The following is a 57671-nucleotide window of genomic DNA, read 5'->3' as shown; positions in this document are numbered from 1 at the left end:
GTTCGCCGATTATGTGAAAGCGCTGCCCGACGCCTCGCTGAAAGAGAAGAACGAGGCTCTCGTCACGCTCTCGTCGATCAATCTGCGGACGGCTCCGGACCACGCGGCCGAAATGAGCACGCAAGCCATCATGGGCACGCCGCTGCGCGTACTCGAACAGTACGACAACTGGTATCGCGTGCAGACGCCCGACGGTTACATCGGCTGGACCAACGCGGCCTCGATCGCGCTGAAGACAGCCGAGGAAACGAAACGCTGGCGCTCGGCCGCCCGTTACGTCTACACGGGCTACGCGGGATCCGTCTACGCCGGGCTGGACCTCCGCTCGGGCACGGTGTCCGATCTGGTGCTCGGCTCGGTTCTCGAAGCCGATACCGCAGCCAAAAGCGGCCGGAAGTTCGCTTCCGTCCGGCTGCCCGACGGAAGGTCGGGCTATGTTCTTCGCCGCGAGATCGAAGACTTCGAAACGTGGGCCTCTCGTCCGCTCGATCCGGACGGGCTGGAACGGACAGCGCGGCAGATGACGGGAGTCCCCTATCTGTGGGGAGGCACGTCGGTCAAAGGAGTCGACTGCTCGGGCATGGTGAAGACGGCCTACTTCGCAGGCGGCATCGTCATCGCCCGCGACGCGTCGCAGCAAGCGCTCACGGGCGAGCGACTCGCCCCGTCGGAATGGCCCCGATGTCTCAAGGGCGATCTGATCTTCTTCGGCAATCCGGCCAGCGGACGGGTGACCCATGTGGCGATGTATCTCGGCGAAGGGCGCTTCATCCACTCGGCCGGACGCGTCAAGATCAACAGTCTGGACCCGTCGGCCGACGACTATCTGCCGATGAGCTGTCTGTCGATCAGCCGAATCGGAACCCGGATCGGAACGCCCGGCATCACGGCGATCCGCTCGCATCCATGGTATTTCGACATCCGATAACGACCCATCCGAACCCGATATGAACAGAAAAGAATTTCTCAAGACAGCGGCCGCCGGCCTGATCGCGGCATCGGTCCCTTCCGTCGCGCTGCGCGCCGCCGCCCGCTCGCCGCACAAACGGCCCGAGCGACGCAGCGGCAGGCTGAGCCTCGCCTTCGAGCCCTACGACCTGAAACTGATCCATCCGTTCACGGTCGCGGTCAACACCCGCACGCACACGCCCGACGTACAGGTCACGCTCGAATACGACGGCATAACGGGCTACGGCGAGGCATCGATGCCTCCCTATCTGGGCGAGACGCAGGAGTCGGTCTGCCGCTTTCTGAGCTCGCTCGACCTGAGCCGGTTCACGGACCCGTTCCGCATGGACGAGATTCTCGACTACGTCGACCGGGCGGCTCCCGACAACCGGGCGGCCAAGGCTTCGGTCGATCTGGCGCTGCACGATCTGGTCGGCAAGCTGCTCGGACAACCGTGGTACAAGATATGGGGTCTGTCGCCCGAAAAGGCGCCCGACACCTCGTTCACGATCGGCATCGACACGGCCGAGGTCGTCCGGCAAAAAGTCGAGGAAACGGCTCCCTACAACGTGATCAAGGTCAAAATGGGCGTCGAGGGCGACCGCGAGCTCGTCGAGGTCATCCGCTCGGCGACCGACAAGCCGCTCTGCGTCGACGCCAATCAGGGATGGACCGATAAGGAGCGGGCGCTCGAAACGATCTGCTGGCTCGCCGAGCGCAATACGTTGTTCGTCGAGCAGCCGCTGCCCAAGGAGATGATCGACGAGACGGCCTGGCTGCGCGAACGGAGCCCGCTGCCGATCATCGCCGACGAGTTCCTGCAACGCCTTCCGGACGTCAAGCGCGCCGAGGGAGTCTACGACGGCATCAATATCAAGCTGATGAAAAGCACCGGTCTGAGGGAAGCCTATCGGATGACTATTCTGGCCCGGGCGCTCGGCATGAAGACGATGATCGGCTGCATGACCGAAACCTCCTGCGCCGTCTCGGCCGCCGCGCAGCTCTCGCCGATGATGGACTGGGCCGACCTGGACGGTAATCTGCTGATCTCGAACGACCGCTTCGACGGCATGAAGATCGTCGACGGCCATATCACGCTGCCCGACCGGCCCGGCCTCGGCATCGTTCCCCTCTAAAGCGGCCAAACAGGGCCAAAGGCGCCGGCAGGGCTAAAAAATCGCTTCCGCTGCCGTCGGAATGGGAGAGACCGGCATAAACCGCTGTCAAAATACGGACGGCAAACAGAACCCCGATACGGAAACCGCCGACTATCGTCCGGCAAAGAGCCGACGGCCCGCCGTTCCCCTGAATCGGTTCGGGCCTGCCGGAAGCTACACGTCGGCCTCCCGCTCCGGCATTTTGCCGTCGCGCCCCGCTTCGATCGCTTTCGAAGCGGAGCCGTGCAGCAACAACAGTCCCCGGGCCCGCTCGTAACCGATCCCCAGCTCGTCGGCAACCATGCGCGTACCGCGATCGATCAGTTTGTCGTTCGAGAGCTGCATGTTCACCATGCGATTACCGCGCACCCGGCCCAGACGAATCATCGTCGCCGTCGTAATCATGTTGCAGATCATCTTCTGCCCGGTTCCCGACTTCATCCGCGAGCTGCCCGTCACGAACTCGGGTCCGACGACCATCTCGATCGGAATATCGGCCTCGGCAGCCAAAGGCGAGCCGGGGTTGCTCGTGATGCAGGCCGTCAGAACACCGTGCTCCCGGGCCCGGCGAAGCGCGCCGACCACATAGGGCGTCGTACCCGATGCGGCGATGCCGATCACCGTATCGAGCGACGACACGCTCCGCTCGCGCAACTCCTCCCAACCGCGCTCCTCGTCGTCCTCGGCGAACTCGACCGGATTGCGCAGCGCCCGGTCTCCGCCCGCGATCAGTCCGACGACCAACGAGGGAGGCATGCCGAACGTGGGCGGTATCTCCGAGGCGTCGAGCACGCCGAGCCGGCCGCTCGTTCCGGCCCCCAGATAGAAAATGCGGCCGCCGCGCCTCATCCGCTCGACGACGGCCGTCACGAGTTTCTCGAGCTGAGGGATCGTTCGCCGCACGGCCGGCGCGACCCGAGCGTCCTCGTCGTTGATTCCCTCGAGCAGCTCACGGACGGACATCTTGTCCAGATCGCCGTGCGACGACGGCTGCTCGGTTATTTTCACGAATGTCATATCTTGTTTTCGGTTGAATGATAGGCGATCAGACCCTCTATCGGGCTGCGAAGGACCGTTCCGATCCGCAGCGAAAGCCGTCCGGCGGCCCGCTCCAGCGGCTCGCGATAAAAATAGGCCACCGAGCCGACGCAATGCACGGGCAAAGAAGACGAGCCGGCATACTGCGCCACGTTGCGCCGGAAGAAGTCGCCAAAGCTCTCCTCGACCAGCGCGCGAATCTCGGGCACAGCGATATGCTCGGCCAGAAAGGGCGACAGCGAAGCCAAAAAGCGATTCGGAAACGGCTGACGGTAAACCCGATCCAATATTTCGGCAGGAGTCAGGCCGAAACGGTCGAGAAACATCTCCCGTAATCCGGCGGGCAACCGATTCTTCAGGCAGTCGCCGACCAGCCGGCGGCCCAGCACGGCCCCGCTCCCCTCGTCGCCGAGAATGAACCCGAGCGGCGACACCTGCTCGGCGATCCGCTGCCCGTCCCAGCGGCACGAATTGGACCCCGTACCCAGAATGCAGGCGATCCCCGGATCGCGCCCGCACAGCGCCCGGGCGGCGGCCAGCATATCGCTTCCTACTTCGACGCGACGGACGTCCAGCAGCGAGCGCAAGACGCGCCGAATCATCGCGGTCTGCTCCTCGAACGCGCAACCCGCGCCGTAGAAAAAAACGCTTCGGACCGGCCGACCGTCCAGCCGGGGAAGCAACTGCGAGGCCAGCGTGCGTTCGATCTGCTCCGGAGCCTGAAAAAAGGGATTCGTTCCGTCGGTCTCGAATCTCCGCACCGTCCGGCCTTCCCGTACGACGCACCAGTCGGTCTTCGTCGAGCCGCTGTCGGCAATCAGTATCATATCTTGACGTATATTCTTTTTCGGTACAACGGGAGTCCGATCAGCCACACCGCTCCTACCAGAAGCAACGGATAGGCCAGCGAGGCCGGGTAGTCGCCCAGCCAAGGTCTCAGCCCGTGCGAGTACACGACCGCTTGCAGGCTCATCGTCTCGCCTCCGCAAGGCACGCGGACCGCCAGCAGCACGACCGACAGCACGGAAGCCGTCACATACAGAAACAGCGGATTGACTCCGAACACCTCGAAAAAGCGACTCCAGCGACGATGTCCCCGCACGTCGATCGTCCACATCAGCAACGCCAGCGCCGAAGCAGCCACGCCGCAGGTCAGCAGCGCGAAAGAGGGCGACCAGACCTTCTTATTGACCGGACAGAGATAGCCGAGCAGCCAGCCCGCAAGCATCAGCAGGGCTCCCCAGCGCAATATCTTCAGAATCTTCAGCTTCAATTCCTCCTCCGAGACGAGCGCCCGGCCGATACAGAAACCGATCAGCACATGGGCTACCGACGGGACGGTGCTCAGCAAGCCCTCCGGATCGAACGAGAATCCCTCGCCCCGGTACATGTGCGCCTCGCCGAGCACGGCACGATCCACCACGGCGACGACGTTGTCCGGCGACAGATCGAAACCGTTTCCCGACAGCAGGATCAGGCCGTAGGCGGCGAACAGCCCTGCTGCGATCCACGGAATCGCCCGCCGCCGCGCCGTCACGGCGATCAGGGCTCCCGCTCCGTAGCTGAGCGCCAGCCGCTGCAATACGCCCAATATGCGTATCCGCTCGAAACTGTCTGCCGAGCGCGCCACGCGCTCCCACAACGGAACGCCCTGCTCGGCAAGCGACTGCATCGAGAAACAGAAGCGCGAGAACCAGCCGACGGCCAGGCCAACGGCGAAAATCACCGCCGTGCGGACCAGTATCTTGCGTATGGCCGCGCCGCTGCACGCAAAGTCGTACTTGCGCAGCGACAGATAGGTAGAAACGCCCATGATGAACATGAACAGCGGAAAGACCAGATCGGTCGGCGTCAGTCCGTTCCACGCCGCATGCTGCAAAGGAGCGTATACCGCCCCCCAGCTGCCGGGATTGTTCACGAGAATCATGCCGGCGACGGTCATGCCCCGCAGTACGTCGAGCGAAAGCAGGCGGCCGCAGCCGGACGGAAGGTTGTTTTCCATAGGCCGAATCATTCTGTTTTTGCGGATTGTCCGGACTCCGTGTCCGGGAGCGCCCGGCCTGTCTCCCCTCGGCGACCGGGGACGATCAGCAGGCACAGTCCGACGAACGTAAACAGCGCATTGAATATCAACAGCTCATAGCTGAACGAGTAGCCACCGAACCAACGTTCCGAATTGCACTGCAACACATAGCACAGCACCGGCGACAGCACGGCTACCAACGGAATCCAGCGGTCGCGCACGCTCCGACGGGTAAAGATGCCGAAAGCGAACAACCCGAGAATCGGGCCGTAGGTATAGCTGGCCAGCGTATAGACGGCGTCGATCACGCTCGTGTCGTTGAGCAGTCCGAAAACGAGAATCACCACGCCCATCGTCGCAGCCATGCCGGCGTGCACCCGCTTGCGGACGCGGGCGGTGCGCGCCTCGTCGCAGCGCTCGGTACAGCGCAGGATGTCGACCGTGAACGACGTGGTCAACGCCGTCAGCGCCGAACCCGCCGCCGAATAGGCCGACGAAACGAGCCCGATCACGAACAGCACGCCGACCGCCGCAGGGAAGTAGCCTCCGGTCGCAATCATCGGGAACAGTTCGTCGCTGCGCTCCGGCGTCCGGATGCCGCTCCTCTCGGCATAGAGGTAGAGCAGCACGCCGAGAACGAGAAAGAGCAGGATGACGAACAGCTGCAACAAGCCGCTGGTCACGATGTTCTTCTGCGAATCGCGGTAGTTGCGGCAGCTCAGGTTGCGCTGCATCATGTCCTGATCGAGCCCGGTCATCGCGATCACGGTGAAGGCTCCGGCCAGAAACTGCTTGAAGAAATACCGCCGGTCGTTCAGGTCGTCGAAAAAGAAAATCCGCGAATAGTCGTGCCACGCCACGGCGCCGACCGCATCGCCTAAGCCCAGATGCAAGTCCGAAGCGATAAAATAGATGCAGAGACCGATGCTGGCTACCAGACAGAACGTCTTCAGCGAGTCGGTCCAGATCAGCGACTTGACGCCGCCCCGGTAGGTATAGAGCCACACGAGGACCATCGTCGCCGCCACGTTCCACACGAAGGGCACATGCAGCGGCCCGAATACCAGCAACTGCATCACGAGACAGACCAGATAGACCCTCACGGCGGCCCCGATCATTTTCGACAGAAAGAAGAACCAAGCTCCGGTCCGGTACGACGCGATGCCGAAACGGCTCTCCAGATACTGGTAGATCGACACGAGCCCCATCCGGTAAAAAAGAGGAATCAGCACGAACGCGATCACGAGCTGCCCCGCCACGAACCCGAGCGCCATCTGCAAATAGGAGAACTGGCTGGCCTGCACCCAGCCCGGAACCGACACGAAAGTCACTCCCGAGATGCTCGATCCGATCATCGCGAACGCGACGACGGGCCAGGGCGAGCGGCGGTTGCCAACGAAAAAGCCCTGATTGTCCGCCCGTCGGCCCGACAGGCTGGCCACGAGATAGAGCACCAGAAAATAAGCGATTACGGTAACGAGAACGGCTGCCGGAGTCATGCGGAATCGTTTGGTCCGTTCAAAGTTAGCAACAATTCGGCAAAATACGCGATCCGCCGGCGAAAACCTTCGGCCCATGCCTCCGCACGATTCTCCGAAGTCCGGACCCGCTGTCCGCTCGCTTTCGGGCCGGCGACCCGCATTCTCAGAAACGATACGACCGCATCCGACCGCCGAAACACGGCAAAAAGCCCGCCGCGCTCACAGACAGTGGTCAGGGGAGACACGAACGAAACCGCATGCGAACGACAGCAAAACGATAGAAGATGAAATCGCAAAGACTCGAACACGCCACTCCCTACCCCTAGCGAGACGGCGCATGGCTGCCGATAGGCCCGGACGCTCCGTCTGCATTTCGTATCGGATCATCTGCGTGCGACCTTTCAGGCGCACCGGCATGCTCGCTTCCGCGCGGCGACGAACGAAAGGCGGCCGGTACGAATCAGACCAGATCGCGGAGCGTCACTCCGCTCAGCATTTCGGTCATTTTCCGATGGATGTCGGCGAACGAGGCGCGTATTTTGCACAGGCTCTCCTCCTTGCTGAACTCGCAGGAGCAGCCGGGCCGGCCGCTCGCGCAGGCCAACATTCCGGCCGTTCCCTCGAAGCGGGTCACGACGTCGCACAACGTCACCTCGCCCGGGTCCCTCGAAAGGTAGTAGCCTCCCGCCTTGCCCCGGACGCTTCCGAGCACGCCGCCGTTTTTCAGTTCGAGCAGGATACCCTCCAAAAACCGTTGCGGGATATGCTCGTCGCCGGCGATCCGGCTGATCGGGATCGGCCCGTTGCCGAACTCCCGTGCCAGAGAAGCCAAAGCCAGAATCGCATATCTCGTTTTCTTGGACAGCATGTTCCGTAAAAATGGATTTTTTACAAATTTAGCAAAATAAGGAGAAACCGCAACCCTTCGCCTTCCGAACGCCGGACCGGAAACCCGGCGACAGAACCTCCGGTCCGGCGAAAAGCCCCGACCGCCCGACATGCCGCTACCGGTACGCGCCGCTCGCAGACCGACGAAACACGGGACGGACCCGCAAGCGACTTTCGGTCTGCCGCTCGCGGGTCCGTCCCCTATCCGTTAGAAAAGTACCTCCGAGCCTCTGCTGAGGCCCGAAACACCGTCCAATCACTCGGCCCAAAGCCGCGCCAGATTCAGAATCGTGCGCACGGCGCGGCCCATCGTGTCGAGCGAGCAATACTCGAACTTGCCGTGAAAATTCATGCCGCCCGTGAACAGGTTCGGACACGGAAGCCCCATGTACGAAAGCCGGGCGCCGTCGGTTCCGCCCCGGATCGGACGGACGACCGGTTCGACTCCGGCCTCGCGCATTGCCTGCATCGCCTTGCCGATCACCTCGGGATAGGGCTCCACCTGCTCGCGCATATTGTAATACTGATCCTTGACCGTCAGCGAGATCGTCCCTTCGCCGTACTTGCGCGACAACAGCGCGACGGCGTCGGCCAGAAACCGCTTTTTCTCCTCGAACAGCTCGCGCGAGTGATCGCGGACGATATACTCCATCGAGGCTTTTTCGACCGTGCCGCTCAGGCCCACCAGATGATAGAAGCCCTCGTAGTCCTGCGTATGCTCGGGACGCTGCACGGCGGGCAGCAGCGAGTTGATCTCGCAGGCCACCTGCAGGGCATTGATCATCTTGTCCTTCGCATAGCCCGGATGAATGTTGCGCCCTTGCACGACGATCCGCGCCGAAGCCGCGTTGAAGTTCTCGTACTCGAGCTCGCCCTCGAAGCCTCCGTCCACCGTGTAGGCGAAACGGGCCCCGAAGCGCTTCACGTCGAAAAAGTCCACTCCCCGGCCGATCTCCTCGTCGGGAGTGAATCCGATGCGGATCTTGCCGTGCGGAATCTCGGGATGGGCGAGCAGCCAGGCCGCCGCCGTCATGATCTCGGCCACGCCGGCCTTGTCGTCGGCCCCGAGCAGCGTCGTGCCGTCGGTCACGATCAGCGTATGCCCCTTGAAAAAAGAGAGCTCGGGAAAATCCTTCACCCGCATCGAAAGCGAGTCGTTCAGCGGAATATCGCCGCCGTCGTAGCGCTCGATCAAGCGGGGACGAATGTCCGCCCCTTTCATGTCGGGACTCGTATCGACATGCGCGATGAAGCCGATCACGGGTTTCGATTCGCACCCCGGCGTGGCCGGAACGGTCCCGGTCACGTAGCCGTTCGGATCGATCTCGACCTCGGTCATCCCGAGCGAGATCATCTCCTCGACCAGACGGTTCAGCAGCGCGAGCTGCTTGGCCGTCGACGGAAAAGTCTCGCTCTCGGGATCGCTCTGCGTATCGAAAGCGACGTAGCGGAGAAAGCGCTCCTTGAGTTCTTCGATAAAATCCATATTTCGTTCCATTTGGTTGTTCCTTTCCGAATAACGCGATCGCTCCGAATACCGGGAAACGTAATCGTACGGGCGGTCCCACCTTTTCCGATCGGATCGCGCCTGCATAAAAACTCGCCCCAACGCTCTCCTCTCCGTATCGCCGCCCGTTCCGTTCCCGACCGCTTTCACAGTCGCCGGAGCGAAGCGGGACCTCGGAAAGGCCCGCGCAACGGCTCAGGTCCTATTCTCCTTTGGCCCGCAGGCTGTCCTTGACGAAATAGGCGATCAGCAACGCGTACATTCCCACGGCGAGCCATTCGGCACCCTTCGACGCGTTCCACGACGAGGCGAACCAGTCGGCTCCGAAATAGCGCAGCAGCGCGCTCACGACGCCCATCAGCGCCCCGCCGGCGATAAAACCCGAAGCGATCAGCGTTCCCCGTTCGCGGCGCGCGCGGTTCGTGCGCTCGTCGCGGCTGCGGCTGCCGACCCACCAGCTGACGAGCCCGCCGATCAGCAGCGGAGTATTCAGCTCGAGCGGAATGAACATGCCCAGCGCAAAAGCCAGCGCCGGGACGCCGATCATCGTCAGGATCAGCGCCAGAGCGGCCCCGGCGAGATAAAGCATCCAGGGCGTGGCTCCGCCCTCCATCAGCGGCTTGATGACGGCGGCCATCGCATTGGCCTGAGGCGCCACGAGCGCACCCTCGCCGACGAATCCGTACGTCTGGTTCAGTATCATCAAAACCCCGGCCACGGTAGCCGCCGAGACGGCCGTACCCAGAAACTTCCAGCCCTCCTGCTTCGCGGGCGTCGTTCCGAGCCAGTAGCCGATCTTCAGGTCCGTAATGAAAGCGCCGGCCATCGAGAGCGCCGTGCACACCACTCCGCCGATAATCATCGCGGCGGTCATTCCGCCGGTTCCGGTCAGGCCGGCGCTGACGAGCACCAGCGAGCTCAGGATCAGCGTCATCAGCGTCATGCCCGACACCGGATTCGTACCGACGATCGCGATCGCATTCGCGGCGACGGTCGTAAACAGGAACGATATGACGAACACGATCAGGATCGCGATCACCGAATGGAACCAGTTGTCGAGCACACCGAAGCGGAAGAAGACGAACGTCGTGAGCAGCGTCGCGATCAGCAGCGCGAGGATCAGCTTCATCGGCAGGTCGCGTTGCGTGCGGCCGGTCTCCTGCCCGGGCGTCTGACGGCCTCGCAGCTCGGTCACGGCCAGCGACAGCGCCTGGCGGATGATCTTCGACGAACGGATGATACCTACCACGCCGGCCATCGCGATGCCCCCGATCCCGATATGGCGCGCGTAGTTCCGGAAAATCTCCTCGGGCGACATGTCGCGGAGCAACGCGGTCACGCCCTCGCCGACGGCGACCGTCTGTCCGTCGGCGAAATGGCTGATGAACGGAATCAGTACGAACCATACGGTAAACGAACCGGCGCAGATATACGCGGCATAGCGGAGCCCGACGATATAGCCCAGACCGAGCACGGCGGCTCCGGTATTGACCTTGAAGACAAGCTTCGCCTTATCGGCCAGCAGCGTTCCCCACTCGGCCAAACGCGTCGAGACGTTCTCGGTCCACCAGCCGAACGTGCCGACCGCAAAGTCGTACAGTCCTCCGATCAGACCGCTGCAGGCCAACAGCTTGGCCTGATCGCCCTTCTTCTCGCCGGACACGAGCACCTCGGTCGTCGCGGTGGCCTCGGGGAACGGGTATTTCCCGTGCATGTCCTTGACGAAATACTTGCGGAAAGGGATCAGCAGCAGAATGCCGAGCAGGCCCCCGAAAAGCGACGACAGGAATATCTGGTAGAAATGAGCCTCCAGCCCCAGAATGTAGAGCGCCGGCAGCGTAAAGATTGCTCCGGCGACGATCACGCCCGAGCTGGAGCCGATCGACTGGATGATGACGTTCTGTCCGAGCATGCCGCTGCGGCCGGTCAGATTGCCGACGCCGACGGCGATGATCGCGATCGGTATAGCGGCCTCGAACACCTGTCCGACCCTCAGGCCGAGATAAGCGGCGGCGGCCGAGAAGACGATCGCCATCACGATGCCGAACACGACCGAATAGACGGTCACCTCTTTCGGCTTGGACGAAGCGGGCATCACGGGCGAGTACTTTTCGCCGGGGGCGAGCTCCCGGTAGGCATTATCCGGAAGCGAAGCGGGTTGTTTGGGTTCTTGTTCCATATTTCGGGTTTGGTTTTGTCATCCGACCGGCTCCGAGCGCCGCCGGCAGAGCATATCCGCCCCGCAAGCGAATCGTCGGCCACGAGCGGCCGGTCCGCTCGCAGGTCTCAAAGATAGCTCATTCCGTCTAAAAAAAGAAACGCAGCCAACCGGCTCCCGGGTAGTCCAGGCAGCATCGGACGGTCAGACGAGCGGTTCGTCCGTATGGAGAGCGGCAGAAGCCCGCGCAGAGATTGCCGGACAGGACAATCGCTTCCTTTGAACCGGAACCGATCGCGAGGCGAGCAGGAACTACCAGCGGAACAGAAGGAAAAGAGAAATTCCGTTCGGCAGGAAACCGCAGACCGTTTCCGTAACATAAAAAATCGCAGCGTCCCGTTGTCATAGAGCGGCAGAGCAAGTCTCCGGCACCTTCAATGGCCGTTCGACACCGATATGCCGGCCATGCACGGAGATGATGGTCCACGGTTTCCGTGTTTCCGCAGGAATCGACTCCGCAACCGGAAGCTCTTATCTGCACTCGATGATGATCTCCGGTTCGCCTGTCTCGTCGCAACCGATCCAACGATCGAGCATGAACTCGGCAGAGGCCACGTATTTCCGTCTGAAATCCGGTTCGAAAAAGAACTCTTTCGCAATCCGGTAGCGTCCCGGCTCGAAACGGTAAAGCCGGTACGGCAGCGCGTGCGGCATCCGTCCGATCGTATCGAAAGGTCTCAGAGGATAAGCCACCGCCGTAACGACCCGGGCATAGGAGATGCTCATCCACCGTCCGTCGCGGAAGACGCCGAGGCGAAAATCGGATTCGTCTCCGAAAACGATCTCGCGTCCGGTCCTATTCCGCACCGTCACCAGCACGCTCGCCCCCTCGACTTCGGCCGTCATCTCGACGAAACGCCCGTCGGGCCGTATCGTGTCGGGAATCAGGTCCACCCGTTTCCAGTCTATGATCCGGGAACGGGTCTCCGCCTCGCACATCCGGTCGAACCGGGCTCTCGTTCCGGACACGTCCGCGAACGTCTTGCCGATCCGGCAGAAGCCGATCGGATCGTACCCGATCTCGCGCCGGAAATTCAGCCGGAGCGTATCCCGCTCTCCGGCTCCGAGCACGATCCGCCCGGTATCCCGGCCGCGTACGGGAACGCTTTTCCAACGACCGTGCACCCGTTGCTCGAACCGGTATCCGGCATCGGTCGTCACGGGACGGCTACCCCGATTCTCCATCACCAGATACGGCACCGAATCGCAGACCAGCTCGGCGTACAGGCGGATCGAATCGGCGACCGGCACCTCCGCAGCCGATACGCGCGCCGTATCGGCAGGAAGCGCCATCCGTCTTCGCTCGGATCGCTCCGCACAGGAAAGGCAAAAAACGGACAGCAGGATGAAAAAACAGACCCTCATCGCCATATTTTTCATAACGCGAACCCTTCGCTACCGAACCGTCCGTCCCCGACGTCGGCTCACGGACGGAACGATACGGATCGGCATGAAGAGACCGGTCCGGCGGTCCAGCGCCGCCCGGAGAACCGGTCGGGATAAAACGGAACGAGTCATCCGCCCCGTCCCCGCCGGCACGGACGGAACGGCATCGCTCAGGCTACAGCCGGCTCGTAAAAACGTAACTTCCCGATCCGACCTCGTAGAACGCCTTGCCGCCGGCCGCACGCAGAAACTTCACCCCGTCGGTCCCGGAGACAGGCCGTCCCGACTCGGCAACGCCCGCCGCATCGCGGGTCGGGACACCGATCGTAGCGGTCGTGCCGACCGGAACGCTCACCTTCATCGTCAGACGGGAGCCGTCGCGCCTCCATTCGCTGCGGATACGGCCGTAAGGCGAGTCGTGCCAGGCCTCGACGAACGTCAGATCGCCTACGACCGAGGGATCGACCGTGAAGCGTTCGAAGCCCGGATAGGCCCGGTCGCACCGGATGCCTGCCAGATATTTGTAAAAATAGGCGCTGATCAGGCAAAAGGGCGGATGATTGCGCGAGGCCGAGCCGTCCCACGTCTCCCACATCGTCGTCGCCCCGCTCAGAGCCATGAATCCCCAGCCCGGATAGTCGGGCTGCGTCGCCAGACGGTAGGCCCGCTCGGGATCGATCCTCGGCATCAGCTCCATCATCGACAGCGTGCCGACGAAACCGGTTCCGATCCGGTCCCGCGTACCGTCCAGATCGCGCAGCAGGCTGCCGAGCACCCGGGCGCTGTCGGCCTCGGGAACCAACCCGTACTCGAGGGGCACGACGTTGGCCGCCTGTCTGTACGGCGTCGGATTCTCGCCGTGGTAAATACCCGAAGCGGCATCGAAAAACTCCTCGTTGAAACGGCGGGCGATCCGGTCGGCCCAAGCGTCCAGCCGCACGGCATCGTCGCGCTTGCCCAGAAAGCGGGCGACCTCGGCCAAATTCCGCACGACACGGTAGTGCGAAGCGGTCCCGTAAAGCGTCAGCCCCTCGGGCGGCGCCATCGAATAGGACATCAGCGTGTCGGACAGCGTCATATGCGGGGATACCCAATCGCCGAGCACTTCGCCGATAATCTCGGGTTTGCCATCCCGCTGACGCAGCAAGCTGCTCTCGGCAAAACGCATCATGGTTTCATAGTGGCGCTCGACGACCCGACGGTCGCCGTAATAGGCCAGCAAGTCCCAAGGCACGTACACGATCGCGGCGGGCCAGACGGTCGAGATGCTCTGGTCGTAACCGGTCGAGGGCGCGACGGTGCACAGCCCGCCCGCCGAGTCCTGCGTGCCGGCCAAATCTTCGACCCACTTGGCATAGAAGGCGGCCATATCGAAATTGTAGATCGCCGCCTGATCGGTCATGTAAGTATCGGCCGTCCAGCCCTGTTTCTCGCGGTGCGGACAGTCGGTCGGAATGCTGTGGAAATTGTTCAGCAGACTCGCGCGCGAGATGTCTTGCAGACGGTTGACCACATCGTTCGAGCAGACGAAACGTCCGGCCTCGGCCACGTCGGTATGAACCGGTACGGCCTCGACCCGCTCGACCGTGACGCCCGGATCGGCCGTCACGCGGACGAACTGAAAACCCATGTACGCGAAACGGCACTCGAACGTCTCCGTCCCCTTACCTTTTAATATGTAGCCGTTCTGTTGACGGATATTGATCGACTTGTCGTAAAAGGAGGCGTAATCCGGGTCCTCGACGCGGATTTTCAGCTTCGACGGATGGATGTCGGGCACCAACTCCCGGTCCGACGGCAGCTCGCAGTACTCGACCAGCACGCGGGCGCCCTCGGGTCCCCGGACCCGCACGCGAGCCCAGCCGGCGATGTTGCGCCCGGCGTCGTAGATCGTCTGTCCGTTCCCCCGGTCGAAAGTCCGGACGGGCTCGATCGGATCGAACGCCCGCACGGGCGGCATCATCTGCGCCCGCAGCGGACCGGCCCCGGGAACCGAAACGGCCGGACGCCACCCCTCGGCGGAAAATCCGGCCTCGCTCCAGCCGTCCTGCTCCAAGCGGGCGTCGTACAACTCGCCGTGGCGCGTGTCGTCGTACACGACCGGACCGCCGGCGGTCCGCCAGCTCTCGTCGGTCACGATCCGCTCGGTCGTACCGTCGCTGTACCGGATCGCGAGCAGCGCGATCGCCTTGGGCTGCCCGACCCATTTCGAGCGGTACAATCCCCATATGTCGGTGCATATCGGGCTGTACTGACCGCGACCGAGCATGATCCCGATCGCATTGCCTCCCCGGCGGATCATTCCGGTCACGTCGTAAGTCACGTAAAACGCCCGCTTGTGAAAATTGGTCCAAGCAGGATCGAGCACATGGTCGCCGACCCGGCGCCCGTTCAGATAAGCCTCATAATAGCCCAGTCCGCAGACATACAAATCGGCCGAGACGACCTTCCTCCCGACGGAGAATTCCTTGCGCATCAGAGGCGAAGGATCGTAGCGGGGCGAGGCGTTCTCGTACAGGTCCCAGATCGTCCGGCCCGTGCCGACGAACCAAGGCCAGGTGTTCGGCTCCCGGTTCTTGACGTCGCAGCGCTTATGCTCGGCCCACTCGTTCCGCCACGTCTCCTCGTCGCGGGCGGCGATCCATTCGGCTCCGCCCCAGTCTTCCTCGCAGAGCGGCCCCATGCTCCAGCGGGCCGGCTCGCTCCAGCGACTCGGGCGATCGTCGGCATCCCACACCCGCACTTTCCAATAGCACTTGGCGAGGCCCGCGAGCGGCTTTCCGCCGTATTCGACCTGAATGCTGCGGCCCGAGGCCGTTTTCCCGCTGTCCCACAAGTCGCCCTCTCCGCGGGCGAGCAACTCGGGCGACGAGGCGACCAGCACCCGGTAAGCCGTCTGCCGGTCGCCGCGCAACGACGACGACACGACCCAGCTCAGCCGGGGACGCATCGCATCGATTCCCAGCGGATCGGCCAGATACTCGCAGCGCAGGCTTCCGACCTCCGCCGCCCGGCACGTAATAGCTGCCGTCAGCAACAGGACGGCTACGATCAATCGTTTCATAGTTATGTCAGGTTTAGCAGTTAAGTCATCCCAAATTCTACCTTGCCGGCGTCCGGAACATCCCCTCCAGAACGCCGCGCTCCGCCGAACTCCTTTTCCGGTCCGCGCCGGCGGGGCATCCGGCCGCCCTCATCCTTCTGCGGGAGCGATTCGTCGGCCCGCGAGCCCCGGGAGCGCAGCATCCTGCCCGGGCTCCCGAGCGATCCGCCGCTTTAGCCCGGCACGCATCCTCGACGGAGCATGCGCGAACGACGGGTCCCAACCCGTCGTCTATCTCACGGTTTTTCCGCGATCCGCTCGCCCACCCAGCGTGTCATTTCCTCGAACTGCTTCACGCTCAGCACTTCGGGGCGGAGCGAAAAATAGTCGTGCTCTTCGCCGCGCAGGTCGCCGAACGCCGCATGCAGCGAATTGCGGATCGTCTTGCGGCGCTGGCCGAAAGTCGCCTTCACGACACGCGCGAAAAGCGCCTCGTCGCAGTCGAGCCGTTCCACGCCGTTACGCACGAGCCGGACCACGGCGCTCTTGACCTTGGGGGGCGGATTGAACACGCCCTCGCCGACGGTAAACAGGTATTCGATATCGTAAAACGCCTGCAGAAAGACGCTCAGTATACCGTAATCCTTGCCCCCGGGACTCCCGGCGATCCGCAGCGCCACCTCGCGCTGCACCATGCCGACCACTTCCGGCACCCGGTCGCGGGAGGCCAGTATCTTGAAAAAAATCTGCGAGGATATGTTGTACGGAAAATTGCCGATCACGTTCACGCCGCCGGGAAACATCGCGGAGAGGTCCATTTGCAGAAAATCCCCCTCCATCAGGCGGGGGACGAACTGCGGATAATGCTCGCGGAGGTATTCGACGCTCTCGCCGTCGACTTCGGCTCCATACAGGTCGATATCGTCGCGTTCGAGCAGAAACTGCGTCAGCACGCCCGTTCCGCATCCCACCTCGAGCACCGTCCGGCAACGGTCGGCACGCAACGCGCCGGCGATACGCCGTGCGACGGACAAGTCGGTCAGGAAATGCTGACCCAGGTATTTTTTCGGTCTTACGTTCATTCGATTCTCCGTTACTTCGCTTCCGCCATGCCGGTCCCCGCACCCGCTTCCGTAAAAAGTGTCCGGCCGCCTCGCCCGCCGCACGAGGCAAAGGATCAGTTGCCCAGCTCGCTCATGAACTTGATCCGCACCAAGCGGATCTCTTCCTCGGTGAAGTCGCCGCCCAACTCCTTGATCGCCTCGTCGAGCGAATCGGTCTCGGCATCCTCCTTGAAATAGAGATATATCTCCTCGGCCTTGTCCTCGTCGACCGCCTGATCGACATAGTAGCCGACATTGAGCCGCGTCCCCGAGTGAACGATCGCCTCGATCTCGGTAAGCAGCTCGTCGAAATCCATGTCGCGGGCGCGGGCGATGTCCTCGAAGTCCATCTGCCGGTCGATGCTCTGAATGATGAACACCTTGCTTCCGCTCTTGTTGACGACGCTCTTGACGACCATGTCCTGAGGACGGACGATGTCCTTCTCGTCGCAATATTTCTTGATCAGTTCGACGAACGGCTTGCCGAACTTGCGGGCCTTGCCGGCACCGACGCCGGTGATATTCTGCATTTCGTCGAGCGTGACCGGATACTGGATCGACATATCCTCGAGCGACGGGTCCTGAAAAATCACGAACGGAGGCAGCTCCATCTGCCGGGCCACCTGCTTGCGGAGGTCCTTCAGCATAGCGTACAGCTCCTCGTCGGCCACGCCGCCCTTTCCGGCCGGCGGCGACACGGTATCGTCGTCGTCCCCGTCCTCGTACTCGTGGTCGGCCGCAATCATCACCGAGTGCGGATGACGGACGAACTCCTCTCCCGCCGCATTGATCGACAGCAGGCCGTAGTTCTCGATATTCTTGTCGACCAGCCCCAAAATCAGAGCCTGACGCACGACGGCTCCCCAGAAGCGGTCGTTACGGTCGCTGCCCACGCCGAACCACTCGCTCTTGTGGTGATTGTAGGACTTGATCAGCGCGTTGTTGCGTCCGACCAGCATATTGATCAGATAGTCGGCTTTGAACTTATCGCCTATGGACTGAAGCACCTGCAACATCAGCTTCATCGGCTCCATGCCCTCGAAACGCGGCTTCGGATGCAGACAGTTGTCGCAGCATCCGCAATTCTCCTCCGCAAACTCCTCTCCGAAATAGTGCAACAACGTCTTGCGCCGGCAAACCGAGCTCTCGGCATACGAGACGGTCTCCTGCAGCAGCAGGCGACCGATCTCCTGTTCGGCCAGCGGCTTGCCCTGCATGAACTTCTCGAGCTTCTGGATATCCTTATAACTGTAGAACGTGATGCAGTGCCCGCCCGCTCCGTCGCGGCCGGCCCGGCCCGTCTCCTGATAATAGCCTTCGAGGCTCTTGGGAATATCGTAGTGGATCACGTAGCGCACGTCGGGTTTGTCGATGCCCATGCCGAAAGCAATCGTCGCGACGATCACATCCACCTGCTCGTGCAGAAACTTGTCCTGATTGGCGGCGCGCGTCGCCGCATCCATACCGGCGTGATAGGGAGCCACTTTGATATTGTTGGCGGCCAGCAACTCCGAAAGCTCCTCGACCTTCTTGCGGCTCAGGCAGTAGATGATGCCCGACTTGCCCTCGTTGCTCTTGATGTAGCGGATGATCTCCTTGGTCGCATTGGTTTTCGAGCGGACTTCGTAAAACAGGTTCGGGCGGTTGAACGACGACTTGAACACCGCCGAATCGAGCATGCCCAGATTCTTCTGGATATCCATCTGCACCTTGGGCGTCGCGGTCGCCGTCAGCGCGATCAGCGGCGCGGGTCCGATCTCGTTGATGATCGGGCGTATGCGGCGATACTCCGGCCGGAAGTCGTGTCCCCACTCCGAAATGCAGTGCGCCTCGTCGATCGCATAGAACGAAATTCTGATTTTGCGCAGGAAATTGACATTATCCTCCTTCGTAAGCGACTCGGGGGCGAAATAGAGCAGCTTGGTCTTGCCGTCGAGCACGTCGCTCTTGACTTTCGCTACGGCAGCCTTATTCAGCGACGAGTTCAGAAAATGGGCCACGCCGTCCTCCATACTGAAAGTCCGCATCGCATCCACTTGGTTTTTCATCAGCGCGATCAGCGGCGAAATGACGATCGCCACCCCGTCCATCATCAGCGCAGGCAACTGATAGCACAACGATTTGCCGCCTCCCGTTGGCATCAGCACGAACGTATCCTTTCCGTCCAGCACGTTACGGATAACCGCTTCCTGATTTCCCTTGAAACTGTCGAAGCCGAAATAGCGCTTCAGGCAGTCGCGCAGTTCAATATTTTGTTTCCCAGACATCTGTCTTCTATAATTATACCCTTATAATTATACCCTTACCCATTCGTATTAATGATTAAAGATAGTAAAAAATCCCGAAAATTTCTAACTTTGTAGAAAAAATTTCACTCGCCGCGCCATTCTTATGAGATTATACACGAAAGACTTAGTCAAGCGATACAAAGCACGCACGGTCGTCGACCACGTTTCGATCGAGGTCAACCAAGGCGAGATCGTCGGGCTGCTCGGCCCCAACGGCGCCGGCAAGACGACGACGTTCTACATGATCGTCGGCCTGATCAAGCCCAACGAGGGTCAAATCTTCCTCGAGGATCAGGAGATCACCAAGGAACCGGTATACAAACGCGCCCAGAAAGGCGTGGGGTATCTGGCGCAGGAGGCTTCGGTATTCCGGCGGCTCTCGGTCGAAGACAACATCAAGGCCGTGCTGCAAATGACGGACTTTCCGAAAGACTATCAGGCCGAGCGGCTCGAAAACCTGATCGAGGAGTTCCGCCTGACCAAAGTCCGCAAGAGCCTCGGCATCCAGCTTTCGGGAGGCGAGCGCCGACGGACCGAAATCGCGCGCGCCGTAGCCATCAATCCGAAATTCATTCTGCTCGACGAGCCGTTCGCAGGCGTCGACCCGATCGCTGTGGAGGACATCCAGAGCATCGTGGCCACGCTCAAGAACAAGAACATCGGCGTGATTATCACCGACCATAACGTACACGAGACCCTTTCGATCACCGACCGCACCTACCTGCTGTTCGAGGGCCGCATCCTGAAAGCCGGCTCGGCCGAGGATCTGGCCAACGACGAAATGGTGCGCAAGGTCTATCTAGGACAGGACTTCAAACTGCGCTGAGGCTCTATGGACAAGACGATCAGACGATCCCGGGCGGAAGGCAGCGTAACGGCTCCTTCGTCGAAAAGCTATGCCCAGCGGGCCGTTGCGGCCGCCCTGCTCTGCGAGGGGACGAGCACGCTGACCAATATGATCCTGTGCGACGACACCCGCGCCGCGCTGCAGGTGGCCGCCGATCTGGGCGCCGAGGTAGAGGCGGGAACAGACGGCACGACCTATACGGTCCGCGGCGGACTTCGTCCTCACGCGCAGGCGATTCATATCGGCGAGTCGGGACTGGCGGCCCGGCTTTTCACGCCGATCGCGGCGCTTTGCGGCGAGCGGATCACGATTACCGGCCGAGGCTCGATCCTGCGACGCCCGCTGGCGATGATGGAAAAACCGCTGCGCACGCTGGGAGCCAAGGTGACGAGCGAAGGCGGATACCTCCCGATCCGCATCGAAGGCCCTCTGCACGGAGGCGCCGTATCGGTGGACGGATCGCTCAGCTCGCAATTCATCACCGGGCTGCTGATGGCCCTGCCGCTGGCCGAACGCGATACGACGCTCACCGTACATAACCTCAAAAGCCGCCCGTACATCGACATGACGCTTTCGCTGCTCGGCACGTTCGGCATCGATGTCAAGCACAACGAATACCGGCAGTTCTTCATCGAAGGGCGCCAGCGGTACGCCCCGGCCCGATACAATGTCGAGGGCGACTGGAGCGGCGCCTCCTGCCTGCTGGTAGCCGGCGCGACGACCGGCGAGGTGACGGTGCGTAACCTGAATCCCGTCTCGCTACAGGCCGATATGGCCATCGTCGATGCGCTGACTCGCGCCGGAGCCCAGATCACGACGACGACCGACTCGGTCACGGTCCGCCGCAGCCCGTTGCACGCTTTCGAATTCGATGCCACGCACTGCCCCGACCTCTTCCCCGCGCTGGCGGCGCTCGCAGCCTCCTGCCAAGGCACCTCGACGCTGAGGGGAACCCGACGGCTCGCGCACAAGGAGAGCGACCGGGCACGCACGATCGCCGACGTGCTCGAAAGCATGGGCATCGGCGTCGACCTGTCCACGCCCGACGTCATGCGCGTCACCGGAGGCGAAATCCGCGGCGCGGAGGTCAGCAGCCACAACGACCACCGGATCGCGATGGCCGCCGCCGTAGCGGCCCTGCGATGCGGGCAGGGAAGCGTCACGATCCGCGGAGCGGAAGCCGTCGCCAAGTCGTACCCCGAATTCTGGGACGATCTGAGCGGGCTGCTCCGTCCGGACGAACACGGCCACAACGAAAAGACAACCATATGAACAGCTTCGGAAGACTATTCAGGGTCTCTATCTTCGGCGAGTCGCACGGGCCGCTGGTCGGCGTTACGCTCGACGGCGTACCGGCCGGCATCGCGCTCGACGAGAAATCGTTCGAAAAGGACCTGAACCGCCGCAAAAGCGGCAAGCGGGGTACGACGCCCCGCAAGGAAAGCGACCTTCCGGAAATCGCTACCGGCCTGTTCCGAGGCCGGACGACCGGAGCGCCGCTGACCGTTCTGTTCCGCAACGAGAACACCCTCTCGGGCGACTATGCCAACCTCGTCGCCCATCCCCGCCCCTCGCACTCCGACTGGGTCGCCGCCCGCAAGTTCGGCGGCTTCAACGACTACCGGGGCGGCGGACACTTCTCGGGACGGCTGACGCTCGGGCTGGTAGCGGCCGGCGTCGTAGCCAAGAAGATTCTCGGTCGCAAGGTCAGGATCGAAAGCCGGATCGTCGAGATCGACGATTGTAACAATCCGGACGACTTCCCGAAAATCGTCGAGGAGGCGTTGCGGGCTCAGGACTCGGTCGGAGGCATCGTCGAATGCACCGCGACCGGCGTACCGCCCGCGCTGGGCGAGCCGTTCTTCGATTCGGTCGAAAGCACGATGAGCCACCTGCTTTTCTCGATTCCGGCGGTCAAGGGCGTAGAGTTCGGCGCAGGATTCGCCGCCGCCCGGATGCGGGGCAGCGAGCACAACGACCCGATCATCAGCCCGGACGGCACGACCGCGACGAACAATGCCGGAGGAATCGTGGGCGGGCTTACGAACGGCAACCCGGTCGTCGTCCGCGTGGCGATCAAGCCGACGGCCAGCATCTCGTCGCCGCAGATCACGCTCAACACCGAGTCGGGCAAGCCCGAAGAGCTGCGGATCAAGGGGAGGCACGACGCCTGCATCGCGCTCCGCGCTCCGGTCGTCGTCGAAGCGGCGGCAGCCGTCGCGCTGTGCGACCTGACGCTCATCGCGCGCTCGCTTCGGCCGTAGGCTGAAACGGGCCTTGCGCACGCCGAAAGACACGGGAAAATCGTACCCGAGCTCGGATCTTCCGGAGGAACCGGATTTAGCCGCAGGTTTTGCATTTATGTTAAAAATATATACCTTTGTGCTCTATTTTTGACACGGAATGGATGTTTTGAAGAAATACTCCATCGCTTTCAAAGGTCTCGGAGAAGGCACGCACCGGTTCGACATGAAAGTCGACGATCGCTTTTTCGAAGCGTTCGAAGGCTCGGAAATCCGCCGGGGAAACGCCGACGTGAGGCTGACGCTCGACAAAAGGGGCAACGGCATGGCGCTGGACTTCGACATCCGCGGCGAGGTGGCCGTCGAGTGCGACCGCTGTCTGGAAGAGTTCATGATGCCGGTCCGCTACGAGGGAACGTTGCACGTACGATACAGCGACTGCGAGCAGGAAAGCGACGGAGAGGTGATGTGGATCAGCCCGTCGGAAACCGAGCTGAACGTGGCGCAGTACATCTACGAGAGCATCTGCCTGAGCCTGCCCTACCAGCGGGTTCATCCCGACGACAGCGAGGGACGCAGCACCTGCGATCCCGACATGCTGTCGCGCTTCCGGATCGTCAGCGAGGAAGAGTTCGACCGCCTGTGTCCGGGGACCGAAACGGACGGAAGTTCTCCGTGGGAAAAACTCAAGGAAATCAAGCCCTCGAAATAGCCTCGTCGCGGACGGGCTCGCAGGGCGGACAGATAACGAAGAATATTAACAGTACAAACTTTTTTCAAAAATGGCACATCCCAAGCATAAGGTCTCCAGCACGAGACGAGACAAGAGAAGGACGCACTACAAGGCCGAGGTTCCGACCGTTTCGACGTGCTCGAACTGCGGCGCAGCCGTGCTTTACCACAGAGTATGCCCCGAATGCGGCTTCTACAGAGGCCGTCTTGCGATCGAGAAGAAAGCGGAGTAGCCGTCCGGGCCAAAGTCATAGCTTATGACGAGAATAGGAATTGACGCAATGGGCGGAGACTACGCTCCGCAGGCGGTGGTATCGGGCGCCGTACTGGCCGCAGGACTGATCGCTCCGCAGAGCAAGATCGTCCTGTTCGGCGACAGGCCCTCGATCGAGGAACTCCTCGCCAAGGAGAATTTCCGCGCCGACGCATTCGACATCGTGCATACCACCCAAGTGATCGAGATGGGCGACAATCCGGCCCTGACCTTTCGCCAGAAGCCCGATTCGAGCATTGCCGTCGGATTCCGCCACCTGACGGAAGGACGGATCGACGGATTCGCCAGCGCCGGGAGCACGGGAGCGATGATGGTAGGCTGCATGTACACGGTCAAGCAAATCGAAGGCATCATCCGGCCGGCCATATCGTCGGTCATTCCGACGATCGACGGCGGCAGCGTGATGCTGCTCGACGTGGGGCTGAACGTGGACTGCAAACCGGAGGTGCTGTATCAGTACGCCGTCATCGGTAACCTGTACGCCCAAGGCGTTCTGGGCAAGAAGGAGCCCCGTATCGCATTGCTCAACATCGGCGAGGAAAAGGAGAAAGGCAACCTGCAGACCAAAGCCGCCTACGAACTGATGGACGGCAGCGCCGACTTCCGCTTCGTCGGCAACATCGAAGCCAAGCACATTTTCTCGGGCCGCATCGCCGACGTCGTGGTATGCGACGGATTCGTGGGCAACACGATCATCAAGCAGGTAGAGGGCGTCTACAACATGGCGCTCGAGCAAGGGCTTCGCAATACCTACTTCAACCAGCTCAACTACGAAACGGTCGGCGGAACCCCGGTACTGGGAATCAATGCCCCCGTTTTGATCGGGCACGGCTGCTCGAGCGCCGAAGCCATCAAGAATATGGTGCTTCAGACCGAGAAAACCATCCATGCCCAGTTGGACACCAAACTCAGAGAAAGATTCAGTTAATGGCAAAGAAGAAAACCGCAGCAATCACGGGCGTCGGCGCGTATCTGCCCGACTATATCCTGGACAACATCGAGTTGAGCCATATGGTGGACACGTCCGACGAATGGATCATGTCCCGTATCGGAATCAAGACCCGCCATATCCTCAAAGGCGAGGGTCTGGGGACCTCCTACATGACGGAACGGGCCGTCAAGGACCTGCTCGAAAAGACGAATACCGATCCGCTCGACATCGAGATGGTCGTCTGCGCGACGGTCACGCCGGACATGTTCTTCCCGTCGACGGCCAACCTGACCTGCTACAAAACAGGGATGAAAAACGCGTTCGGATTCGATCTGTCGGCCGCTTGCAGCGGTTTCTTGTTTGCGCTCAACACGGCTGCGAAATATATCGAGACCGGAACCTTCAAGAAAGTCGTCGTCATCGGAGCCGATAAGATGTCGTCGATCATCAACTACAACGACCGCAATACATGCCCGATCTTCGGCGACGGAGCGGCCGCCGTGCTGCTGGAACCCTCGGAAGAAGGATACGGCGTGCTGGATGCCGTGCTGCACTCGGACGGCGGCGGCGGCCAACACCTGTACATGAAGGCAGGCGGCTCGGCCTACCCCGCCACGCACGAAACGGTCGAGAACAACTGGCACTATGTTTATCAGGAAGGTCAGGCCGTGTTCAAGGCCGCCGTATCGAACATGGCCGACACCTCGGTCGAAGTCATGGAGCGCAACAAGCTGACGCCCGACGACATCACCTACCTGGTCCCGCATCAGGCCAATCTGCGGATCATCGACGCGACCGCCCATCGTATGGGCCTGCCGCGCGAAAAGTGCATGATCAACATCGACAAGTTCGGTAACACGACGGCTGCCACGATTCCGCTCTGCCTGTGGGATTACGAGTCCCGGCTGAAAAAGGGCGATAACCTGATTCTGGCAGCTTTCGGCGGCGGCTACACATGGGGAGCCGAATACGTCAAGTGGGCGTACGACGGCGGCGATTTCTCGAAATAGCGCGCGTCTCGTCCGGTTTCATGCGCGAAGCAAGGAAACAAACGGACCGAAAAGCACATAAAGGCGGTTCTATAGTTCAAGGGATAGAACGGAAGTTTCCTAAACTTTAAATCCCAGTTCGAGTCTGGGTAGAACCACTACACGAATTCCTGACAAAAGCTCATTGTCAGGAATTTACTTTTCCACGAAATAACAGAGCGACGTTCTTCAGGGCGTTCATATCGCCGCGCAATCCAATCCAATCCAATCCAATCCAATCCAATCCAATCCAATCGTTGTATTTCCTCTTTCGGCATACGGCTTCAAATCCTGCAACGGCGGGAACACATATCCGACACCTACGCCGATTCTCCGTCGCTACGGCCCATCGGAAATAGAATTGCGCCGGCCCCTCGTCACCGTTTACGTGTAACGATAAAGGCCGGCGTATCGGAAGACGGGGGTAGCCGGACACGACGGCCGGCAATCCTCGCTCATACACCTTTCGGGAAAATCGGAATCGGCATCAATACCTCAACCGCAACGCCGGAACGAAACCGTACCGCACGGAGCCCGCGCAGGAACAACTGAAATGCCGAAAATCGAACGCTCCAAGGCGCCTCTTCTCCTTGAAGTCCGGGACGAGGAAACGAATGAAACCCGGAACAAAAACCGTCGAACGAGAAGAAACGTCCCGCACCGTATGGACTCGAAAAACGGTCATACCGAACCGGCCGTACTCCCTCTCCTTCTTTCTTAACGCCAGTAGCTTTCCGACTCCGGCGGCATCCTGCCAAAAGACACGATTACGCTTTCGGATAAGCCGGTGGGGAAATCGGATTTTTCCCGCATGAACGGGCCTGTCGGCAGGATACTTCTTAAAACTCGAAACGCAGCGAATCGGCCGGCTCTCGAATCTCTCCCTGCCAGTCGAAATAGCCCTTATAGGTAGGATCGTTGGGAAAATCGACCGTCAGAATGCGAGAAAGCGTGTCGGCTGCCGCAACAGTCAGGTACTTGCCCGTATATTTCTGCTGACAGGGCCAGCGGTCGTGATAGTCGCCGAAAAGGGCCACGACGTAGTATTTCCCCGGCTCGACACGGATCGAATGATGGCTGCGGTACGGGTCCCACGTATCGGGATGCCTGTAATCGGGCATGACCAACACATACTTGTTTCCCTCTACAGCCTCATTACGGTCCACGACCAACGGCACGACCGATGTTCCGTCGGTCAGCGGAAATTCATTGTCGCGCAGCAACATGCGCAGAACGGTCAGATTCGCGTTACGGTAATCTTCTTCCGTCCCGGACGGGATATCGATCCGCTCCTCGACGAATTGCTGCCCGTCGGAAGCATCGAAGAAATAGAAATGAGCCGATGTTTTTTTGGCATTCCGTCCCGCCTCGTCCAGCATATAGGCGTAAAGCTTGACTTCGAGCCGGCCGTCGTTCTGCGGCTCGTCCTTCGAACAGGAGAGCAGCGACCAAGCGATCGGAATGGCCAGCCATACGATTTTTTTCATATCGGAAAGACTATTTCGCGCAAATTAAAAACATTATCGGCTATTTCGCAAATAAGGCTGCCGGAAACCGCCTGCGGACAGAATTCCGACCGATACCCTCGACCCCGACTCTGCGCCGACCTTTCGGCAAACGTATTTCCGTGCCTTTTTCGTATAATACGGTCGGACCGGACGGCATTACGCCCCCATAAAAACGACAAGAAGAAGCCGGCCCGATCGTTCGGGAACTCGCCTTACCTGCGCAATTCCCCGGCAAGACCTCGCGGACCGGCTCGAAGAAACGGGCCGGACAATATGCCCGGCCCGCCTCTTCCGCGTCATCGGAATCATTTCATTTTCTCCTCCATCCGATCTGTCGTCTTCTGCGCCTTTTCCTTGACGACATGAGCGGCATGAGTCGCCTTTTCTTTCACCGTGTACTTAGCATGCGTCACGTTTTTCTTGACGTCGTGCATGACTTCCTCGGCCTTCGTCTTGGCCCCGTTTTTACAATTTTCCATAATCATGAGATTTAAACATCACCTAACTTTCTTCCGCCGGCTCACCAGCGAAACGATCCACAAAAGCACGATCGCACCGACCACCGACGTAATCAGGCTTCCGAAAGTCCCGACGGCCACCCAGCCGAACAGGCTGAAAATCCATCCGCCGAGCATGCTGCCGATAATACCCACGATCAGATTGACGAGCATTCCGGAACCGCTCCCCTTAACGATCAGGCCGGCAATCCACCCGGCAACCAGCCCGATAAGCAAATACCATAAAAAATACATAGCTTTCTTTTTTTAAATTTATTCCTATGTCAGGAGCTCATCAATACGCGTGCCACAGCGCGGCAAGCCGAACATACAGACCTTCCGAAGGAGAGAGGAAAAGCGGCCTAAACGGAACGGAGCATGCTCCTTCCGACACTGGAACGCATGCTCGAAATATGCGCACGGATATCCCGCTCAAAGAGCGAACGGCCGATGCGCCGACAGAAGAACGGCCGCCTTTCGCCGGCTATACAGATATAGCCTGCATCGATGAAAACCGCGGATAGTCGCATCCGGAACTATTCGGCTCCGGAACGCTCCGCTACGTCGCAGAGGCCGCCTCCGACCCATTCTTCGAAGGAACGGCAAGTCAGAGAAGGAAAACCGGGCCGGTACCACTCGATGCGATCAAGCGCCGAAACCCGCACGAGCGGAAGCGATTCGTCTCGGCCGTCCGATATCGGACGAAATCCGTTGCGTTCCAGCGCATTCTTCGTCCAGCGGGCCAAAGCCTCGTCCGCAGCTTCGAACCGCACGGCGGGAGCATCGTCCTGCCTGCTGCGCAATCCCCCGGCCTGCCGATCGAAAAACAGACCGCCTCGCCCGAAATAGAGATCCATCCGGCCCGAAAGCACCAAGTCTTCGGGCGTACCGCAGCAAAATCCCTCGGCACGCGAAAGCAGCCAGATCCGGTCGGAAAGCCGGAGAGCCTGCTCGACATCGTGCGTCGAAAGCAAGACCGTTTTATGTTGCAAGCGGGCCAAACGATGAAGCAGCTCCATGATTTCGATGCGGCTCGCCACATCCAGAAAAGCAGTCGGCTCATCGAGCAGAATGACGGGACACTGCTGAGCGAGCGTCTTGGCGATCATCGCCTTCTGGCGCTCCCCGTCGGATAGCTCGGCCACATAGGAATCCGCCTTGGCCGTCATGCCGACGGCCTCGATCGCCTCGTCCGCCGCCCGCCGGTCGGCCGCATCGAGACGGCCGAAAAAACCCGTATAGGGATAGCGGCCCATTTCGACCAGCTCGCGCACGCGCAGGCCGCCGGCCTGCGACCGGTCGGTCAACACCACGCCCAGCAAACGCGAGCGCTCTCGAGCGCCGTACCTTTCCAGCGGTCTTCCTTGCCACGTCACCCGACCGTCCAAAGGCCGCTGAAGACCGCCGAGCGTGCGCAGCAACGTCGACTTGCCCGCTCCGTTGGGTCCGAGCAGGCATGTCAGCTCGCCCGAGCGGAGAGCCAGAGAAAGGGCGCCGTACAGCCGGCCGCCTTTCCGGCCACGAGCCGGATAGCCGATCGAAAGGTCCTGCGCGCCGAGAGCCGTACCGGTTGGTTCCATCAGTTGAAATATTGGATTCTTTTCTGATTCACGATCACATAGATAATCACCGGAGCGCCTACTACCGGCGTGATAGCGCTCAGCGGCAGCACGCCCGATCCGCCGGGCAGCGTACTGACCAGATTGCAGGCCAGCGCGACGGCCGAGCCGGTCAGCAGGGTCAGCGGCATCAGCAGCTTGTGGTTCGACGAGCCGGTCATCAGCCGGGCCAGATGAGGCACGGCCAGTCCGATAAACGAGATCGGGCCGCAGAAAGCCGTCACGACGGCCGTCAGCAGGCCGGTACTCACGAGCAGCAGCAAACGGACCCTTTTCACCCGCACGCCCAGATTCTCGGCATAACGCTCGCCCAGCAACAGGGCATTGAGCGGCTTGACGAGCAGCGCTGCGAGCAGCAGTCCGATACCGAGCATCGAGCAGAAAACGGGCAGCTGCCCGAGCGAGACACTCGAAAAGTCGCCCATTCCCCACAATACGTACGAACGGATGCCCTCGTCCGTTGCGAAGAAATTCAGCAATGAAATCAGCGAGGAAGTCAGGTAACCGACCATAATGCCGATAATGAGCAGCATCACGTTGCTGCGCACGAGCGTCGAGAAGAAGATGATGATACCCAAAATCGACGCAGCTCCTGCAAAAGCCCCTGCCACGACGGCCAGATAGCCCGTCAGCGCGAGACCGCCGCCGACCGTTCCCCCGAGCGACAACATGACCAAAGCCACGCCCAGACTGGCTCCGGAATCGATTCCGAGCACCGACGGACCGGCCAGCGGATTGCTGAACACGGTTTGCAACATCAGGCCCGAAACGGCCAGTGCAGCGCCGGACAGCAGAGCCACGACCGCCTGCGGCAAGCGCGACTCGAGCACGATATAGCCCCACGAAGGCTGCGAAGCCTCTCCGCCGGTCAATACGGCCCACACCTCGGCGAACGGTATGCGGACCGATCCGAGAAACAGGTTGGCCGCCCACAACAGCACGACGGCCGTCACGGCCCAAAGAACCGAACGGGCAGGACGAATACTCATGGCTCCAACGGCTTGAAGTATCGCAACTCGTATCCGGGCAGCAATTCCGGATGGAAAACCCCGATCAGATCGCGCAGCAGGCGGTCGGGATGGATCGGCGTCTCCTCGAAATAGGACGATTGTCCCAAATGGCAGGCATAGACTCGGCCATTCTCGAATGCGGCGAACCGACGGTAAGGCTCGTAGTCGCGGCGAAGGCCGTCGTAAGTCAGCGGTTCGGCCGAATTGTACTTGATCAGCCAATAATCGGCCGCGCCGCCCTTCTCGAATACCTCCTCGAAAGAGAGCGGAATCGACCCGGCACTCGGATCGTCGGCCCAAAGGTAATCGGCTCCCGCATCCCGAAACAGACGAGCCATATAGCTTCGGCCGCCGGCCACATACCACACGGCTCCGTACTTGCGTTCCGAAATCACGGTAGGCCGCTCGGAAACGTTTTCGGCGAGCGCGCGCAGCGAATCGTACGCGCTCTCGGTCGCGCGAAACAGCTTCTCGGCTTCGGTCTCCCGACCGAAGAACAACCCCAGCAAACGAATCCACTCGACCCGGCCCATCGGCTCCGCCTCCATATAGTCGGCCAGCTCGAGCAGCGGAATACCCGACTTCTCGACCCGGCCGTAACCCGTATTCTCGAACGGAGAGACGAGCAGCGCATCGGGCGAGAGCGCGATCATCCGCTCCAGATCGGGCGACGAGGCCTCGCCCAGATCGGCGATCGTTCCCCGCTCGATCCCCTCGCGGACGAACGACAAGTCGATATAGCGCGACTCGCACACGCCGGCAATCCGGTCGGCTACGCCCAGCTCCTCCAACATGCCGCAATGCACGGCCGAATAGACGACGACCCGCTGCAACGGAACCCGGACGAGCGTTCCCTCGGGCAGACTGTCGGGCAACGGAGCCGATCGATCGACCAGCACGTAGCGTTGCAACAGCCGCGTCGTATCCCACGGATCGACTATATCGACCAGCGTACAACTGTCCGCATGCCGGACCGTGAAGACGGCGGCATAGGCGGTAGAATCGGATTCTGTCGCCGTAGCGGCCGTAGCGACGGGCCGGCAGGATGCCGTCCCAAGCGCTATGGCCAACCATGTCAGGCCGATTTTCCAGCGATTTTTCATATCGAAGACAAAATTAACATAACGATCCGAAATGCCAACTTCCCCTTAGGCAGAGGCGCGCTTTCGCCGCTTACGGACTCTCCTTTCCAGGAAAAGCCGTCTCTCGGGCGCGTGGGTCCGGAGTCGGAACCGGATATTCCCTCTTCGCTTGAAATGAGAACAGATGGGGGCTATGGCATCCCCCCATCTGTCGCTCATCAGGGAAAACCGACGCTCCGAGGCTCCCCTATGCGGCACGGTGAAGATCGCCGGCACGAAAAGAGATCGTCCCTTCTCCTCGGGCAAGAAATATCTTGAAGTGAAAGCAGGCTCCGGAAAACCCGGAAAAACTTGCATTCCGCTTTGGACCCGAAGCATCGATGCGCGGGAGCAAGGGCAGGTCTTCTGGCTCGTCTCGCCCCGGGCTGTCTTCCCGCCCCCGGAAGGAGACAGTGACTGTTCGGATCGCCCGACGCATGGAAAGAGACTTACAGCTGCGGGTACAGCTCCGGATTCCGAGCACGGCTCTTCACCGGATTCCCTATTGAGGCTTCTTCGCCGAGGCGAAACGCCACCCTTACCCGACGAGACAAAGTTAAACACTTTTTTCTATCGGACAACCTTTTCGACGACCGATTTTCATCCGCCCGGCGAAACGCCGGCACGAGGGAACGCTCTCCCGAGCAGCAAGGCACGCGCAGTCCGGGCATGCCCGGACTGCGACGAGCCGAACCGCTCCATCATTACCATGCCACTCCATCGCCGCTTATTTACTCTATCGTACCGTTCTGTCGCCCCTACTACCGGATCCGAAGTCTTCCGAGCCCGTCTCGTTCTGCCGGAGCGAATCCCTATCCCTGCCCAACCCCGCAACAAGCATCGGCGGACAATAGCCGCCCGGACTTACCGGCTCCGTACGGAAGACTTCGCCGGCGAAAACCGCCGGAGCCAAGACGAAACGAACGACGCACCGGCCGAAAACGAGAATCGACCGATCAAACGAAAGCGGCAAGCCCCGGTGAGGCCTGCCGCTTTCGTCAGGGGCGAACCCGCCCCGTACATATTTTTACATACCGTACGCGAGCAGCGAGATCTGGTCGTACACGACACTCAGGATACCCAGCAGCAGAATGCCCGCGCTACAGGCCACGAGGCTCACGCGCGTATAGCCGTCGCTGCGGAACGACTCGATCGGCGTATCGTTTTTGTTGATGAACATCGCCTTGACCACGAGCAGATAGTAGTAGAGCGAAATGATCGTATTGAGCAGCGCGATCAGCACCAGAATATAGTAGCCCTGCTGGGCGGCTGCGGCGAAGATGAAGAACTTGCTGAAGAAGCCCGCGAAAGGCGGTATTCCGGCCAGCGAGAACATAGCCAGCGTCATCACGAGGCTCAGCTTCGGATGCGTCGCATAGAGGCCGTTGTAATCGGCTATCGTCAGCTTGCCTGTCCGGTTCTCGATCACGCCGATCACGCCGAAGGCGGCCAGATTCGACACCATGTAGACGAGCACGTAGTACACGAGCGAGGTCATGCCGAGAGCCGTCCCGCCGATCACGCCGAGCATGATGTAGCCGGCCTGCGAGATCGACGAATAGGCCAGAAAACGCTTGAGATTCTTTTGGCGGATCGCGAACAGGTTCGCCAGCGTGATCGTCACGACGATCACGCCGTAGAGAATGCCCTGCCACTGCGCGGCGATCGGAGCGAACACCTTGATGAGAATCGTCATCAGCACGAACACGGCCGATCCCTTGGATATAACCGAGAGATAGGACGTAACCGGCGTCGGGGCGCCTTCGTAGACATCCGGCGTCCACTGATGGAACGGCACGAGCGAAATCTTGAAGAACAGCCCTACGGCGAAGAACACGAACGCCATGATCTGGAGCGGCGAACCGGTAACGGTCGCCGGAATGTCGTCGAAATAGAGCGTTCCGGTCGTACCGTACAGCAGCGACATGCCGTAAAGCGACAGGCCCGAAGCGAATACCGCGTTCAGGATATACTTGGCTCCCGCCTCGGCCGACTTGTGCCGGTACTTGTCGAACGCGACGAGCGTCGCCATCGGGATCGAGGCCGTCTCCAGACCGATGAAGAAGAACAGGAAGTTTCCCGCCGAGATCATGAAATACATGCCCAGCAGCGTGGTCAGCGTCAGGAAATAGAACTCGCCCCGCTTATGAACGGTCGACTCGCCCGCGAGCCATCCGCCGGCCTGCATCAGCACGATCAGCGTTCCGATGTTCAGAATACTCTTGACCACGCTCATCATCGGCGTGTACTGGTACATGCCGCCGAACGCTTCGCCCGCAGCGCCGGGAACGAGATTCAGCAGCGTATGGACACCCACCAGCACGCAGGCTACCGGCTGAAAATAGCGCAAAGCCTTCTTCGAGGCGCACAGGTCGTATAGCAACAGGACGACTATCACTGCGATCAGCGACAGCTCCTCTTTCATCATCAGAAAATTGCTGTAATCCATAACGAATTATCGGGTTAATTGTTCAATAACGGGGATCAGGCTGTAACTGATCATGTCGGATACCCACAGCGGAACCATGCCCAGCCCGGCGATGGCCACGATCAGCGTAGCTACCGAGAAGCGCTCGGAGAAAGTCGCGTCGGTCAGCTTCAGGTGCTCGGGATTCTGCACCGCGCCGTAAAGCAGCTTGCCCACCATGCGCAGCACATAGACGGCCGTGATGACGATCGACGTCGTAGCCAGAATCGTGAAGAATCGGTGGAAAGTGTCGGTATGCTCGAACGATCCGACGAAGACGGTCATCTCGGCCACGAAACCGCTGAGACCCGGCAGGCCCAGCGACGCCAGTCCGGCGATCACGAAGCAGACGCCCAGAAACGGCATCACCCGCATCAGGCCGCCCATCTCGCGGATGTCGCGGGTGTGCGTGCGACCGTAGATCATACCGATCAGCGCGAAGAACAGGGCCGTCATCAGACCGTGCGACAGCATCTGCAGCACGGCGCCGGTCATCGCCGTTTGGTTCAGCATCAGGATAGCGAACAACACCAGGCCGCAGTGGCTCACCGACGAGTAGGCATTGATATATTTCAGATCGGTCTGCTTAATGGCCGAAAGCGCGCCGTAGACGACGCTCGTGCCGGTCAGGATCAGGAAAATCCACGACAGCTCGTTCGCAGCCTCGGGCATCAGGAAAATCGCCACACGGAAGCAGCCGTAGCCGCCGAGCTTCATCAGCACGCCGGCATGCAGCATCGAGACGGCCGTCGGAGCCGAAGCATGACCGTCGGGCGACCACGTATGGAACGGGAACATCGCGCCGAGCACGCCGAAGCCGACAAACGTGAGCGGGAAAAACAGGTACTGCGCGCTCATCGGGATCGTATGCTCGGATATCTCGAGGATGTTCATCGAAAGCTGCCCACCCTCGGGAGCCGAATGGAAATAGATGCCCAAAATGCCCACCAGCAGCAGGGCCGATCCGCCCATCAGCATCAGCGTCAGCTTCATGGCCGAGTATTCCTTGCGTCCCGTACCCCATACGCCGATGAGCAGGTACATCGGAATCAGCGCAACCTCGTAGAACAGGAACATCGTGAACAGGTCGATCGAGATAAAAAAGCCGAATACGCCGATCGACAGCAGCGAGAACCACGCGAAATACTCGCGCGGCATCACGGCCATCTTCCACGAAGCCAGCACCCCGGTAAAGACGATGATCGACGAGAGCAGCAGCATGGCCACCGATATGCCGTCGACGCCGACCGAATAGTGTATGTTCAGCGGAGCGTACCAAACCGCGTCGGCCGTGTAGAGCATCTCGGCCGTATTGCCCGACGCCCGCTCGCCCAAAAACAGGACGGTCAGCGCGACGGCCAGAGCCAGCAGCATCGAGGCCCCCGTCATCATCACCGTCCGCACGGTCCTCGCGTTCGACGTGCAGAACATCGCGCAGGTCATCAGCACCGGAATCAGTACAAACAAAGATAAGAAATTCATATCCGTCAATTTATTTTAGTCAAAAAACCAGTACCAGCACGGTGATGACCACCGTTCCGAGCAGGAACACGAAGGCATATTGCTGAATCTGACCGGACTGAAGACCGCGCACGGCCACCGACATCCGGTTCGTGACATAGGCCAGACCGTCCATCGCGCCGTCGATCACATGACGGTCGAACCAGGCGATCGAGCGGGATATGCAGTTGAAAATGATCTTCTTGGTGACGAACAGATACACCTCGTCGATATAGAAGCGATGGCTCGCGGCCCGGTGCAGCCCGCTGAAAGAGCGTTCCAGACGGTCGGGAATCGGGCTGTGCTTGCGGTAGAAGGCCGTGGCGATTCCGATCGCCACCAGAGCGATCGCGACGCTGGTTCCGGCGACCGCCCAGTCGATATGGATGATATAGTCCTCGCCGTTGCTGCTGACGAATTTGCCGAACGGGATGAAGCCGGCCACGCAAGTAACGGCCGCGAGAACGACCAGCGGAGCGGCCATCGATCGCGGAGCCTCGTGCGGCTCGTGCTCGTGCTCGGCGGGCGTCGCCCAAAAGATGTTGTAATAGAGACGGAACATGTAGAAGGCCGTCAGACCGGCCGTCAGGCTCATCCACCAGCCCAGCGGCGTGCTGAACTCGAACGTGGCGGCCAGAATCTCGTCCTTGCTGAAGAATCCCGAGAACGGAGGAATGCCGGCGATAGCGAGGCAGGCGATCAGGAACGTGATGTGCGTCACGGGCATCTGCTTGCGCAAACCGCCCATGCGGCTCATCTCGTTGCTGTGCACGGCATGGATAATGGCTCCCGCGCCGAGGAACAGCAGCGCCTTGAACATCGCGTGCGTGAACAGGTGAAACATGCCGGCCATGTAGCCGAGCCCCTCGTGTCCGCCGTAGCCCGACACGCCGAGAGCGACCATCATGAAACCGATCTGCGAAATGGTCGAGAACGCGAGCACGCGCTTGATATCGGTCTGCACGCAGGCGATCACCGCGGCGAACAGCGACGTGAATGCGGCCAGATAGGCGATGCCGTGCAACACCTCGGGAGCCTCGAAATAATAGACGGGGAACAGCCGGGCCACCAGATAGACGCCGGCCACGACCATCGTTGCGGCATGGATCAGCGCCGATACCGGCGTCGGGCCCTCCATCGCATCGGGCAGCCAGATATGCAGCGGGAACATAGCCGACTTGCCGGCTCCACCGATGAAAATCAGCGCCAAGGCCCATGCGATCACCGAGCCTCCCATGAAAGTCAGGCCCGGCATCTGCGAGAACACGCTGCCGTCGCCCGAAGTCAGCAGCCCGAAGTCGAACGTGCCGGTGAAGAACGAAAGCAGCAGGATGCCGATCAAGAAAAACAGGTCGGCGAAGCGCGTGACGATAAACGCCTTTTTCGAGGCGGCGATCGCCTCGGGCTTCGTATAGTAGAACCCGATCAGCAGGTAGGACGAAACGCCCACCAGCTCCCAGAAGATATACATTTGGAAAATGTTCGTCGCCACGACCAGCCCGAGCATCGAGCAGCTGAACAGCGACAGGAAGGCGTAATAACGCTCGAAACCCCGCTCGCCCTTCATGTATCCCATGCTGTAAATGTGGACCATCAGCGAAACGGTCGAGATGACGATCAGCATCATCACCGAGATCGGGTCGAGCAGCACGCCCAGATCGATATGCAGCTTGTCGGTGAAGCGCAGCCACTCGAAGTTCAGCGGAACGAGCTTCTGGTAGACTCCGTCGATCTTGGCCGTCGTGAAGTACTGCCAGGCCGTCGCATAGGAAAGCGCCGCGGTGACGCCCATCGACAGCGTGCCCGCCAGCCCCGACGCGCAGGGCCCGAGCCTCTTGCCCAGCAGGCCGAGCACGAAGAACGTCAGCATCGGCAGCAGCACGATAAGTACAGTGTATTCCATATTGAATGTCTTTTGTTTTCGATTCCTTACGGGTTGCGGACGAAAGCCCGAGACGGCCTCCGCCCGGAGACACCTCCTAATCCTTCAGTTCGTCGAGGTTTTTCACTTCGATGTTGCGCAGATTGCGGTAAATGTTGATGATGATCGCTATGGCGACGGCCGTTTCGGCCGCGGCGATCGCTATGGCGAACAGCGTGAAGAAGAAACCTTCGAGCTGTCCGGGAAACAGATAGCGGTTGAACACGGCGAAATTGATATCCACCGCATTGAGGATCAGCTCGATCGAAATGAGCACGGCGATCAGGTTACGCCGCGTGATGAATCCGTACACGCCGGCGAAAAACATCACGGCGGCCAGAATCAGGTAATATTCCATTCGTACTTCCATGGCTCTACTTCCGTTTACGTGCGATTAACAGCCCTCCGACGATGCAGGCCAGCAACAGCACGCTGACCGCCTCGAAAGGCAGCAGATATTGGTATTTCCCGGTTCCCATCAGCGTATGCCCGATCAGGTGCATGTCGATCTCCCCTTCCGTAAAGGCCGAAGGAGCGAACGAGTGGGTCAGCAGCAGGAAAAGCGTCAGCGCGACGCCGGCCAGCGCGGCGACGAGGCCGGCTCCGATCCTGCGGTTGCGCAGTGAGGCTTTCCTCTCTTCGTCGGAACTCGTCAGCAGGATCGAGAAGACGTACAGCACGACGACGCCGCCCGCGTAGATCAGCAGCTGCACGGCTCCGAGAAACGAGTAGTTGAGCTGAAAATAGATGCCGGCCGTCGCGAACAGCACGAACAGCAGGTATGTGGCCGCACGCAGAATCCGCTTGGTCGTGACGGTCAGAACCGAGAAGACGAGGATCACCGCGGCGAGAAAGGCGAAACCGGCCTGTTGTAGGGTAATTTCCATGTCCGTCTATTTTTTTTCAAGAGTTGAACCTTCCGAATTGAGCTGCCGAACCAGCTTGCCGCGCGTGAAAACCGCATGCTCGAAAGCGGTGTCGAACTCGATCGCGTCGTGCGGGCAGCTGCGCACGCAGAGCTGACAGTAAAGGCAGCTTCCCAGATCGTACTCGTAGCGCACGAGCACTTTTTTCTTCTTGCCCTGCTCGTCCTCGACCGTCTCGGAAACGACCCGGATCGAATCGTTCGGACAGTTCATCTGGCAAATGCCGCAGGCCACGCAGCGATGCTCGTTGCGGTCGTTGTGCTTCATTACGAGCTGTCCGCGGAACCGGTCGAACATTTTCAGCGTGTCGCGGTTCTCGGGATACTGCTCGGTCGTCTTCTTCCGGAAAAAGACCCGCAGCGTCGTCCGCATTCCGACCAACAGCGAGCGGAGTCCCGAAAAAAAGGAAGTGATATATTGCTTAAATCCGTTCATGTCCTATTTCTTTATTCAATCAAACACCGGAAATCTAAAAATGGAACCCGGAAACGACGATTACGACCATCAGCAGCAGGTTCAGCAGGTTGATCGGCACCAGGTACTTCCATTCCAGACGCAGCAGCTGGTCGATTCTCAGGCGCGGGAAAGTCCACTTGAACCACATGATGATGAAAATCACGACGGCGACCTTCAGGAAAAACCAGACGGGCGACGGCAGAAAGTCCATGACGGCGTTGAACGAATCCCAGCCGGCGATGTGGAGCGGCATCCATCCGCCCAGAAACAGCGTCGTCGCCACCCCGGCCACGATAAAGAGGTTCAGGTACTCGGCCAGGTAGAAGAAGCCGAAGTGCATGCCCGAATACTCCGTATGATAACCGGCCGTCAGCTCCGAGTCGGCCTCGGGCAGGTCGAAAGGCCCCCGATTCGTCTCGGCCGTACCGGCTACCAGATAGATCACGAAAGCGATGATCGCGGGAACGTGTCCCGTAAAGAGGAACCAGCCGTCGGCCTGACGCTCGACGATCTCGGAAATCTGCATCGTGCCGGCGAAAACGACCATCGTCATGATAGCCAGCCCGATCGAAAGCTCGTAGCTGATCATCTGCGCGCCGCTTCGCATCGCGCCGATCAGCGAGTACTTGTTGTTGCTCGACCAGCCGGCCAGCAGGATTCCGACGATGCCGATCGACGAAACCGCCATCAGGAAGAAGATGCCGACATTGAAGTCGAGCACCTCGAGCCCCTTGCCGAACGGCAGGCAACCGAAAGCGAGCACCGAGGAGATGATGACGACGAAAGGCGCCAGATTGAACAGGAAACGGTCGATGTGATCGATCGGAATCAGCTCCTTGATCAGCATCTTGATCATATCGGCCACGCTCTGCACCGTACCGTAGGGCCCTACCCTGTTCGGCCCCAGTCGGCACTGGAAAAAGGCGCAGACCTTGCGCTCGACGTAAATCAGCGCCAGCGCGATGACCGCATAGAGCAGCAACAGGCACAGCCCGATCAGCACGCACTCGACGAGCGTGGCTCCCCACGAGGGCAGCCAGGCGTTCAGCGTATCGTGCACCCAGCCCGTCACCGCGTTGAAATCAATACTGTCGGTATAGGTATTCAATAACATGCGTTTGGATTTTTAGTCGTTATTACCTGTCGATATCGGGTACCACGTAGTCGAGCGAGCCGCCGATGGCGATCAGGTCGGCGATCTTGTTTCCTCTCGAAAGCGTATCGACCACATTGACCAGCGGCAGCCCAGTCGAGCGGAATTTCACGCGGTAGGGCATCTTGTCGCCCCGGCTCTCGAGATAGACGCCGAACTCGCCCCGGCTGGCCTCGACGCTCGCCCAATAAGCCCCCTCCGGCACGCGGATGATCGGCTTCGTCTTGACGGCGTAGTCGCCCTCGGGGATGTTATCGATCAGCTGCTCGAGAATGTGCAGCGACTCGCGGATCTCGTCCATGCGGACCATGTAACGGTCGAACGTGTCGCAGCCCGTGCGGATGCACTCTTTGAACTCCACGCGATCGTACACGCCGTAGGGATGCAGCTTGCGCACGTCGCAGCTCCAGCCCGACGCGCGGCCCGACGGCCCCGTGACGCCGTAGGAGATAGCGTCCTCCTTGCTCAGGATACCGATGCCCTTCATGCGCTGCTGCGCGATCACGTTGCCGGTGAACACCTCGTCGTACTCCTTGAGCATGCCGGGCAGATAGGCGATGAACTTCTTGATCCGCCCGACCAGATCGGGATGGATATCGGCCATGACGCCGCCGATCACGTTGTAATTCTGGATCAGGCGGCCGCCGGTCGTCTCTTCCAGCATGTCGAGAATCAGCTCGCGGTCGCGGAATCCGTAGAAAAACGCGGTCAGCGCGCCGAGGTCCATGCAGAACGTCGACCAGAACAGCAAATGGGACGAAAGGCGCTGCAATTCGTCCATGATCGTCCGGATATACTGCGCGCGCTCGGGAACCTCAATACCCATCGCGCGCTCGATGCACATGCACAGCGCGTGACGGTTCTGGTGAGCCGACAGGTAGTCGAGCCGGTCGGTGAGCGCAAGCATCTGCGGATAGGTCAGGCTCTCGCACATCTTCTCGATTCCGCGATGAATATAACCGCAGTGCGGATCGACCTTCTTGATGATCTCGCCCTCGAGCGAGACGCGGAAATGGAGCACGCCGTGCGTAGCCGGGTGCTGCGGTCCGATGTTGACGACATATTCCGAGTCGTCGAACAGCACGTTCTCGCCCGCTTCGATCCGGCCGTCCTTCTCGACGAGCGTCGGCGCCGAATCGGTCATCGGCTCGCTCTCGAGACGGATCGGATTGATCTCGGGCGAAGCGTCGTAATCCTTGCGCAGCGGGAATCCGACCCAGTCGCTGCGCAGATAGAGCCGGCGCATGTCGGGATGGCCTACGAAGCGAATGCCGAAAAAGTCGTACGCTTCCCTCTCGTTCAGGTTGGCCGTCTTCCATATATCCGACACGGTCGGAAGCTCGGGATTTTCCTTTTCGGCCGTCGAGGTCTTCAGCACGATCTCGCTGCCCGACGCCGTCGAGCGGAGGTGGTAGACTACGCCGAGCGTATCGCCCCAGTCCATGCCCGTCAGGCTGACCAGAAAGTCGAACTGCATCCGGGGATCGTTTCTGAGTTCCAGCGCCGCGGCCCGCAACTCCGAGGCCGGAACGGTCACCGTCAGCGGCTCGCTCTCGGAAAACTCGGCCGACGGCGCCTTGGACGCCAATATCTCTCTTATGTTATTCATGGGTTGCATCATTGTCTGCGGTTACTTTTTTCTCCTTTCTGTTCACGCCGCCGAAGAAATGCTCGGCTTTCACCTTGCGCTGCAACTGCATCATGCCGTAGAGCAAAGCCTCCGGACGCGGGGGGCACCCCGGCACGTACACGTCGACGGGAATGATCTGCTCGACCCCTTGCAACACATGGTACGACTTTTTGAACGGCCCGCCGGAAATGGCGCAAGCGCCCATCGCGATCACGTACTTCGGCCCGGCCATCTGATCGTAAAGGCGTTTGAGCACCGGAGCCATCTTGTGCACGATCGTCCCGGCCACGACGATCACGTCGGCCTGACGCGGGCTGGCCCGCGTCACCTCGAACCCGAACCGGGCGAAGTCGTAGCGGGCGGCTCCGACGGCCATGAATTCGATGCCGCAGCAGCTCGTAGCGAAAGTAAGCGGCCACAGCGAGTTACTGCGTCCCCAGTTGATCAACTGATCGAGCTTGCCGACCACGACATTCACGCCGTTGGCGCGCAACTCCTCGATGTATTCATTGTCATTGAACGCATCGTATTTCATCGATTTGATGTTGACTCCCTTTATTTCCATTCCAAAGCTCCTTTCTTCCATGCGTAAGCCAATCCCAGAACCAGAATCAGCATAAAGAACAGAATGTTGAACAGTCCTGCGACGCCGACTTCGCGGACGATCACCGCCCACGGAAACATGAACATCGCCTCGACATCGAAAATCAGGAACAGGATCGCGAACAGGTAGTAGCCGACCTTGAACTGCATCCACGACTTGCCCCGCGTCGGTATGCCGCATTCGTAGGCCTCCCCTTTCTGCCCGTTGAAGGACCGGGGCGAGAGCAGGTAGTCGAGCCCCCAAGCCGCTACGACCAGAAACACGGCCGTCAAGATAACGACCAGAAATAACGTCAAATCCATAGCATCAACCGTTTTTGACAAATCAAAAATGCTTATAAAAAGCGCGGGAATCATGCGATTTATAAGCGGGAATAGGGTAAAGAGTAAAAAACGATGCAAAAATAGCGTAAAATGTGAATAGAAAAAAATCTATTCTTTTTTTTATCGGTTCGCCGGCCATTTTTTGCTTTTCGCTTTCCCGGCAGGCACTTTCCAACAAGCATACGGTAGCAGTCCGCAGGAAAAGCAACCGACGGAAATACGACCGGCCAAAACATTCCATGCCGACAAGACGCTCGGGAAATACCTGCCGGTCGATCATCCCGGAACCGCACCCGACGGTCATACGGATAAGGCACACCCCGGCCGGAACGACATGATACGAGCCGGGAACAACATCTGCCGGCCGTTCCGGCACGGAAATACCGTATCCGTTACGGCGAAACGGCCCGGTTCGCACCGGAAAACCGAGCCAAAGAATCGGGGGGAGACCGGCCGCACCCGGCTTATGTTTTCCGCATGGCGTTCCTGTACGAAGCGGGTACGGCACGGTCTACCGAAACACGAGTCCGGAAATACCCCGACGACGGAATCACCCACCGAGCAGACGGCACCACAGCAACCGCTGCCGGCCTATCCTTTCCCTAAACGCAAGCGCCGCCCGCACGAATGTGCGGGCGGCGCCGTAAATCCTCGCTCAACAGCGAGACGTTACATCAGACCGCCGGTCGTTACTGTCTCAGATTGCCGGATATGGCGGTCGCCATCGCATCGTCCGGAGCCATGCCGAGGATCAGGTCGCAATATTTGAGCGAATTATCCTTGTCTTCCTGCAAGTAATAATAATACGCCATATAGCGGTAAGCCTCCAGAAGCTGCTTGGGGTTCTTCTCGGAGTCGATCAGTTCGATCGCCTTCTCGTAATAAGGTTTGGCCAGACCGGCGGTCGACAGGTGGTCGATCACCGAATTGGCGCGAGCCCGCCAGAAGTTGCCCATATAGCTGTCGGGAACCCGCTCGGCCACATAGCCGAACAGGCTGTCGGCAGCCAGCGCGTAAGGCATCATCTTCAGCGAATCGGCCTCGGAAAGCGGCGTATTGTCCTGAGGCAGGAAAGCCGAAGCCGCAATGTAATAGGTCTGACCGAGGCTGAAATAATCCGCGATCTTCACCTCTTCGCCACCCTTCCGAATGTAATCGGTATAGTACGAAATCGCCTGATCGGTCAGGTTTGCCTTTTCAGCCACCTCGGCCATCTCCTTGTAAAGAGCCACGTTGGCCGTATCTTTGGCGATCGCGTTCTCGTATTGAACCAACGCTTCGGCAGCCATATTGTTCTTGCCCAGTACGCGTGCGTAATACAGATAGTCCCGACCGATCAGCGAAGTCGTATCGGTGTTCTGCATCATCTTCTGAGCCAGCTCGAGGCTCTTGGCGAAATCGCCCTTGTCGTAGGCGATGTACATATTCAGACGCTGCATGACGGGATTCTCGGGAGCACGGGCCGATACGCGGTCGATAATCTGCTGGGCCTGCTCGTGCTCGCCGCTGAAGAACAGGATCGACGCATAACGCGAAAGGTCGTCGATATCGGACGTCTCCGGAGTGATGTACTTCGAATAGGCGTCGGCCGCGTTCTTGAACTGGTTGTTCTCATAGTAAACGGACGCCAGGTCGCGGTAGGCGATCGTGTATTCCGGATCGAGCGCGATCAGTTTGTTGAGCATGTCGATGGCGAGCTGAGGATTCATACGGGCATAAATCCGTGCGTACTTCAGATACGCTTCCTTGCACTGGTCGTCGAAATAGATCGCCTGCTCGTAGCTGGAAGCCGCATCCCCGATCTTTCTATCGGCGGCCAGCAGATCGCCCTCCAAAATATAGATGTCCGGCGACTTGGGGCCCACCTCCTTGGCCTTGGCCAGATACTCCTCCACCTTGGCTTTTCTCGCCGGGTCGGTCATGTAGGCACGGGCGATCGCCACGAAAATGGCAGGGTTCTTCTTGTTCTTGCCCGTCGTGAAGCCGGCCAGCACCTTGTCTACATCGGGCGTGGCAGCCAGATCGAGCTTGATCTCGCCGATCGTATTGAACACGTACTCGGGATCGGCGACCAATCCCTGCTTATAGCAATAGGCGGCCGAATCCTTCATGTTCTCGGCGGCATAGATCTCGCCCAGATAGTAATAGGCCTCCGCCTTGTCCGTCTTTCCGCTCTGGATGTTCTCGAACAACGCCTTCTTCGCATAGCTGTACATTCCGGCCTTGTAGTAGTCAATCCCTTTGTCGTTGTTGTCGGCAAAGAGGGAAGTCGCCCCGGCCATCAAAACGAGGGACAAAATCGAAATTTTCACGTTCATCATTCAAATAAAACTTTATGTTCAGATTATAAATTATCTCTCACGTTGACGATCCGCACGTTCTGCGTAGCGGGCATCAGACCGGCCCGCAGGATGATCCGCTGTCCCCGGTCGGAAGCGAGAAAAGTGGAAAAGCCCGAAGCCAGTCCGCTGCGAGGGTCGGTCAGGATCACGTACACGTCGCGCATGAGCGGATAGTCGCCCAAGGCCATGTATGCCTGAAAGGGCTTGTAGCTGTTCTGCTCGGTCGCCTTCTCCTCGCGGCTCACGGCCATCACGGTCACGCGGTCCGAGAAGCTCAGGTTCGTCGAATCGCTCTCGCTGCCGACCCAGCTGACGCCGATCACGCCGATGGCCGATGGGGATTGGGCGACGAAATCGATCACTTCCGCATTGCTTTTCTGAGCATGGAGCGATCCGGCCAACGGCCTGCCCCGGCAAATCGAGTCGATCGCATAGCGGACCGTGCTCGAGTTCGGATTGTCGAACACGAGCTGCAGCTTGCCCAGCTTGGAGCCGGGGTAGAGCTCGCTCCACTCGGTCACCTCGCCGGTCAGAATGCGCGAAAGGTCCTTCAGCGAAATGATCGAATCGGGATTCTGGCGGTTGACGATCAACGCGATCGCATCGCTCGCGACCTTGAACTCTTTCGGAAAGAACTTCTTCTCCTCCAGACCGGCCTTCTCTGCATCGGTCAGCCGCCGCGTCGAAACGGTCAGCCGGACGCTGTCTTTCAGCAGCAGATTGATCGCATCGACCTCGCTCGCATAGATCGGATCGATTCCGGCCATCGTGTATATGCTTTCGAAAACATCGATCTCCTGCTGAACGATCCGCCGGAAGCTTTCGTCGGCACTGATCGAAATGAAGCCAGAGGTGGCCGTATCCGTATACTTGTCCTTCGTCTGACGGCCGCGACACGCGAAAAGAGCGAGACCCGAGGCCAACAGTACCGCATAAACCGATAACCGATCGAACTTCGACATATAGCGTTATTTTATAGAATCTTTATACTGACGGTAAGCTCGGAAAATACCGTACAGAAAAAAAAGGACTCCCATCCCATAGCGTAGCGGAGCCGAAATCTTCTCTACAAATATAGGGGAAAATATCATAATGTATGCCATCCCCAAATAAAATAATATCATGAACAGACCGAAAACGTAAAAAAACGGATTGGGTTTCGGCTTCCTGTCCCCGGGCTTGCGCGTGTCCATATTCGAGCGATTAAAAGATTACGACAGTAGAAAAAACGATATGCCTTACCGTAGCGCCCCGCCGGATTCCGATGCTCCCGGCTTTCCTGCCCGCGATTTCCTCCGGATAAAAGGATTCGGGCAGGGTCGGCTCGGATATGCGGTCCGCGGCCACGAACCGCGAGCGACGGATATAAAACGGCCGGATCCGAATATCCGGCGCACGGCAGTATACGATCGTCGGATAAAACATACCGGAGCCCTGCTTAAATCGATAGGATTAAACAGGGCCCCGGCCAATAGAGGTTTTTACTGTTCCGCGAGCTGGAATTTCACAGGAGCCACAAAATATACGGACACGCTGTTACCGTTTTGCTTTCCGGGAATCCAGTTGGGCATCGACTTGATCACCCGTACGGCTTCCTCGTCGAGGGAGCGGTCAACGGGACTGAGCACTTCGATGTTGCGGATCGATCCGTCCTTCCACACGGCGAAACGGACGACAACCGTACCCGAAATGCCGTTCTCGGCGGCGATGGGAGGATAGCGCAGATTCTTCGCCAGAAATTCCTGCAGCGCGGCCGGACCGCCCGGGAACTGGGGCATCTGCTCGGCAACCGTAAAGATTTCCTCCACTTCCTCCTTGGGCTTTTCCTGAGCTACCTCGCGCAGGTCGGCGATATCCTGTCCGTGAATCTCGTCGTTACCCTTCACGTCGGCGATCGAGATGGCCACCTTCGACTGGGTCACTTCATCCTGCGTCTTCATCTCTTCCTCCTCGGGCACTTCCTCGTCCTTCTTGATGACGGGCGCGGTGAACTTCAACGAGCTCTTCAACGGGGGAGGGGGAGGCGCATCGGGCTTCTTGAACTCTTCCTGCTTCACTTCTGCGGGGGGAAGTTTCGACAGAGTGGTGACCTCCGTCATCTTCTCCTCGGCTTCCTTCTTCGGAGCGACGAAACGAATGATCGAGGGAAGCAGAATCACAACGATCGCCAGAATGGTAACGATCAGCATCGCCTTGTTGTGGCGAGCGGCCGAGTCCCTACGCATCTCATAGGCGCCGAAGTCATGATTCTTGCCTTCGAAAACTAATTCGCACCATTGCTTCGAATTCAAATCAATATTGTTCATTTCCTTTCGATTTAATGTGTACTTATTAGTTTACCTGTCGATATTCTTCGTCAACTCGCCCTTCTGCTCGTAGTTATCGAGCAGGAACTTGTCGCCGTCGGTAATGTCCACGATCGCATACCTGCTGATGTTGCAGATCTGCATCTCGTCCAACGCGTCGATCAGATTCTTGTAGCTCGACTCGTCGGTTCCCTTGATAACGACGGTCGGGGCGTTCTTGTCCTTCTTGATTTCAGCGGCCTGCTCCTTGAACTGCTCCTCGGTGATCTTTTCGTCCTTCTTCTGCTGCTTCAGATCGTTGATGCGGGCGGTAACCTCCTTGTTACGGTCCAGCAGCATCGCGCGAAGGCCCTCCGGACTGTAATCCGTCTCCTTGAGCGAAGTGTAGTCCTCGTAATTGGGCTCTCCGAAGTAGTAATAGACCTTGTCGTCCGCACCCAGAAGCAGAGTAACGGCCTGCGAAGCCTTGATCTTCGTCTGCTCCTCCTCCGTCACTTTATCGTTGGTCGGCATACTGATCTCCATGGTCTGAGGCTTACTCAGAGAGGTACAGAGCATGAAGAACGTGATAAGAAGCATGTTCATGTCCACCATCGGGGTGAAGTCGACCCGAACGGAGAACTTCTTCTGCTTGCTCTTACCCGTCTTACCGCTGCTTTCTTGTATTTCAGCCATAATAGTTAATGTTGTATGACGACAGCTTATTCTTCAGGGGCAACGACCTTCAACGAGGTGATCAGGTTGTAACGGTTCTCCCTGATATCCTGAAGCGATGTCATGATTGTTTTAATTTCCGGATACGGAGTCGTCTGATCGGCCTTGATGGCGATCCGAAGATTGCGGTTCTGCTCCCGGGCGCTCTTAACCCACACCTTGAACTGATTGTCCGTGCTGTCGGTCGGAATGCCGAGCTCCTTGAGCGTCGCGTCCTGCTCGTCCTCGGAAAGCGCCAGAAAAGCCTTCATTTGGCTGATAGGCACTCCGAACGAATTGGCCAGACGGAACTTGTTGATCTCTTCGGGAGTGAACGTTATTCCGTATTCCTCGCCTACTTTCTTAAGGACTTCCACACGGTCCTCCTGCTTGTCCAGCGTCATGAAAACCTTTCCCTGAGGATCGACCAGAATCTGGAGGATATCGCTCTCGGGAATCTTGATCTCGGAGACGGAGCCCGGCGTCGTGACGGTGACGGGTTCCTTCTGGATGAAGGTCGAGGTAAGCATGAAGAAAGTAAGCAAAAGTACAGTCACATCACTCATCGCGGTCATGTCGATGAATGTGCTCTTCCTTTTTACTTTTACTTTAGCCATAATAGCGAGACGTAGTTTTGACGTGGATTATTTGTGCGTTGCAGCGTAAGTCTGAACAATGGTAAATCCTACTTCGTCGATGCTATAGGTAAGCTTGTCGATTTTGCTGGTGAAATAGTTGTACGAAATAACGGCCAACGCACCGGTGGCGATACCGAAAGCGGTGTTCACGAGGGCCTCCGAGATACCGGCGGACAGAGCGACCGAGTCGGGCGATCCGGCATTGGCCAGAGCGGCGAACGACTTGATCATACCGATCACGGTTCCGAGCAGACCGGTCAGCGTACCCAGCGTGGTCATCGTCGCGATCACGACCAGATTCTGTTCCAGCGTCGGAAGCTCCAGCGCGGTAGCCTCGTCGAGCTCCTTCTGGATATTCATCAGCTTCTGATCCTTGGCCAGCGTGGTGTCTTTCTCCATCTCCTCGTACTTGGTCAGCGCGGAGTATACGACGCTCGCCACCGAACCCTTCTGCTTAACGCACAGTTCGCGAGCCTTCTCCACGTCGCCGCCGTTCAGAGCGTCCTTCACGTTCTTGACGAACTTCACCACGTTGCCCTTACCCTTAGCCTTGCCGATGGCGAAAGCACGCTCGATGCTCAGTACGAGCACGGTGAGCAGCAGCGTCTGGATAACGGGCACGATCACGCCGCCCTTATAAATAGTACCCAGCATGTTGCCCGGCAGCGGGTGGTTGTTGGGGTCGTTGTTCATGAAGTTCGCGGGATTGCCCAACACGAAATGAAAGATGCAGACGGCCAGAATGAAGCAGCAAAGGATCACGAGGAATGCTGACTTAATGCCTTTTGCCTGTTTGAAGTTTACTGACTTGGCTTCCATAATAAAAATAGTTTTGAGTTTTGTTTAAAGGTTTGAATTCTTATTTGAAATTAACGTTTGGTTCGTGTTTGCGCGGCCGGCTCACCTTCCTCGCCGTCCGCCCGGCGGCAAGCCTCCGGTTTTCATATAGCAAGCCCAAAAGTATTAAATATTTTCAAACATAGCAAAAAAAACTATCCTTTTTACATTTAATTAAATCGCGAAACAACAGCGTGGACGCCGCCTCGGACCGACTTACGCCATAACTTCCAACCCGGTAAGACCGCCGCGCCCACCTTCAGCAAAAAAAAGCGAAAACGGCGGCTTTTTACACCCGAAACGCCTGCGACAAAAAACGATCTTTCGGGCGGGGATATTGCATCCGCGCTTCGGGAAACTTCACGACCCGCCCCCAAAAGAAAGCCTTCCTTAAGCAACGGACCGACACAGACAGAAAGCACGGATTCCGTTATCCACGGCGAAACCGACCCTAAGGCCGGTCATTCGTCCGAAGTCAGAGCGGCCTTTCGTAACGGAGGCAGTAACGGACAAAACGCCCGGAACAAAAATTAGGAAGTCAGGCCCCGACGGCGAACGGAAACCACGCGCCGAAAGGAAGGCTCGCAACGAGACAAATTACGACGACCGTCCGGGAAAATCGGCAGAAACCTTCCCCAGCGAGCCGTAATTCAAACAATATTTTCTACCTTTACTTCGTTTTCCGGTCCGTTGGCCGGTTACGCAACCCGAACGAACGATGACGAAAGAAAGATTCGACCTGCTCCTGATCGGAATGGTCGCCCTGGCTGCGGTCGTTTTCGCAGCGCTCTATTTTGTCCGGGCCGGATACGGCCTGCTACGCGACGGCCGCTGGGGCCCGAAAATCGACAACCGGATCGGATGGATCCTGATGGAGGCCCCCGTATTTCTGGCTATGACGGCGCTGTGTCTGTGCTCGCCGAGACGGAACGAAGCGGCCCCGCTGGTCTTTTTCGCCCTGTTCCAGCTCCACTATCTGCACCGGGCCTTCATCTACCCGATGCTGTTCAAGAGCCGTAGCGCGATGCCGCTGGGCATCGTCGCCATGGGCATCGTATTCAACCTGCTGAACGCCTGCATGCAAGGCGGCTGGATATTTTACGTCGCGCCGGAAGGCTACTACACGAACGAGTGGCTGCTCTCGCCGCAGTTCCTCGCCGGAACGGCCGTCTTCTTCGCCGGCATGGCGATCAACATCCATTCGGACCGGATCATCCGCCGCCTGCGCAAACCGGGCGACACGGCCCACTACCTGCCTCGGGGCGGAATGTTCCGCTACGTTACGTCGGCCAACTACTTCGGCGAGATCGTCGAATGGACCGGCTTCGCCATACTGACGTGGTCGGCCTCGGGAGCGGTGTTCGCGCTGTGGACCTTCGCCAACCTGGTCCCGAGAGCGGATGCGATCTACAAGCGCTACGCCGAGCTGTTCGGAGACGAACTGCGCAAAGAGCGGCGCAAGCGCGTCATTCCTTTCATATACTGATCCGCAACAAACATACGTCGAATCGCATAACTTTCGTTTTTACCATGAAAGAATCCGTATTGTTCACCCCCGGCCGGATCGGACCGCTGACCTTGCGCAACCGTACGATCCGCGCAGCCGCGTTCGAGGGCATGTGCGACGGCAACTCGCCGACGGACATGCTGTACGAATATCACCGCAGCGTCGCGGCCGGAGGCATCGGCATGACGACGCTCGCCTATGCCTCGGTCACGCGCAACGGGCTGTCGTTCCCTCACCAGCTGTGGCTGCGGCCCGAGATCGTCCCCGGTCTGCGGCGCATCACCGACGCGATCCACCGCGAGGGAGCCGCCGCCGGTATCCAGATCGGCCACTGCGGCAACATGTCGCACCGCGCGATCTGCGGCTGCACGCCGATCTCGGCCTCGTCGGGCTTCAACATCTACTCCCCCACCCTCGTGCGAGGCATGCGCACGAGCGAAATCGCCGACGTGGCCCGCGCTTTCGGCACGGCCGTAAACCTGGCCCGCGAAGCAGGGTTCGACTCGGTAGAAGTGCACGCCGGGCACGGATACCTGATCAGCCAGTTCCTGTCGCCTTACACGAACCGCCGCAAAGACGAATACGGCGGCACGCTCGAGAACCGGATGCGTTTCATGGACATGTGCCTCGGCGAGGCGCTGACGGCGGCCCGGGACGACATGGCCGTCGTCGTGAAGACGAACATGCGGGACGGATTCCGGGGCGGACTCGACCTGGACGAATGCCTCGAGGTGGCCCGCCGCATCGAGCGGAACGGAGCCCACGCGCTGGTGCTCAGCGGAGGATTCGTCAGCCGGGCGCCGATGTACGTGATGCGCGGCTCGATGCCGCTGCGCTCGATGACATATTACATGAAGCAACTGTGGCTCAAGGCCGGAGTGCGGGCCGTCGGGCGCTGGATGATCCCCGACGAGCCGTTCCGCGAAGCCTATTTCCTCGACGACGCGCTGCGATTCCGCGAGGCGCTGAAGCTCCCGCTCGTCTACGTCGGAGGGCTCGTATCGCGGAGCAAGATCGACGAAGTGCTCGGCCACGGGTTCGAGTTCGTCGCCATGGCCCGGGCGCTGATCCGCGAACCGGATTTCGTGAACCGGATGAAAGAGACGGGCGAGGAACGCTGCGACTGCGACCACACGAACTACTGCATCGCCCGGATGTACTCGCGCGAAATGGCCTGCTACCGCAACGTGCCGGACCTGCCGCCCTGTCTGAAACGCGAAATCGAACGAAAAACGAAGCGGCCATGAGCTCGAGCGAACGAACGGATCGGGCTACGGCCCTGATCACGGGCGCCAGCTCGGGCATCGGCTACCAGTACGCCCGGCAGCTGGCCGCGCGGGGCTACGACCTGCTGATCGTCAGCAACGACGCCGAAGGCATCGCGAATTCCGCCGCCGAAATACGGAAGCAATACGGCGTGCGAGTCTCGCCCCTGTACCGCGACCTGTCGGCCGAAAATGCAGCCGAAGACCTGTATCGCTATTGCGAAGACGAGCGGCTCGACGTCGAGGTGCTCGTCAACAATGCCGGCGTTTTCTTTTTCGACGACCTGGCACGGGTCGATTCCCGGCGGATCGAACTGATGCTGCGGCTGCACGTACGGACGACGACGCTGCTTTGTCACTATTTCGGCCGATCCATGCAGGCACGAGGCCGAGGCTACATTCTTAATATGTCGTCCATGTCGGCATGGATGCCGTTTCCCGGCATTTCGGTCTACGCAGCGACGAAAAGCTACCTGAGGACGCTGTCGCTGGCGATCCGCAACGAGCTGTACGATCGCGGAGTCCGCGTTACGGCGGTCTGTCCCGGAGCCGTGGCCACCGGGTTGTACAATCTCAGCGAGCGTTATCAGCGACTGGCATTGCGGCTCGGCATCATGATGACGCCCGAAAGGCTCGCTCGCAAAGGGCTGCGCGCGCTGTTCTCGGGCCGCCGCCGCACGGTGCCGGGATTCGTCAACCGCGTCTTCGTTCCGCTGGCGGGCCTGATACCCGGACCGATCGTGCGGCTCATCAAGCGAAAAGCGAAATTCTACCGCTATGGACGATAAGGGACTCTACATCGTGACCGGCGCGACCGGAGGCATAGGCCGGGCTCTGACCGAAGGGCTCTGCCGCAAGGGCTTGCGAGTCGTGATGGCCTGCCGGAATATGGAAAAGGCGGAAGCGGTCCGGCAAGGAATCATGCGGTCGGGAAGGGCGGGAAACGGAGAAATAACGGTCCGCACGCTCGACATGGCTTCGCTCGGATCGATCGGACGTTTCGCCGAGGAACTTCGATCGGAAGGGGCCGAAATCGCAGCGCTGGTCAACAACGCCGGCGTGATGAGCGCCCGTTTCGGCCTGACCGCCGACGGAATCGAGCAGTGCATGGGCGTCAACTACGTGGGGCCCTACGCATTGACCCGGCTGCTGCTGCCGATGATCGCGGACGGGGGACGGATCGTCAATACGCTGTCGGTCACCTACCGCATCGGCCGGATCGGTCCCCGACTTTTCGAGCCCGAGCCGCAACGGTACGAACGTTTCAGGAGCTACGGCTCGTCGAAGCTGGCGCTGCTGCTGTTCACGCTCGAGCTGGCCCGGCGAACGGCGGGACGCATCGGCGTCTACGCGGCCGACCCGGGCGTGGTCGACACGGGCATGATTACGATGCACCGATGGTTCGACCCGCTGACCGACCTGCTGTTCCGGCCGCTGATCAAGAGTCCTGAACAGGGAGCCCGGACAGCGCTGGCTCTGGCGACGGGCGACCTGCCGGACGAACGGCAGGCGCTGTACTGGGCCGGCATGAAACCCAAGCGAGTCGCCCATCCGGTAACCTGCCATCCTTGCAGGCAGGCCCTTTGGGAACAGACCGAGCGACTCGTCGAAAAGTCAGGCATCAAATTCGCATAAGCGCCATGCGCTCCCAACCGATACGAATACATTCTACGAAACCATGACAATTTTACAACTGATCGCCGCGACCGAGGCCGTCGCGGACACAACGAAAAAAGCCGTTATCGAGCAGAAACTCGACATGCTGTCGCACATGTCGGCCCAAGACCTGATCAGCATGCTGATCAAAGACATCGTCAACTTCGGCCTGCGCATTCTCATCGCGTTGGTTCTGCTGGCCGTCGGCCGCTGGATCATCCGCTGGATCCGCCGGGCGATGCGCAACATGATGACCCGCCGCGAAGTGGACCCCTCGCTGAGAGGCTTCCTTTCGAGCATGGTCAACATCACGCTGACGCTCTTTCTGATCATTATCATCATCGGCATACTGGGCATCGACACGACTTCGTTCATCGCAGTGTTCGCATCGGCCGGTCTGGCCGTCGGCATGGCCCTGAGCGGAACGCTGCAAAATTTCGCAGGAGGAGTGATGATACTCATATTCAAGCCATTCAAGGTAGGAGACTTCATCGAGGCACAGGGACAGAGCGGCTCGGTCAAGGAAATCCAGTTGCTCAACACCGTAATCAACACGCCCGACAACAAGACGATCCTGATCCCCAACGGGAGTATTTCGACGGGTATCATCAACAACTATTCGAAGGAAGCCACCCGCCGGCTCGACTGGACATTCGGGATCGCATACGGCGACGACTACGACCGGGCCAAGAGAACGATACTCGAAATGCTCGAGGCCGATCCCCGCGTACTGAAGAGTCCTGCCCCGTTCGTCGCCCTGAACAGTCTGGGCGACAGCTCGGTCAATATCCTCGCCCGGGCATGGGTCTCCTCGGGCGACTATTGGGACCTTTTCTTCGATATGAACGAGCGGGTGTACAAGCGTTTCGCCGAGGTCGGTCTCAACATTCCGTTCCCCCAACTGGACGTGCACCTGAAAGACGAAACCAGGCCGGAAGAACCGAAGCGAACGGAATAACGCCCCCGTCACAGACGCAAAAAGGATGGTTTCGACCATCCTTTTTGCGTATCGAATTATATACTTACCCGTACCGGCTCCGGGTTTTCCAAATTCCGGCTTCCCGATGTGAAGCTCTCCGGCGAAGAAAATTCAGGATAAGAGCCTAATCGGATGCGCGTCCTGCGGTTGCCGACCGCGACCGCAGGACGTAAAAACTTCGGCAGCGAATACGCTTGGCACATGGAAGCATACGATCGTCTTTGCGTACAAAGCCATTCTATACGGCCGCCGGAGCGAATGGCCGGAACGCCGATCCGCCGGCTATCGCACATGGAACGACCGGCGAAAGACCGGCGGCGAACCGGCCTCAAAACGTCCCGTCATCGGGCATCCGGCGACGCTGCCGGACGCCCGGTTCCCGACAGACCCGGACAGCCGCCCTATGCCGACCGGAGACTGGCATGGGATCCAAAACGGCTTCAGTAAACAAGGTCCGGGAAAGAGTCGCCTACCTATGGTAAGCAACCCTTTCCCGGACCGTACTTTCACGCGGTCAACCGCGTCCATACTTTCGGGAAGGTCTCGTCGCGCTCTTCCAGCGCGATCCCGATCTCTTCTCCGAATTCTCAAAGTCTGTCGCGGGCCCAACGGACGACTACGGCCGTTCGAGAAGCAGCGACGGGCGATGCGTCAGACCGGCCGGGAGCAGCATGTAGCGCTCCATCGTGAACGAGTTGCCCTCGGTCGTCCAGTTCTCCGGCCCGTATGCGCCTACCAGCGCCGGGACCTGATGCAGCGGCCCGAACGTGTTGCGGCGCGTCAGTACGACGTTCAGCAGCGCGGGTTCGCCTTTCCGGGCCGCCTGCGTGAGATCCAACTCGTAGGGCGCCCATCCGCATATCTGATGCGAGCCTTCGTTCAACAGTTCCAGACAGCCCCCGTCGAAACCATCCATCGTCAGCTTCAGGCGCTCGCCTTCGGCCGGGCTCGGCAGGCCGTCGATCCGGTAGCAGACGGCCCCCGAGTAGAAAGGCAGACCCTGCGACACGATATCGCCCACGCGCAATTTGTCGGGCAGACGCGTAATCGTCTTGCGGATGCCTTGCAGATCGACGCCGAAGCGGCCGGTCAGATAGATCGCCTCCAGATCGAGATTGCGGCTGAAATGGCCGACCAGCTCGACGCTGTTCTCCCCGAGGCGGAACATATCCGACGGAACGTAAACGCGGCGGATGCTGTTGTCGATGAACCATCCGTGCTCGTCCTGCGACGGAAGCCGCCGTCCGTTCACGAGAATCGTGAAGCGCTGCGGGGTCTCGAGGCACAGGAAGACGGAATCGGACGGAACGACCGACATGCTGAAGGGGAAATTCATCTTCAGCACCCCGAGCGGCTTGGTGTATTCCTGCCCCTTATGCTTCTCGGCATACCACGGCTGAAGCATGCCGCCCCCGCGCCAAGGCAGGTTGAAATGAGTCCGGACGGCCCGGTCGATTTTGAGTATTTCCGTCAGCGGCTGCATCGGCTCGTCGCCGATCTGCCATGTAGCCAGATCGAGAACGCAGATATTCGGCTCGTTCAGCGTATAGGAATAGGAGTCGGGCAGCTCCGTCTTCTCCCTCACGCTATAGACGGGCGCCGTTTGAGCGAAAGCGGGAGCCGAGGCCGAAATCGTATAGACCTTCTCCTCGCACGGCTCGAAGGAGGTCAGAACGACGGACTTTCCGTCCGATACGGTCGCCGGCTGCTTCCATACCTCGCCCGTCTTGCAGTCCCACAACGCGATCTCGCCCTCGAAGGGCAGCGTGACGCTGACCGAGTCGTATTTCCGATGCCGGTCGATATTCATCAGCACGACATACGCGCGCTCGTCGTCACGTCGAACCTGACCGAATACGAGCGGCAGATTCTCACCGACAGCGTTACGTACCTCAACGACCGGACGGATCGCCTGTTTCACGGCTTCGACGACCGGAGTTTTCTCATAATCAACCTGCACGCAGCGGGACGCCATCAGGGCCGGCTCCTCCGACGGCTGAACGTCCACGTACTTAGGCGCCTCGCCCATGAAGATCACACGGCCTCCCTCCTTCTCGAACTTCTCGAGCGCGTCGAGCGTCGAGCGGCGCATCGTCTCCATATTGCCTACCAGCACGGTGCGATACGAAGCCTGTCCCACGCGGAAGATCGGATTGCCCTCCGCATCGCGGCCGACGTCGCTCAAACGGCTCATCATTTCCTCGTCGCCGTAATCGAAGTCGATCCGCTCGCCGGCAAGCCAATGGAACAGGTCGGCATACTTATCCTCCATCTCGGCGATCTCGGGCGCAGCGGGCGACAGCCCGTTGAACGAACGCACGCACACCTGACTCCAGACGCTCTCGATCGGATTGACGACGAGCACGTCGCAAACAGGCGCTCCCTGATTCAGCATGACGCCCAGACGCGAGAAGTAATCCTCGACATATTTGTACTGTTTCCACCAGGGCGACTGGAAGAAGATGCTGGCCGGATAGTCGCGCTTGGCCTCGCCCTCCATCGTATACCACGACAGGTGCTGGCAGCGCAGGTTGATGCCGAAAAGCGCCTGCCAGTCGCCGACGGCCTTGTGATTCTCGAAATCGAACTGCCAGCCCGTACACCCGTACATCTCCGAAAGAAGCCATTTCTGCCCCAGCTGGCGGGCAACCGAGGAAAGCTGCTTGGGTACCCAATAGGCGTTGTCGTTCTCGGTCAGCAGGTCGATACCGGGCGTGTGCATATACTCGTAATAGCGCATCAGCGAACCCTGCATCGTCACTTGGCTCGTCAGGTTGTTCTCGTGCAACACATGTCCCGTGTAGGCCATATCGTGCTCGGTACACCAGTCGTACTGCGGTTTGGCAAAATTCTTCAGGAAAAGCGATTGGGTCAGTTCGCAGAACTTCCACTTCACGTCATTGACCCGCTCGCCGTTCTCGCGCAGGAACAGTTTCGGCAGATCGGCCGTCAGATCGCCGCCGAACATCTTTTCGTACTCCTGCGGCAGGCTCAGCGCCCAAGGACAGGCATAGGTCGACACGGCCCCGAACGTCGAGAACAGACCGCCCCGGTGGGGTTCGTCGGTGAAAATACCCTCGATCGTCGTACCGATCCGCTCGCCGCAGTGCTTCCGATACTGTTCGTGCGTCAGCTCGATGAACCGTTCCGTCGCTTTCGGATTGAAAACGTCCAGATAGGTCGTCCCGTTGTACACGTCCGACTCGGGGCATGTCCGCTGCGCGAACTTGAGCACCGTCTTGCCGGCATAGTCGGCCATGTTCGACGCGGGATTCAGGCGCTGCAAGTTCGAGTAATCGATCCCGTTCAGATCGCAGGCGAAAGCCGAAACGATCCCCTCGTCGTTCCACTCGAACTGCTCGGCGGGCATCGTCTCCAAAATAAGATACTTCATCCGCAACGACGTATCTACGGTCACCATGCCCCCGGCGCTGCCCGACGGCCAACGGTCCTCATCGTACAGGTAAGCCTCCATGCCGAGCCGTGCGGCCTCGTCCACGACGGCGTTCGTCAGATCGAACCACTCGGGCCCGAGATACTCGGTCTTCAGGCCGACGCGCGAGTGCAGGAATGCCCCG

General features: G+C 59.7%; 48 protein-coding genes, 1 tRNA gene and 1 riboswitch (2 of these 50 running past the window's edge). Of the genes, 15 read left to right on the top strand and 34 right to left on the bottom strand.

The genetic code is table 11. The features are described from left to right. Both NQ491_RS10715 and NQ491_RS10710 read left to right on the top strand, forming a co-directional pair. Positions 1–928 carry the 3' portion of a C40 family peptidase gene (locus NQ491_RS10715; RefSeq protein ID WP_019245551.1) on the top strand. The gene continues 275 nt to the left of window position 1, outside the view, so the window shows 928 of its 1203 coding nt (coding positions 276–1203); its start codon lies beyond the left edge, outside the window; the stop codon is at positions 926–928. A gap of 19 nt (positions 929–947) precedes the next feature. Then, positions 948–2084, top strand: a complete 1137-nt coding sequence (locus tag NQ491_RS10710; protein ID WP_019245552.1) for a dipeptide epimerase — start codon at positions 948–950, stop codon at positions 2082–2084. 195 nt (positions 2085–2279) lie between these two features. Here NQ491_RS10710 and murQ read toward each other — a convergent pair whose 3' ends face one another. The 11 genes from murQ to recQ all read right to left on the bottom strand — a co-directional run bounded on the left by murQ (position 2280) and on the right by recQ (position 19059). Continuing rightward, positions 2280–3122, bottom strand: a complete 843-nt coding sequence (murQ, locus tag NQ491_RS10705) for an N-acetylmuramic acid 6-phosphate etherase (RefSeq protein WP_019245553.1) — start codon at positions 3120–3122, stop codon at positions 2280–2282. Continuing rightward, positions 3119–3970 carry a hypothetical protein gene (locus NQ491_RS10700; RefSeq protein ID WP_019245554.1) on the bottom strand — a complete coding sequence of 284 codons (852 nt, stop codon included), beginning with the start codon at positions 3968–3970 and terminating at the stop codon, positions 3119–3121. The genes murQ and NQ491_RS10700 overlap by 4 nt, the downstream gene beginning before the upstream one ends. Then, the gene (locus tag NQ491_RS10695) at positions 3967–5145 is read right to left on the bottom strand and encodes an acyltransferase family protein (RefSeq protein ID WP_019245555.1); all 1179 of its coding nucleotides are present in this window, start codon (positions 5143–5145) and stop codon (positions 3967–3969) included. Before NQ491_RS10695 ends, NQ491_RS10700 begins: the two co-directional genes overlap by 4 nt. An 8-nt stretch (positions 5146–5153) precedes the next feature. Beyond that, positions 5154–6665, bottom strand: coding sequence for a sodium:solute symporter (locus NQ491_RS10690; RefSeq protein ID WP_019245556.1), 1512 nt, complete (start codon positions 6663–6665; stop codon positions 5154–5156). A gap of 442 nt (positions 6666–7107) precedes the next feature. Next, complete coding sequence (locus NQ491_RS10685) at positions 7108–7515, bottom strand: RrF2 family transcriptional regulator (RefSeq protein WP_019245557.1); 408 nt, start codon at positions 7513–7515, stop codon at positions 7108–7110. Between the two features lie 276 nt (positions 7516–7791). Beyond that, the gene (pepT, locus tag NQ491_RS10680) at positions 7792–9021 is read right to left on the bottom strand and encodes a peptidase T (protein WP_019245558.1); all 1230 of its coding nucleotides are present in this window, start codon (positions 9019–9021) and stop codon (positions 7792–7794) included. Positions 9022–9244: 223 nt separating this feature from the next. Continuing rightward, positions 9245–11221 (bottom strand): OPT family oligopeptide transporter, encoded by a 1977-nt coding sequence (locus tag NQ491_RS10675; protein ID WP_019245559.1) that lies wholly within the window; start codon positions 11219–11221, stop codon positions 9245–9247. Positions 11222–11731: 510 nt separating this feature from the next. Next, positions 11732–12631 carry an immunoglobulin-like domain-containing protein gene (locus tag NQ491_RS10670; RefSeq protein WP_147524827.1) on the bottom strand — a complete coding sequence of 300 codons (900 nt, stop codon included), beginning with the start codon at positions 12629–12631 and terminating at the stop codon, positions 11732–11734. A gap of 190 nt (positions 12632–12821) precedes the next feature. Continuing rightward, positions 12822–15710, bottom strand: coding sequence for a family 78 glycoside hydrolase catalytic domain (locus tag NQ491_RS10665; protein WP_081587405.1), 2889 nt, complete (start codon positions 15708–15710; stop codon positions 12822–12824). A gap of 275 nt (positions 15711–15985) precedes the next feature. After that, positions 15986–16771 carry a 16S rRNA (adenine(1518)-N(6)/adenine(1519)-N(6))-dimethyltransferase RsmA gene (gene rsmA, locus NQ491_RS10660; protein WP_019245563.1) on the bottom strand — a complete coding sequence of 262 codons (786 nt, stop codon included), beginning with the start codon at positions 16769–16771 and terminating at the stop codon, positions 15986–15988. Between the two features lie 95 nt (positions 16772–16866). Further along, a complete protein-coding gene (recQ, locus tag NQ491_RS10655; protein WP_019245564.1) occupies positions 16867–19059 on the bottom strand; it encodes a DNA helicase RecQ in 2193 nt (730 codons plus the stop codon). A gap of 124 nt (positions 19060–19183) precedes the next feature. On the opposite strand from recQ, the gene lptB reads away from it, so the two are divergent. The 8 genes from lptB (at position 19184) to NQ491_RS10615 (ending at position 25254) form a co-directional block, all read left to right on the top strand. Further along, positions 19184–19906, top strand: a complete 723-nt coding sequence (lptB, locus tag NQ491_RS10650) for an LPS export ABC transporter ATP-binding protein (protein ID WP_019245565.1) — start codon at positions 19184–19186, stop codon at positions 19904–19906. 6 nt (positions 19907–19912) lie between these two features. Continuing rightward, positions 19913–21199, top strand: coding sequence for a 3-phosphoshikimate 1-carboxyvinyltransferase (gene aroA, locus NQ491_RS10645; RefSeq protein WP_019245566.1), 1287 nt, complete (start codon positions 19913–19915; stop codon positions 21197–21199). Next, the gene (locus tag NQ491_RS10640; protein WP_019245567.1) at positions 21196–22191 is read left to right on the top strand and encodes a chorismate synthase; all 996 of its coding nucleotides are present in this window, start codon (positions 21196–21198) and stop codon (positions 22189–22191) included. Before aroA ends, NQ491_RS10640 begins: the two co-directional genes overlap by 4 nt. Positions 22192–22330: 139 nt before the next feature. After that, a complete protein-coding gene (locus NQ491_RS10635) occupies positions 22331–22882 on the top strand; it encodes a YceD family protein (protein WP_019245568.1) in 552 nt (183 codons plus the stop codon). A gap of 70 nt (positions 22883–22952) precedes the next feature. After that, entirely contained in the window at positions 22953–23135 is a 183-nt protein-coding gene (rpmF, locus tag NQ491_RS10630; protein ID WP_019245569.1) for a 50S ribosomal protein L32, read from the top strand. Between the two features lie 48 nt (positions 23136–23183). Next, positions 23184–24104: a phosphate acyltransferase PlsX gene (gene plsX, locus NQ491_RS10625; protein WP_019245570.1), complete on the top strand. Its 921-nt coding sequence runs from the start codon at positions 23184–23186 to the stop codon at positions 24102–24104. Beyond that, on the top strand, positions 24104–25117 hold the full coding sequence (locus NQ491_RS10620; RefSeq protein ID WP_019245571.1) for a beta-ketoacyl-ACP synthase III: 1014 nt from the start codon (positions 24104–24106) through the stop codon (positions 25115–25117). The genes plsX and NQ491_RS10620 overlap by 1 nt, the downstream gene beginning before the upstream one ends. A gap of 65 nt (positions 25118–25182) precedes the next feature. Beyond that, positions 25183–25254, top strand: a tRNA-Arg gene (locus NQ491_RS10615). Positions 25255–25974: 720 nt separating this feature from the next. On the opposite strand, the gene NQ491_RS10610 is transcribed toward NQ491_RS10615, so the two are convergent. From NQ491_RS10610 to NQ491_RS10505, 22 genes are all read right to left on the bottom strand, one after another. Continuing rightward, positions 25975–26622: a hypothetical protein gene (locus NQ491_RS10610; RefSeq protein WP_019245572.1), complete on the bottom strand. Its 648-nt coding sequence runs from the start codon at positions 26620–26622 to the stop codon at positions 25975–25977. 326 nt (positions 26623–26948) lie between these two features. Then, complete coding sequence (locus tag NQ491_RS10605) at positions 26949–27122, bottom strand: hypothetical protein (RefSeq protein ID WP_019245573.1); 174 nt, start codon at positions 27120–27122, stop codon at positions 26949–26951. Between the two features lie 18 nt (positions 27123–27140). After that, positions 27141–27395, bottom strand: a complete 255-nt coding sequence (locus tag NQ491_RS10600; protein ID WP_019245574.1) for a GlsB/YeaQ/YmgE family stress response membrane protein — start codon at positions 27393–27395, stop codon at positions 27141–27143. 281 nt (positions 27396–27676) lie between these two features. Then, positions 27677–28720: an ABC transporter ATP-binding protein gene (locus NQ491_RS10595; protein ID WP_019245576.1), complete on the bottom strand. Its 1044-nt coding sequence runs from the start codon at positions 28718–28720 to the stop codon at positions 27677–27679. Next, complete coding sequence (locus NQ491_RS10590; protein WP_019245577.1) at positions 28720–29748, bottom strand: iron ABC transporter permease; 1029 nt, start codon at positions 29746–29748, stop codon at positions 28720–28722. The genes NQ491_RS10595 and NQ491_RS10590 overlap by 1 nt, the downstream gene beginning before the upstream one ends. Continuing rightward, complete coding sequence (locus NQ491_RS10585) at positions 29745–30872, bottom strand: ABC transporter substrate-binding protein (RefSeq protein WP_019245578.1); 1128 nt, start codon at positions 30870–30872, stop codon at positions 29745–29747. Before NQ491_RS10585 ends, NQ491_RS10590 begins: the two co-directional genes overlap by 4 nt. Positions 30873–31229: 357 nt before the next feature. Continuing rightward, positions 31230–31445: riboswitch (cobalamin riboswitch) on the bottom strand. A 472-nt stretch (positions 31446–31917) separates the two neighbouring features. After that, complete coding sequence (locus tag NQ491_RS10580; RefSeq protein WP_019245579.1) at positions 31918–33339, bottom strand: NADH-quinone oxidoreductase subunit N; 1422 nt, start codon at positions 33337–33339, stop codon at positions 31918–31920. A gap of 6 nt (positions 33340–33345) precedes the next feature. Continuing rightward, entirely contained in the window at positions 33346–34839 is a 1494-nt protein-coding gene (locus tag NQ491_RS10575; RefSeq protein ID WP_019245580.1) for a complex I subunit 4 family protein, read from the bottom strand. Between the two features lie 19 nt (positions 34840–34858). Continuing rightward, the gene (gene nuoL / locus NQ491_RS10570) at positions 34859–36760 is read right to left on the bottom strand and encodes an NADH-quinone oxidoreductase subunit L (RefSeq protein WP_019245581.1); all 1902 of its coding nucleotides are present in this window, start codon (positions 36758–36760) and stop codon (positions 34859–34861) included. Positions 36761–36836: 76 nt separating this feature from the next. Then, entirely contained in the window at positions 36837–37148 is a 312-nt protein-coding gene (gene nuoK, locus NQ491_RS10565) for an NADH-quinone oxidoreductase subunit NuoK (protein ID WP_034282824.1), read from the bottom strand. Between the two features lie 4 nt (positions 37149–37152). Beyond that, complete coding sequence (locus NQ491_RS10560) at positions 37153–37665, bottom strand: NADH-quinone oxidoreductase subunit J family protein (protein WP_019245583.1); 513 nt, start codon at positions 37663–37665, stop codon at positions 37153–37155. Positions 37666–37671: 6 nt separating this feature from the next. Continuing rightward, entirely contained in the window at positions 37672–38139 is a 468-nt protein-coding gene (locus NQ491_RS10555) for a 4Fe-4S binding protein (RefSeq protein WP_019245584.1), read from the bottom strand. Positions 38140–38173: 34 nt separating this feature from the next. After that, complete coding sequence (nuoH, locus tag NQ491_RS10550) at positions 38174–39274, bottom strand: NADH-quinone oxidoreductase subunit NuoH (RefSeq protein ID WP_019245585.1); 1101 nt, start codon at positions 39272–39274, stop codon at positions 38174–38176. Positions 39275–39296: 22 nt separating this feature from the next. Continuing rightward, the gene (locus NQ491_RS10545; protein WP_019245586.1) at positions 39297–40922 is read right to left on the bottom strand and encodes an NADH-quinone oxidoreductase subunit D; all 1626 of its coding nucleotides are present in this window, start codon (positions 40920–40922) and stop codon (positions 39297–39299) included. Then, complete coding sequence (locus tag NQ491_RS10540; protein WP_019245587.1) at positions 40915–41508, bottom strand: NADH-quinone oxidoreductase subunit B; 594 nt, start codon at positions 41506–41508, stop codon at positions 40915–40917. Before NQ491_RS10540 ends, NQ491_RS10545 begins: the two co-directional genes overlap by 8 nt. After that, complete coding sequence (locus NQ491_RS10535) at positions 41499–41849, bottom strand: NADH-quinone oxidoreductase subunit A (protein WP_019245588.1); 351 nt, start codon at positions 41847–41849, stop codon at positions 41499–41501. Before NQ491_RS10535 ends, NQ491_RS10540 begins: the two co-directional genes overlap by 10 nt. A 710-nt stretch (positions 41850–42559) precedes the next feature. Next, a complete protein-coding gene (locus NQ491_RS10530; RefSeq protein WP_019245590.1) occupies positions 42560–44191 on the bottom strand; it encodes a tetratricopeptide repeat protein in 1632 nt (543 codons plus the stop codon). 23 nt (positions 44192–44214) lie between these two features. Further along, positions 44215–45174, bottom strand: coding sequence for a PstS family phosphate ABC transporter substrate-binding protein (locus NQ491_RS10525; RefSeq protein WP_019245591.1), 960 nt, complete (start codon positions 45172–45174; stop codon positions 44215–44217). Between the two features lie 519 nt (positions 45175–45693). Then, positions 45694–46518, bottom strand: a complete 825-nt coding sequence (locus tag NQ491_RS10520; RefSeq protein WP_019245594.1) for an energy transducer TonB — start codon at positions 46516–46518, stop codon at positions 45694–45696. A 30-nt stretch (positions 46519–46548) separates the two neighbouring features. Next, on the bottom strand, positions 46549–47193 hold the full coding sequence (locus tag NQ491_RS10515; RefSeq protein WP_019245595.1) for an ExbD/TolR family protein: 645 nt from the start codon (positions 47191–47193) through the stop codon (positions 46549–46551). Between the two features lie 26 nt (positions 47194–47219). Further along, positions 47220–47828 (bottom strand): ExbD/TolR family protein, encoded by a 609-nt coding sequence (locus tag NQ491_RS10510; RefSeq protein ID WP_026089599.1) that lies wholly within the window; start codon positions 47826–47828, stop codon positions 47220–47222. Between the two features lie 27 nt (positions 47829–47855). Beyond that, on the bottom strand, positions 47856–48668 hold the full coding sequence (locus tag NQ491_RS10505) for a MotA/TolQ/ExbB proton channel family protein (protein WP_019245597.1): 813 nt from the start codon (positions 48666–48668) through the stop codon (positions 47856–47858). 736 nt (positions 48669–49404) lie between these two features. On the opposite strand from NQ491_RS10505, the gene NQ491_RS10500 reads away from it, so the two are divergent. Genes NQ491_RS10500 through NQ491_RS10480 form a run of 5 tightly spaced genes read left to right on the top strand, consistent with a single transcriptional unit; the run spans position 49405 to position 54072 of the window. After that, entirely contained in the window at positions 49405–50172 is a 768-nt protein-coding gene (locus NQ491_RS10500; protein WP_019245598.1) for a DUF1295 domain-containing protein, read from the top strand. A gap of 44 nt (positions 50173–50216) precedes the next feature. After that, a complete protein-coding gene (locus NQ491_RS10495) occupies positions 50217–51440 on the top strand; it encodes an NADH:flavin oxidoreductase (protein ID WP_019245599.1) in 1224 nt (407 codons plus the stop codon). Continuing rightward, a complete protein-coding gene (locus NQ491_RS10490; protein ID WP_019245600.1) occupies positions 51437–52246 on the top strand; it encodes an SDR family NAD(P)-dependent oxidoreductase in 810 nt (269 codons plus the stop codon). The genes NQ491_RS10495 and NQ491_RS10490 overlap by 4 nt, the downstream gene beginning before the upstream one ends. Further along, complete coding sequence (locus NQ491_RS10485; RefSeq protein WP_019245601.1) at positions 52236–53093, top strand: SDR family NAD(P)-dependent oxidoreductase; 858 nt, start codon at positions 52236–52238, stop codon at positions 53091–53093. The genes NQ491_RS10490 and NQ491_RS10485 overlap by 11 nt, the downstream gene beginning before the upstream one ends. A 43-nt stretch (positions 53094–53136) precedes the next feature. Beyond that, positions 53137–54072, top strand: a complete 936-nt coding sequence (locus tag NQ491_RS10480) for a mechanosensitive ion channel family protein (protein ID WP_019245602.1) — start codon at positions 53137–53139, stop codon at positions 54070–54072. Positions 54073–54709: 637 nt separating this feature from the next. Here the strand turns inward: NQ491_RS10480 and NQ491_RS10475 are convergent. Next, on the bottom strand, positions 54710–57671 hold the 3' portion of the coding sequence (locus tag NQ491_RS10475) for a glycosyl hydrolase family 2 protein (protein ID WP_147524828.1). The gene runs 227 nt beyond the window's last position; the window shows 2962 of its 3189 coding nt (coding positions 228–3189); the start codon falls outside the window, past its right edge; it ends in the stop codon at positions 54710–54712.

Source organism: Alistipes ihumii AP11, assembly GCF_025144665.1.
Classification (GTDB): Bacteria; Bacteroidota; Bacteroidia; order Bacteroidales; family Rikenellaceae; genus Alistipes_A; species Alistipes_A ihumii.
Note: the sequence above shows the minus strand (reverse complement) of the source record. Positions and strands in the feature narration are given on the sequence as shown.

What these genes read in the sequence shown, in the direction of transcription:
- nuoL (WP_019245581.1), bottom strand. Translation starts at nt 36,760, where the DNA reads ATGGAATACACTGTACTTATCGTGCTGCTGCCGATGCTGACGTTCTTC.
- NQ491_RS10610 (WP_019245572.1), bottom strand. Translation starts at nt 26,622, where the DNA reads ATGAAAAAAATCGTATGGCTGGCCATTCCGATCGCTTGGTCGCTGCTC.
- NQ491_RS10690 (WP_019245556.1), bottom strand. Translation starts at nt 6,665, where the DNA reads ATGACTCCGGCAGCCGTTCTCGTTACCGTAATCGCTTATTTTCTGGTG.
- NQ491_RS10605 (WP_019245573.1), bottom strand. Translation starts at nt 27,122, where the DNA reads ATGGAAAATTGTAAAAACGGGGCCAAGACGAAGGCCGAGGAAGTCATG.
- lptB (WP_019245565.1), top strand. Translation starts at nt 19,184, where the DNA reads ATGAGATTATACACGAAAGACTTAGTCAAGCGATACAAAGCACGCACG.
- NQ491_RS10500 (WP_019245598.1), top strand. Translation starts at nt 49,405, where the DNA reads ATGACGAAAGAAAGATTCGACCTGCTCCTGATCGGAATGGTCGCCCTG.
- pepT (WP_019245558.1), bottom strand. Translation starts at nt 9,021, where the DNA reads ATGGATTTTATCGAAGAACTCAAGGAGCGCTTTCTCCGCTACGTCGCT.
- NQ491_RS10520 (WP_019245594.1), bottom strand. Translation starts at nt 46,518, where the DNA reads ATGAACAATATTGATTTGAATTCGAAGCAATGGTGCGAATTAGTTTTC.
- NQ491_RS10580 (WP_019245579.1), bottom strand. Translation starts at nt 33,339, where the DNA reads ATGGATTACAGCAATTTTCTGATGATGAAAGAGGAGCTGTCGCTGATC.
- NQ491_RS10700 (WP_019245554.1), bottom strand. Translation starts at nt 3,970, where the DNA reads ATGATACTGATTGCCGACAGCGGCTCGACGAAGACCGACTGGTGCGTC.
- NQ491_RS10675 (WP_019245559.1), bottom strand. Translation starts at nt 11,221, where the DNA reads ATGGAACAAGAACCCAAACAACCCGCTTCGCTTCCGGATAATGCCTAC.
- NQ491_RS10560 (WP_019245583.1), bottom strand. Translation starts at nt 37,665, where the DNA reads ATGGAAATTACCCTACAACAGGCCGGTTTCGCCTTTCTCGCCGCGGTG.
- NQ491_RS10515 (WP_019245595.1), bottom strand. Translation starts at nt 47,193, where the DNA reads ATGGCTGAAATACAAGAAAGCAGCGGTAAGACGGGTAAGAGCAAGCAG.
- NQ491_RS10555 (WP_019245584.1), bottom strand. Translation starts at nt 38,139, where the DNA reads ATGAACGGATTTAAGCAATATATCACTTCCTTTTTTTCGGGACTCCGC.
- NQ491_RS10600 (WP_019245574.1), bottom strand. Translation starts at nt 27,395, where the DNA reads ATGTATTTTTTATGGTATTTGCTTATCGGGCTGGTTGCCGGGTGGATT.
- NQ491_RS10480 (WP_019245602.1), top strand. Translation starts at nt 53,137, where the DNA reads ATGACAATTTTACAACTGATCGCCGCGACCGAGGCCGTCGCGGACACA.
- NQ491_RS10685 (WP_019245557.1), bottom strand. Translation starts at nt 7,515, where the DNA reads ATGCTGTCCAAGAAAACGAGATATGCGATTCTGGCTTTGGCTTCTCTG.
- NQ491_RS10640 (WP_019245567.1), top strand. Translation starts at nt 21,196, where the DNA reads ATGAACAGCTTCGGAAGACTATTCAGGGTCTCTATCTTCGGCGAGTCG.
- NQ491_RS10620 (WP_019245571.1), top strand. Translation starts at nt 24,104, where the DNA reads ATGGCAAAGAAGAAAACCGCAGCAATCACGGGCGTCGGCGCGTATCTG.
- NQ491_RS10545 (WP_019245586.1), bottom strand. Translation starts at nt 40,922, where the DNA reads ATGAATAACATAAGAGAGATATTGGCGTCCAAGGCGCCGTCGGCCGAG.
- NQ491_RS10530 (WP_019245590.1), bottom strand. Translation starts at nt 44,191, where the DNA reads ATGATGAACGTGAAAATTTCGATTTTGTCCCTCGTTTTGATGGCCGGG.
- recQ (WP_019245564.1), bottom strand. Translation starts at nt 19,059, where the DNA reads ATGTCTGGGAAACAAAATATTGAACTGCGCGACTGCCTGAAGCGCTAT.
- rpmF (WP_019245569.1), top strand. Translation starts at nt 22,953, where the DNA reads ATGGCACATCCCAAGCATAAGGTCTCCAGCACGAGACGAGACAAGAGA.
- NQ491_RS10485 (WP_019245601.1), top strand. Translation starts at nt 52,236, where the DNA reads ATGGACGATAAGGGACTCTACATCGTGACCGGCGCGACCGGAGGCATA.
- NQ491_RS10495 (WP_019245599.1), top strand. Translation starts at nt 50,217, where the DNA reads ATGAAAGAATCCGTATTGTTCACCCCCGGCCGGATCGGACCGCTGACC.
- NQ491_RS10590 (WP_019245577.1), bottom strand. Translation starts at nt 29,748, where the DNA reads ATGAGTATTCGTCCTGCCCGTTCGGTTCTTTGGGCCGTGACGGCCGTC.
- rsmA (WP_019245563.1), bottom strand. Translation starts at nt 16,771, where the DNA reads ATGAACGTAAGACCGAAAAAATACCTGGGTCAGCATTTCCTGACCGAC.
- NQ491_RS10595 (WP_019245576.1), bottom strand. Translation starts at nt 28,720, where the DNA reads ATGGAACCAACCGGTACGGCTCTCGGCGCGCAGGACCTTTCGATCGGC.
- NQ491_RS10670 (WP_147524827.1), bottom strand. Translation starts at nt 12,631, where the DNA reads ATGGCGATGAGGGTCTGTTTTTTCATCCTGCTGTCCGTTTTTTGCCTT.
- NQ491_RS10695 (WP_019245555.1), bottom strand. Translation starts at nt 5,145, where the DNA reads ATGGAAAACAACCTTCCGTCCGGCTGCGGCCGCCTGCTTTCGCTCGAC.
- NQ491_RS10535 (WP_019245588.1), bottom strand. Translation starts at nt 41,849, where the DNA reads ATGGATTTGACGTTATTTCTGGTCGTTATCTTGACGGCCGTGTTTCTG.
- plsX (WP_019245570.1), top strand. Translation starts at nt 23,184, where the DNA reads ATGGGCGGAGACTACGCTCCGCAGGCGGTGGTATCGGGCGCCGTACTG.
- nuoK (WP_034282824.1), bottom strand. Translation starts at nt 37,148, where the DNA reads ATGGAAGTACGAATGGAATATTACCTGATTCTGGCCGCCGTGATGTTT.
- NQ491_RS10710 (WP_019245552.1), top strand. Translation starts at nt 948, where the DNA reads ATGAACAGAAAAGAATTTCTCAAGACAGCGGCCGCCGGCCTGATCGCG.
- NQ491_RS10505 (WP_019245597.1), bottom strand. Translation starts at nt 48,668, where the DNA reads ATGGAAGCCAAGTCAGTAAACTTCAAACAGGCAAAAGGCATTAAGTCA.
- aroA (WP_019245566.1), top strand. Translation starts at nt 19,913, where the DNA reads ATGGACAAGACGATCAGACGATCCCGGGCGGAAGGCAGCGTAACGGCT.
- NQ491_RS10635 (WP_019245568.1), top strand. Translation starts at nt 22,331, where the DNA reads ATGGATGTTTTGAAGAAATACTCCATCGCTTTCAAAGGTCTCGGAGAA.
- NQ491_RS10540 (WP_019245587.1), bottom strand. Translation starts at nt 41,508, where the DNA reads ATGGAAATAAAGGGAGTCAACATCAAATCGATGAAATACGATGCGTTC.
- NQ491_RS10510 (WP_026089599.1), bottom strand. Translation starts at nt 47,828, where the DNA reads ATGGCTAAAGTAAAAGTAAAAAGGAAGAGCACATTCATCGACATGACC.
- NQ491_RS10575 (WP_019245580.1), bottom strand. Translation starts at nt 34,839, where the DNA reads ATGAATTTCTTATCTTTGTTTGTACTGATTCCGGTGCTGATGACCTGC.
- nuoH (WP_019245585.1), bottom strand. Translation starts at nt 39,274, where the DNA reads ATGTTATTGAATACCTATACCGACAGTATTGATTTCAACGCGGTGACG.
- NQ491_RS10665 (WP_081587405.1), bottom strand. Translation starts at nt 15,710, where the DNA reads ATGAAACGATTGATCGTAGCCGTCCTGTTGCTGACGGCAGCTATTACG.
- NQ491_RS10490 (WP_019245600.1), top strand. Translation starts at nt 51,437, where the DNA reads ATGAGCTCGAGCGAACGAACGGATCGGGCTACGGCCCTGATCACGGGC.
- murQ (WP_019245553.1), bottom strand. Translation starts at nt 3,122, where the DNA reads ATGACATTCGTGAAAATAACCGAGCAGCCGTCGTCGCACGGCGATCTG.
- NQ491_RS10585 (WP_019245578.1), bottom strand. Translation starts at nt 30,872, where the DNA reads ATGAAAAATCGCTGGAAAATCGGCCTGACATGGTTGGCCATAGCGCTT.
- NQ491_RS10525 (WP_019245591.1), bottom strand. Translation starts at nt 45,174, where the DNA reads ATGTCGAAGTTCGATCGGTTATCGGTTTATGCGGTACTGTTGGCCTCG.